This window comes from Vallitalea okinawensis, assembly GCF_002964605.1.
Classification (GTDB): Bacteria; Bacillota; Clostridia; order Lachnospirales; family PQDH01; genus Vallitalea_A; species Vallitalea_A okinawensis.
On record NZ_PQDH01000001.1, the window covers coordinates 634,388 to 692,058 of the forward strand.

Annotated in this window: 46 protein-coding genes and 7 tRNA genes (2 of these 53 running past the window's edge); 12 read left to right on the forward strand and 41 right to left on the reverse strand. The window is 34.7% G+C overall.

Annotated elements, in window-relative coordinates; all coding sequences use genetic code 11:
- Positions 1-449 carry the 3' portion of a LacI family DNA-binding transcriptional regulator gene (locus tag C1Y58_RS02965; protein ID WP_105614496.1) on the forward strand. The gene continues 568 nt to the left of window position 1, outside the view, so 449 of the gene's 1,017 nt are visible here — the last part of the coding sequence; the start codon falls outside the window, past its left edge; the stop codon is at positions 447-449.
- Positions 450-519: 70 nt separating this feature from the next.
- Here the strand turns inward: C1Y58_RS02965 and gatB are convergent, their stop codons facing one another.
- From gatB to C1Y58_RS02990, 5 genes are all read right to left on the reverse strand, one after another.
- The gene (gene gatB, locus C1Y58_RS02970; protein WP_105614497.1) at positions 520-1,959 is read right to left on the reverse strand and encodes an Asp-tRNA(Asn)/Glu-tRNA(Gln) amidotransferase subunit GatB; all 1,440 of its coding nucleotides are present in this window, start codon (positions 1,957-1,959) and stop codon (positions 520-522) included.
- Positions 1,960-1,974: 15 nt separating this feature from the next.
- Positions 1,975-3,438, reverse strand: a complete 1,464-nt coding sequence (gene gatA, locus C1Y58_RS02975; RefSeq protein WP_105614498.1) for an Asp-tRNA(Asn)/Glu-tRNA(Gln) amidotransferase subunit GatA — start codon at positions 3,436-3,438, stop codon at positions 1,975-1,977.
- A 21-nt stretch (positions 3,439-3,459) separates the two neighbouring features.
- Positions 3,460-3,747, reverse strand: a complete 288-nt coding sequence (gene gatC / locus C1Y58_RS02980; RefSeq protein ID WP_105614499.1) for an Asp-tRNA(Asn)/Glu-tRNA(Gln) amidotransferase subunit GatC — start codon at positions 3,745-3,747, stop codon at positions 3,460-3,462.
- A 158-nt stretch (positions 3,748-3,905) separates the two neighbouring features.
- Positions 3,906-4,814 carry a DMT family transporter gene (locus C1Y58_RS02985; RefSeq protein ID WP_105614500.1) on the reverse strand — a complete coding sequence of 303 codons (909 nt, stop codon included), beginning with the start codon at positions 4,812-4,814 and terminating at the stop codon, positions 3,906-3,908.
- A gap of 50 nt (positions 4,815-4,864) precedes the next feature.
- On the reverse strand, positions 4,865-5,818 hold the full coding sequence (locus C1Y58_RS02990; protein ID WP_170311498.1) for an AEC family transporter: 954 nt from the start codon (positions 5,816-5,818) through the stop codon (positions 4,865-4,867).
- Between the two features lie 241 nt (positions 5,819-6,059).
- Here C1Y58_RS02990 and mutY point away from each other — a divergent pair, with 241 nt between their 5' ends.
- On the forward strand, positions 6,060-7,514 hold the full coding sequence (mutY, locus tag C1Y58_RS02995) for an A/G-specific adenine glycosylase (RefSeq protein WP_105614502.1): 1,455 nt from the start codon (positions 6,060-6,062) through the stop codon (positions 7,512-7,514).
- Between the two features lie 131 nt (positions 7,515-7,645).
- Positions 7,646-8,515: a nitroreductase family protein gene (locus C1Y58_RS03000; RefSeq protein ID WP_105614503.1), complete on the forward strand. Its 870-nt coding sequence runs from the start codon at positions 7,646-7,648 to the stop codon at positions 8,513-8,515.
- Between the two features lie 42 nt (positions 8,516-8,557).
- Here the strand turns inward: C1Y58_RS03000 and C1Y58_RS03005 are convergent, their stop codons facing one another.
- The 6 genes from C1Y58_RS03005 to ligA form a co-directional block, all read right to left on the reverse strand.
- Complete coding sequence (locus C1Y58_RS03005) at positions 8,558-9,607, reverse strand: Gfo/Idh/MocA family oxidoreductase (protein WP_105614504.1); 1,050 nt, start codon at positions 9,605-9,607, stop codon at positions 8,558-8,560.
- A gap of 131 nt (positions 9,608-9,738) precedes the next feature.
- Positions 9,739-10,794 (reverse strand): TIGR03943 family putative permease subunit, encoded by a 1,056-nt coding sequence (locus tag C1Y58_RS03010; protein ID WP_105614505.1) that lies wholly within the window; start codon positions 10,792-10,794, stop codon positions 9,739-9,741.
- 16 nt (positions 10,795-10,810) lie between these two features.
- A complete protein-coding gene (locus C1Y58_RS03015) occupies positions 10,811-11,749 on the reverse strand; it encodes a permease (RefSeq protein WP_105614506.1) in 939 nt (312 codons plus the stop codon).
- A 121-nt stretch (positions 11,750-11,870) separates the two neighbouring features.
- On the reverse strand, positions 11,871-13,253 hold the full coding sequence (locus tag C1Y58_RS03020) for an MATE family efflux transporter (protein ID WP_105614507.1): 1,383 nt from the start codon (positions 13,251-13,253) through the stop codon (positions 11,871-11,873).
- A gap of 209 nt (positions 13,254-13,462) precedes the next feature.
- Positions 13,463-16,744 carry a lectin like domain-containing protein gene (locus C1Y58_RS03025; RefSeq protein ID WP_170311499.1) on the reverse strand — a complete coding sequence of 1,094 codons (3,282 nt, stop codon included), beginning with the start codon at positions 16,742-16,744 and terminating at the stop codon, positions 13,463-13,465.
- Positions 16,745-16,867: 123 nt separating this feature from the next.
- Positions 16,868-18,814: an NAD-dependent DNA ligase LigA gene (gene ligA / locus C1Y58_RS03030; protein ID WP_105614926.1), complete on the reverse strand. Its 1,947-nt coding sequence runs from the start codon at positions 18,812-18,814 to the stop codon at positions 16,868-16,870.
- A 472-nt stretch (positions 18,815-19,286) separates the two neighbouring features.
- Here ligA and C1Y58_RS03035 point away from each other — a divergent pair, with 472 nt between their 5' ends.
- Genes C1Y58_RS03035 through C1Y58_RS03050 form a run of 4 tightly spaced genes read left to right on the forward strand, consistent with a single transcriptional unit; the run spans position 19,287 to position 23,859 of the window.
- On the forward strand, positions 19,287-19,532 hold the full coding sequence (locus tag C1Y58_RS03035; RefSeq protein WP_105614509.1) for an NAD(P)H-dependent oxidoreductase subunit E: 246 nt from the start codon (positions 19,287-19,289) through the stop codon (positions 19,530-19,532).
- Entirely contained in the window at positions 19,532-21,232 is a 1,701-nt protein-coding gene (locus C1Y58_RS03040) for a [Fe-Fe] hydrogenase large subunit C-terminal domain-containing protein (RefSeq protein WP_105614510.1), read from the forward strand. Before C1Y58_RS03035 ends, C1Y58_RS03040 begins: the two co-directional genes overlap by 1 nt.
- On the forward strand, positions 21,232-22,404 hold the full coding sequence (locus C1Y58_RS03045; RefSeq protein ID WP_105614511.1) for a SpoIIE family protein phosphatase: 1,173 nt from the start codon (positions 21,232-21,234) through the stop codon (positions 22,402-22,404). The genes C1Y58_RS03040 and C1Y58_RS03045 overlap by 1 nt, the downstream gene beginning before the upstream one ends.
- A 9-nt stretch (positions 22,405-22,413) precedes the next feature.
- Positions 22,414-23,859, forward strand: a complete 1,446-nt coding sequence (locus C1Y58_RS03050) for a 4Fe-4S dicluster domain-containing protein (protein ID WP_105614512.1) — start codon at positions 22,414-22,416, stop codon at positions 23,857-23,859.
- Positions 23,860-23,946: 87 nt separating this feature from the next.
- On the opposite strand, the gene C1Y58_RS03055 is transcribed toward C1Y58_RS03050, so the two are convergent.
- From C1Y58_RS03055 to C1Y58_RS03070, 4 genes are read right to left on the reverse strand one after another with little or no spacing between them, the layout of a single operon-like run.
- Positions 23,947-25,113 (reverse strand): CehA/McbA family metallohydrolase, encoded by a 1,167-nt coding sequence (locus tag C1Y58_RS03055; RefSeq protein ID WP_105614513.1) that lies wholly within the window; start codon positions 25,111-25,113, stop codon positions 23,947-23,949.
- Between the two features lie 5 nt (positions 25,114-25,118).
- Complete coding sequence (locus C1Y58_RS03060) at positions 25,119-25,991, reverse strand: carbohydrate ABC transporter permease (RefSeq protein ID WP_105614514.1); 873 nt, start codon at positions 25,989-25,991, stop codon at positions 25,119-25,121.
- Between the two features lie 11 nt (positions 25,992-26,002).
- A complete protein-coding gene (locus C1Y58_RS03065; RefSeq protein WP_105614515.1) occupies positions 26,003-26,935 on the reverse strand; it encodes an ABC transporter permease subunit in 933 nt (310 codons plus the stop codon).
- A 43-nt stretch (positions 26,936-26,978) separates the two neighbouring features.
- The gene (locus C1Y58_RS03070; RefSeq protein ID WP_157949920.1) at positions 26,979-28,451 is read right to left on the reverse strand and encodes an extracellular solute-binding protein; all 1,473 of its coding nucleotides are present in this window, start codon (positions 28,449-28,451) and stop codon (positions 26,979-26,981) included.
- Positions 28,452-28,726: 275 nt separating this feature from the next.
- Here C1Y58_RS03070 and C1Y58_RS03075 point away from each other — a divergent pair, with 275 nt between their 5' ends.
- On the forward strand, positions 28,727-31,000 hold the full coding sequence (locus C1Y58_RS03075; protein ID WP_105614517.1) for an AraC family transcriptional regulator: 2,274 nt from the start codon (positions 28,727-28,729) through the stop codon (positions 30,998-31,000).
- A gap of 52 nt (positions 31,001-31,052) precedes the next feature.
- Here the strand turns inward: C1Y58_RS03075 and C1Y58_RS03080 are convergent, their stop codons facing one another.
- The 3 genes from C1Y58_RS03080 to C1Y58_RS03090 all read right to left on the reverse strand — a co-directional run bounded on the left by C1Y58_RS03080 (position 31,053) and on the right by C1Y58_RS03090 (position 34,235).
- Entirely contained in the window at positions 31,053-32,477 is a 1,425-nt protein-coding gene (locus tag C1Y58_RS03080; protein ID WP_157949921.1) for an extracellular solute-binding protein, read from the reverse strand.
- Positions 32,478-32,575: 98 nt separating this feature from the next.
- Entirely contained in the window at positions 32,576-32,950 is a 375-nt protein-coding gene (locus C1Y58_RS03085) for a hypothetical protein (protein ID WP_105614519.1), read from the reverse strand.
- Positions 32,943-34,235, reverse strand: a complete 1,293-nt coding sequence (locus C1Y58_RS03090) for a CehA/McbA family metallohydrolase (protein ID WP_105614520.1) — start codon at positions 34,233-34,235, stop codon at positions 32,943-32,945. The genes C1Y58_RS03085 and C1Y58_RS03090 overlap by 8 nt, the downstream gene beginning before the upstream one ends.
- Before the next feature lie 256 nt (positions 34,236-34,491).
- Here C1Y58_RS03090 and C1Y58_RS03095 point away from each other — a divergent pair, with 256 nt between their 5' ends.
- The gene (locus C1Y58_RS03095) at positions 34,492-34,788 is read left to right on the forward strand and encodes an MTH1187 family thiamine-binding protein (RefSeq protein ID WP_105614521.1); all 297 of its coding nucleotides are present in this window, start codon (positions 34,492-34,494) and stop codon (positions 34,786-34,788) included.
- A gap of 93 nt (positions 34,789-34,881) precedes the next feature.
- Here C1Y58_RS03095 and C1Y58_RS03100 read toward each other — a convergent pair.
- From C1Y58_RS03100 to C1Y58_RS03150, 11 genes are all read right to left on the reverse strand, one after another.
- Positions 34,882-34,955, reverse strand: a tRNA-Met gene (locus tag C1Y58_RS03100).
- 36 nt (positions 34,956-34,991) lie between these two features.
- A tRNA-Val gene (locus C1Y58_RS03105) sits at positions 34,992-35,064 on the reverse strand.
- Between the two features lie 119 nt (positions 35,065-35,183).
- Positions 35,184-35,256, reverse strand: a tRNA-Trp gene (locus C1Y58_RS03110).
- A gap of 128 nt (positions 35,257-35,384) precedes the next feature.
- The gene (locus C1Y58_RS03115) at positions 35,385-36,899 is read right to left on the reverse strand and encodes a tripartite tricarboxylate transporter permease (protein ID WP_105614522.1); all 1,515 of its coding nucleotides are present in this window, start codon (positions 36,897-36,899) and stop codon (positions 35,385-35,387) included.
- A gap of 12 nt (positions 36,900-36,911) precedes the next feature.
- Positions 36,912-37,376 carry a tripartite tricarboxylate transporter TctB family protein gene (locus C1Y58_RS03120; RefSeq protein ID WP_105614523.1) on the reverse strand — a complete coding sequence of 155 codons (465 nt, stop codon included), beginning with the start codon at positions 37,374-37,376 and terminating at the stop codon, positions 36,912-36,914.
- A gap of 69 nt (positions 37,377-37,445) precedes the next feature.
- Positions 37,446-38,438 (reverse strand): tripartite tricarboxylate transporter substrate binding protein, encoded by a 993-nt coding sequence (locus C1Y58_RS03125; RefSeq protein ID WP_105614524.1) that lies wholly within the window; start codon positions 38,436-38,438, stop codon positions 37,446-37,448.
- Between the two features lie 95 nt (positions 38,439-38,533).
- Positions 38,534-39,529 (reverse strand): LacI family DNA-binding transcriptional regulator, encoded by a 996-nt coding sequence (locus C1Y58_RS03130; protein ID WP_105614525.1) that lies wholly within the window; start codon positions 39,527-39,529, stop codon positions 38,534-38,536.
- A gap of 427 nt (positions 39,530-39,956) precedes the next feature.
- Positions 39,957-40,030 (reverse strand) — tRNA-Met (locus C1Y58_RS03135).
- Positions 40,031-40,066: 36 nt separating this feature from the next.
- A tRNA-Val gene (locus C1Y58_RS03140) sits at positions 40,067-40,139 on the reverse strand.
- Between the two features lie 218 nt (positions 40,140-40,357).
- Positions 40,358-40,431, reverse strand: a tRNA-Asp gene (locus tag C1Y58_RS03145).
- An 11-nt stretch (positions 40,432-40,442) separates the two neighbouring features.
- Positions 40,443-40,515, reverse strand: a tRNA-Trp gene (locus C1Y58_RS03150).
- Between the two features lie 386 nt (positions 40,516-40,901).
- On the opposite strand from C1Y58_RS03150, the gene C1Y58_RS03155 reads away from it, so the two are divergent.
- Positions 40,902-41,852 carry an MBL fold metallo-hydrolase gene (locus C1Y58_RS03155; RefSeq protein ID WP_105614526.1) on the forward strand — a complete coding sequence of 317 codons (951 nt, stop codon included), beginning with the start codon at positions 40,902-40,904 and terminating at the stop codon, positions 41,850-41,852.
- Positions 41,853-41,945: 93 nt separating this feature from the next.
- On the opposite strand, the gene C1Y58_RS03160 is transcribed toward C1Y58_RS03155, so the two are convergent.
- The 3 genes from C1Y58_RS03160 to C1Y58_RS03170 are packed head-to-tail and all read right to left on the reverse strand — an operon-like array spanning position 41,946 to position 45,078.
- A complete protein-coding gene (locus C1Y58_RS03160; RefSeq protein ID WP_105614527.1) occupies positions 41,946-42,788 on the reverse strand; it encodes a carbohydrate ABC transporter permease in 843 nt (280 codons plus the stop codon).
- On the reverse strand, positions 42,788-43,684 hold the full coding sequence (locus C1Y58_RS03165) for a carbohydrate ABC transporter permease (protein WP_242985320.1): 897 nt from the start codon (positions 43,682-43,684) through the stop codon (positions 42,788-42,790). Before C1Y58_RS03165 ends, C1Y58_RS03160 begins: the two co-directional genes overlap by 1 nt.
- Before the next feature lie 53 nt (positions 43,685-43,737).
- Positions 43,738-45,078: an ABC transporter substrate-binding protein gene (locus C1Y58_RS03170; RefSeq protein ID WP_105614528.1), complete on the reverse strand. Its 1,341-nt coding sequence runs from the start codon at positions 45,076-45,078 to the stop codon at positions 43,738-43,740.
- A 273-nt stretch (positions 45,079-45,351) separates the two neighbouring features.
- Between C1Y58_RS03170 and C1Y58_RS03175 the strand changes: the two genes are divergently transcribed.
- Positions 45,352-46,104 carry a response regulator transcription factor gene (locus C1Y58_RS03175; RefSeq protein ID WP_105614529.1) on the forward strand — a complete coding sequence of 251 codons (753 nt, stop codon included), beginning with the start codon at positions 45,352-45,354 and terminating at the stop codon, positions 46,102-46,104.
- Positions 46,088-47,884: a cache domain-containing sensor histidine kinase gene (locus C1Y58_RS03180; protein ID WP_105614530.1), complete on the forward strand. Its 1,797-nt coding sequence runs from the start codon at positions 46,088-46,090 to the stop codon at positions 47,882-47,884. Before C1Y58_RS03175 ends, C1Y58_RS03180 begins: the two co-directional genes overlap by 17 nt.
- A gap of 31 nt (positions 47,885-47,915) precedes the next feature.
- Here C1Y58_RS03180 and C1Y58_RS03185 read toward each other — a convergent pair whose 3' ends face one another.
- The 9 genes from C1Y58_RS03185 to C1Y58_RS03225 form a co-directional block, all read right to left on the reverse strand.
- Positions 47,916-48,797, reverse strand: coding sequence for a GNAT family N-acetyltransferase (locus tag C1Y58_RS03185; protein WP_157949922.1), 882 nt, complete (start codon positions 48,795-48,797; stop codon positions 47,916-47,918).
- Between the two features lie 245 nt (positions 48,798-49,042).
- Positions 49,043-50,782: a glycoside hydrolase family 36 protein gene (locus tag C1Y58_RS03190; protein WP_157949923.1), complete on the reverse strand. Its 1,740-nt coding sequence runs from the start codon at positions 50,780-50,782 to the stop codon at positions 49,043-49,045.
- A 125-nt stretch (positions 50,783-50,907) separates the two neighbouring features.
- Positions 50,908-52,275, reverse strand: a complete 1,368-nt coding sequence (gene radA, locus C1Y58_RS03195) for a DNA repair protein RadA (RefSeq protein WP_105614533.1) — start codon at positions 52,273-52,275, stop codon at positions 50,908-50,910.
- Between the two features lie 95 nt (positions 52,276-52,370).
- Positions 52,371-53,009 (reverse strand): SIMPL domain-containing protein, encoded by a 639-nt coding sequence (locus C1Y58_RS03200; RefSeq protein WP_242985334.1) that lies wholly within the window; start codon positions 53,007-53,009, stop codon positions 52,371-52,373.
- A gap of 101 nt (positions 53,010-53,110) precedes the next feature.
- The gene (locus C1Y58_RS03205; RefSeq protein ID WP_105614535.1) at positions 53,111-53,767 is read right to left on the reverse strand and encodes an SIMPL domain-containing protein; all 657 of its coding nucleotides are present in this window, start codon (positions 53,765-53,767) and stop codon (positions 53,111-53,113) included.
- A gap of 50 nt (positions 53,768-53,817) precedes the next feature.
- Positions 53,818-54,465, reverse strand: a complete 648-nt coding sequence (locus tag C1Y58_RS03210; protein WP_105614536.1) for an SIMPL domain-containing protein — start codon at positions 54,463-54,465, stop codon at positions 53,818-53,820.
- Positions 54,466-54,535: 70 nt separating this feature from the next.
- Positions 54,536-55,141 (reverse strand): SIMPL domain-containing protein, encoded by a 606-nt coding sequence (locus C1Y58_RS03215; protein ID WP_105614537.1) that lies wholly within the window; start codon positions 55,139-55,141, stop codon positions 54,536-54,538.
- Positions 55,142-55,265: 124 nt separating this feature from the next.
- Positions 55,266-55,676, reverse strand: a complete 411-nt coding sequence (locus tag C1Y58_RS03220; RefSeq protein ID WP_105614538.1) for an endosialidase — start codon at positions 55,674-55,676, stop codon at positions 55,266-55,268.
- 114 nt (positions 55,677-55,790) lie between these two features.
- Positions 55,791-57,671 carry the 3' portion of an ATP-dependent Clp protease ATP-binding subunit gene (locus C1Y58_RS03225; protein WP_105614539.1) on the reverse strand. The gene runs 570 nt beyond the window's last position, so 1,881 of the gene's 2,451 nt are visible here — the last part of the coding sequence; the start codon falls outside the window, past its right edge — the gene reads right to left on this strand; the stop codon is at positions 55,791-55,793.

The window sequence follows — 57,671 nt, forward strand, 5'->3', positions numbered from 1 at the left end:
TCGGCGGGGATGCTGATTCCATTGTTAGTCAAATGCGTATTGACGGGTATAAAAAGGCTCTACAGGACTCCAACTTACCTTTTAATGATGATTACCTGATTACCGGTGATTTCTTAGAACAAAGTGCATACGAACTAACAGAGGAGTTATTAACGCTACCAAATAGACCGGAGGCCATTATCGTCATGGATGACCTCATGTCACTAGGAGTTGTTAAGAAAGTTAAAGAATTTAAATTGAAAATACCTAGAGATATTATGATTGCTAGTTTTAATAATAGTATCTTATCAAGAAGTTCTAATCCGGCGATAACATCTATTGATATTAACAGTACGACATTAGGAAAAAAAGCTTGCAATAAACTGTTTAAAATCATTAATAAGGATGAGTATGATACAAAAGAAATTGTACCTTACAAGATAATTGAAAGAGAATCCACAAACCGCTAGCGTTTTCAAGCTTATAATAAATCCCCAGTAAATAAGTTTCTCAAACTTACACACTGGGGATTTTCTTCTATTATTTCATCTCATTTAATAAATTTCTTAATATCTCATTAACTTTTCCTGGGTTAGCTTGCCCTTTTGTACGACGCATCATTTGTCCTACAAGAGCTCCAACAGCTTTATCTTTTCCTGCTAGATAGTCTTGTACAGATTTTTCGTTCTCAGCAATAACCTCTTTTGCCATTGTAACTAACGTACTATCGTCGCTAATTTGCTTTAATCCTTTTTCCTCAACAATAACAGCAGGTTCTTTACCAGTATTCCACATCTCTTCAAAAACCTTTTTAGCAATACTGCTACTGATAGTTCCTTCATCAATCAGCTTGATTAGATCAGCTAGCAATTCTGGTCCAAATGGTATTTTACCTTCTTCTTTCTCCTCTTCAGTCAGTAATCTAAAAATCTCAGTCATAATCCAATTGGCTGCTAACTTAGGATTCCCAGAATGCTCTGTTGCCGTTTCAAAGAAATCTGCAATTTTTCTTGATGCAACAAGGATGTTGGCATCTGTTGAAGACAGACCAAAATCTTTTTCATAACGTATCCTGCGACTATCTGGCATTTCAGGGAGTGACTTTCTAATTTCTTCAACTCGTTCCCTTGGAATGACAATTGGCATTAAATCTGGGTCAGGGAAATAACGATAATCATGTGCATCTTCTTTACTTCTCATGGATATTGATTTACCAGCAGCCTCATCCCATCTTCTTGTTTCTTGTACGATGACACCGCCTTCTTCAATAACCTTGATTTGACGTTTTGCTTCGTATTCCATTGCTTTAACAGCGAAGTTAAAGGAGTTTAAATTCTTCATTTCCGTACGGGTACCAAATTCTGTAGCGCCCTTCTTGCGTACAGATAAGTTGATATCACATCGAAGTGAACCCTCATTCATCTTACAGTCAGATACATCAGCGTAGAGTAAAATGCTGCGTAACTTCTCTAAGAAAGCTCTAGCTTCTTGCGGAGATCGCATATCCGGTTCAGATACAATTTCAATTAAAGGAACACCACAACGGTTATAATCAACTAATGAGCCATTGCGTTCATGGTTTAGCTTACCTGCATCTTCTTCGATATGAATACGTGTTAAGCCAATTACTTTCTTCTCACCATCAACCTCTACTTCAACTTTCCCTTCATAACAAAGAGGTAAATCATATTGTGAAATTTGATAAGCTTTAGGTAAGTCTGGATAAAAATAATTTTTTCTATCTTGCTTACTAAACTCTGCTATCTTACAATCAGTAGCTAAACCTGCACGAATAGCATAGTCCACTACTTTTTCATTAAGTACTGGTAATACACCAGGCATCCCTGTACAGATTGGACAACAATGTGTATTAGGATCACCACCAAATTCTGTTGTACAACCACAGAATATTTTTGATTCCGTTTTTAATTCTGAATGGACTTCCAGTCCAATAACTATCTCATAATCTGGATGAAACATCTCTACACCTCTTTCCTATCCTAAACTTGGTCTAACGAATGATTTTGTAATACTTTGTTCATAGGCATATGCTGCTCTTAATATTTTTTTCTCGCTAAAACCCTTACCAACTAATTGCATCCCAATTGGTAAGCCATTGTTATCAAAGCCACAATTCATAGATAGGGCTGGGAGACCAGCAATATTAACAGGTACAGTACAAATATCACCCATGTACATTTCAATAGGATCAGATGCTTTTTCACCAATTTTAAATGCTGTAGTAGGTGCCACTGGTGTTAAGATTAAATGATAATCCATGAAAATCTTATCAAAATCATCTTTTATTAATGTTCTAACTTGCTGCGCTTTTTTATAATAAGCATCATAATACCCCGAACTTAAGGCATAAGTCCCCAACATAATTCTACGTTTAACCTCTTTACCAAAGCCTTCATCTCTTGTTTGCTTATATAAATCTAAAAGGTTGTTAAAATTCTCTGTTCGCATACCATATTTAACACCGTCGTAACGCGCTAAATTGGAGGAAGCTTCTGCTGATGATATAAGATAATATGCAGCCAATGCATAATCCATTATATTCATAGACACTTCACCTACGATGGCACCCATGTCTTCGTAAGCTTTAGCAGCTTTAAGAACAGCTTCCTTTACTTCTGGTTGAACACCATCTGAAAAGTATTCTCGCGGGATAGCTATTCGTAAGTCTTTCACATCGTTACGTAAAGCTTCTGCAAAATTCGGGTAATCCATTGGTGCTGATGTAGAGTCATAAGGGTCATGTCCCACAATAGCATTCATAGCTAAAGCCATATCCTCAACATCTTTAGTCAATGGACCAATTTGATCCAAGGAAGATGCAAAGGCTACAAGACCAAAACGAGATACTGCACCATAGGTTGGCTTCATACCTACTACACCACAAAAACTTGCTGGTTGACGTATAGAACCACCAGTATCTGAACCTAATGTCAACACTGCTTGTTCAGAAGCCATAGCAGCTGCTGAGCCTCCTGAAGAACCACCAGGTACACGTTCTAAATCCCATGGGTTTTTAGTCACTTTAAAAGCAGAGTTCTCAGTAGACCCCCCCATTGCAAATTCATCCATGTTAAGTTTTCCTAAGAGAACAGCATCCTCTTTATTCAATTGTTTCATAACAGTCGCTTCATAAGGTGGTACAAATTCCTCTAACATTTTTGATGCACAAGAAGTTTTTATCCCCTTTGTACAAATATTATCTTTAACAGCTATGGGCAAACCTGCTAAGGCTCCAAGTTCATCCCCATTAACTCTTTTCTTATCAATTTCTTTTGCTTTTTCTATTGCTTGGTCTTTACAAACTGTTAAATACGCATCAACTTTTTGATCAATGCTGTCAATACGTTCTATATAAGACTTGGTCAACTCTTCGGAACTAATTTCTTTAGATTCTAAGAGTCCTTTTAACTCATGGGCAGTCTTTTTAAACAAAGCCATATCATTCACTCCTCATCATATTTATTCCACGATCTTAGGTACATAGAAACATCCCTCTTGTTTATCAGGGGCGTTAGATAGTAAATCTTCTCTTTCTAAAGAAGGTCTAACCTCATCTTTTCTAAATACATTCTCAATTGGTATAACATGAGCAGTTGGCTTAATATGTTCAATGTTGAGTTCATTCAATTTATCTGCAAAAGCGATAATATTCTCTAAATCAGTTGTAAGTTCAACTTGCTCTTCTTCAGTAAGGTTTAATCTGGCTAAGTTGGCAACATGCTGCACTTGCTCTTTCGTTATCTTCATAACAACACCTTCCTTTTCATTAGATTTCTATAAAAATACGTTATATTCATTTCTTATTCATTAATTAAGAAATCCTTTCAATTGCATTATAGGTATTTTACCATCTTGTTAACCTTAATTCAACAAAGAATTTTCTTACTTTAAAGGACTAAAGGGTTTTACTCTTCCATAACTTCTTCAGTACGCACTTCTTCTTTTTTACTTTTTAATGACGGTTTAATCTCTGTTATAAGAATAGCTGCGATAATCAAAATACCTCCGAATACCATGTTGATAGTAGCTGGCTCAAACCCTAACATAACAGAAAACAGGGTACCAAAAACAGATTCCATAGACAAGAAAATTGCTGTCTTTGTTGCTGAAGTATATTGTTGCGCAATATTTTGTACAAAGAATGCCACACAGGTACTAAATACCCCTAAATAAAAGACAGCTAGAAAACCTTCTATTCCTTTATAAAGATGAAATGGTTGTTCTTCAAAAATAAGCAATGCTATAAAAGACAGTAGGGTAGCCATAAGCATTTGCATAAAAACTAAGAAATAAGCATCTACTTTCTTCGCGTAGTAACCAACGCAAACGATATGACAGGCGAAAAACACAGCGCAAGACAAAGTTAACAAATCACCTGAAGATAAAGCGATATCCCCTTGATAAGTTAGTATACCAATACCAATAAAACAAACAAAAGCTCCTATTAATGAAGCACGACGTGGCTTTGTTTTAAAAATAAGATAACCTATGAAAGGTACCAAAATGACATTCGTAGCTGTTAAAAATGCATTATTAGATGGTGTGGTATAGAGTAATCCAACTGTCTGAGTGGCAAATCCTAAGAAAAGAAATATACCAGCGATGATTCCAGGTAAACTCTGTTTAAAATTTTCTTTATTCAATTTTTTATAGAATACTATTCCAATAATAATAGTGGCTATCAAAAATCTTAAAAACATGACTGCAAAGGGATGATAAGAAGCATCTAACGCCATTTTAGATCCAATAAACCCACTCCCCCAAATAACCGCAACCACCATTAAACTTGTATCTGCTAATACCCCTTTTTTCATCTTTCAAGCCTCCCTCAATATATCTTTCAAAACTCTATTGTATAATAACTTTATAATAATCCTAATGAGGTTAGAACATTAACTCCAATAAATATACTAACAACTGCACATCCTGTAGTCATGATAATAATAGCTGCAGCCAATTGACTATCATTATCCATCCCTTCCGCCATGGCAAAACTGCTGACTGCCGTTGGAGATGCAAATAATATGAAGATAATTCCTAGAAAGTCACCTCTAAATCCTAATAGACAGGCAATGATCACTAGAAGAATAGGATGAATGACCATTTTTAATCCTGTAACTATTAATGCACTGGTAAAACTCGGTTTGACTTTTTCCCAGCTAAAAAATGCACCGATGCACATTAAAGATAAGGGTAATGCTAATTGTCCAGCATAATCCAATGTCTGATTAATGAATAACGGTAATTGCCACTGAAAACCAGCAAAGATTAATGCTAAAAATATAGCTATTATTAACGGATTTTTTATTATCTGTAGTAATGTCCCTTTGATGATATGATCATCTTTTTTAGGTAAAAATATAGTTAGTGCTATAACAGCTAGGATATTAAATAATGGCATAATAAATGCTGTCAACAAGGCGGCCCTTGCTAATCCTGAATCACCAAAAAGATTAAGGATCAATGGATAACCTATGATGACAAAGTTACTACGGAAAATCCCCTGTATAAAGGGTCCTCTAGATAAAGGTTCCTTCAATAATTTCAGTGAAAGCAGCGTAGCTATTAAGAATATAACTAAGGTTGCTATTACACTAAAGGTTGCTAATGCCATCATATCTTTACTAAACAACTCATCTATTCTTACACCACTAACACTTTGAAAAACCATACATGGCAAACTTACTTTGAAAACAATCTTAGTTGCTTGCTTAACAAAAGCTTCATGGATCAACCCAAAGTGCTTGAGTATGTATCCTAATAATATGATTAGGAATATGGGTAGTACTGCATTAATGCTAAATAAAATCTGTTCCATCGTTTCCTCCCCACTGCTGTTCATTCTTTATTCATCTTAACACCTTTCAGAACATTATAACACGATATGAATTTACTTCAATAAGTATTTTGCCCTAACATCAATAAATGCTAGAATTTATGACCTAGTTCCCTGAATTTGGGTTCAAAAACTAATACTAATATATGATATAATAATGTTGACTAAACGTAGGATTCCATATGTTTATTGGATCTAAGTTACTTGATTGAGGGGTTAATTCATGAAGATAAAAAATATTGTTGTAGGTATCATAATCAACGAAAGAGGGCAAATTTTTATTGCCAAAGCTAAGTCAGGTGAAGGTCTTTGGGAATTTCCATCATGTCTAATAGAAGAACATGAGTCTAAGATAGTTACTTTGAAAAAGGAACTGAAGAAAGTACTCAACTTAGATATGGACGATGCTCTTTACTTTTTTCAAAGTCACTATCAAGACGATGACTATATGACCAAATATCATTTTTATATATTACCATTGGGTACATCAACTCGAGAAATACAACCAACTGTTTATGATGAGTATCAATTTATAACAATAAAAAAACTAGAACAGTACACTTTTTTACCTGAAACAGAAATTATCTTGCCCATCATAGACAAAATACATACTTTTATAGCTTCTTCACATGTGAATCGCTTTAAACTTACTTTCTCAAACAGCCTATTATTCTGGTATAATAAGGAACAGCGTCAATTACCTTGGCGAGAAAAAAGAGATGCCTATAGCATTTGGCTTTCAGAAGTAATGTTGCAGCAAACGCAAGTAGATACCGTTATTGATTACTATAAAGCTTTTATCAATAGATTTCCATCAGTCTTTGATTTAGCTGCCGCTGAGGAAGATGAAGTCTTAAAGCTTTGGGAAGGCTTAGGCTATTATTCAAGAGCTAAGCGACTAAAGTTGTGCGCCATGGATTTGGTAGATAAGTATAACGGTGAATTTCCTAAAGACTATGCCAAAGTCTTAAAGTTACCTGGTATTGGTCCGTATACAGCTGGTGCTGTATTGAGTATTGCCTACAATATGGCGCTACCTGCTGTTGATGGTAACGTGTTAAGAGTCTTTTCTAGGCTTTTTAATGATGATAGAGATATCGGTGAGCAAAAAGTTCGCAAGCTTGTTGAAGAGAAGGCTAAAGAACTGTTGCCAGAAGATCGCCGTCATTTTAATCAAGCATTAATGGAATTGGGAGCAACCACATGTACACCCAAAAATCCAGAGTGTGAAATCTGTCCAGTATCAGACATCTGCGAAGCAAAGACATTAAATCGTCAACATCTACTGCCTATTAAAGCAAAAAGAGTAAAAAATAAAAAACTCTCTATGGAAGTAGCTCTTGTATGGTACAATGAGCACTTATTGATTATGAAGCGCCCTACTGAAGGATTGCTTGCTAATCTATGGGGAATGCCTATTGTTGAACGTGATCCAAATAAAGAAGCCGGTCTTACACTTATAGAAGAACTGGAAGATACCTATGGGTTAGAAATCTTATCTATTCAACAATCCGGAACAGCAAAACATGTATTCTCCCATCGCACATGGGAAATGACACTTTTTGATATTAAGGTAAAGGAACAACTTGAACCCGAATACCCAGTAGTCAATTGGTGTACCGATGAAGAATTAGAGTCCTACGCTTTACCTACTGCTTTCAAAAAATTACTAGACTAAATATTAGAGGATGTTCTAGCTATATGCTTGAGCATCCTCTAATTTATTAGAATAGATACATCCTCTACAAAGAATCCATTGACTCTCCTGTAGGGGGAGCCTTTATAATTTTAAAAAAGGAGGTTATTGGTATGCAATATTCTAATGAAACTATGAGGTTACTTTATGAACGTGCTTCTTGTCGTACCTTTAAAGATGTAGCTATTCCCAATGATGTTTTGAAAGAAATCATTGAGGCAGGTTGTCATGCTGCAACAGGTGGAAATCTTCAGCCATATTCCATCATTAAGATTACTTCTGATGAAAAGAAGGATCAACTAGTTAATGTTTGTGGTATGCAAAATATCGTCAAAAAAGCCCCTGTTAATTTACTTTTTTGTATTGATTGGAGAAGGACTAAAAAATGGGCGGAATCTAATGATGCTCCTTATACAGCATTAAATAGTTACCGTCATTTCTGGATTGCTTTTCAAGATACCATCATCGCTGCACAAAACATCTGTACAGCAGCTGATGCTCTTGGATTAGGATCTGTGTACATAGGAACTGTAGAAAGTTGCTTTATGGAGTTAAAAGATTTGTGTGAGATACCAGAAGGTGTTTTCCCAGTGGTCTTATTAAGCCTTGGATACCCTACTGTCTACCCTGAACCTCGTAAGAAGCTTGGTTACGATGCAATTGTCCATGATGAGGTTTATAATGACCCATCTATTGATACAATTAACACCTACATGAGTGACAAGTATGACAACAAGACATTTCCATTAAGTGATAAGAACCTAGAAACCTTATTAGAAGTAAGTAAAGATGTAGGTGGTGACGATTATGCTAAAAAACTTGTTACCAACTCCAAAGATCGTGGATATATTAATATGGCTCAACGTTACTTTGCCCTTCATTATAGTGCTAACTGGGCATGTACAGGTAACAAGGAGTTCTTAGATGCATTAAGAGCTTATGGTTTCACTTGGGTTGATGGTGAAGACATGTTAATGAAATAAACAAAAGGGATATGAAATTAATATAATCTCATATCCCTTTACTTATTTAATATTAATTCGCTTTCCTGCTAAATTACTTTTCAATGCTGCTTCTATGATATAAATAACGTCTCTTCCTTCTTCCGGTTTTACAATTGGATCTACCTTATTAACAATAACATCATAAATATTTTGGTAGAATTCGCGATAATCTCCAACCTCACTCTTTATAAGTTGACTGCCATCTTTTTCAGTTATACGCTCACCCCAGATAGTTTTGTCTTCTACACCCCAGTTATCACAGTTTCTTGGAAGTCTTCCCTCTTTTAAAGCGGCTTCTTGAGGGTCTAATCCATACTTCACATAGCTACCCTCATGTCCAAGCAAGATGTATTTAGGTAACTTAGCTTTAACCAACATCCCAGATTTTAGTGTCACTTTTAAATCGGAATCATAGTAAAGTATTATCTCGAAGTTATCATCTATTTGACTACCGTCTCTTTGAATCCGTACATCCGCATAGATCTGCTCTGGCATTCCAAATAAGGCTAGTGCTTGGTCAATTAAGTGAGCTCCTAAATCATAGAGAATACCTGATCCTGGTTGCTTTTCTTCTCGCCATGCATTCTCTCTCTGAAAGTTTCTAAAACGATCATAGTGTGATTCAAACTCTACAAGTCTACCCAATTCTTTACTTTCCAGAACCTTGTTGATGGTTTTATAGTCACTATCAAAGCGTCTATTATGATAAGTCGTTATGAATAAATTTTTGTCTGTAGCCAATGCAATGAGTTCATCGGCCTCTTCTGTTGTTATGGTAAAAGGCTTTTCAACCACAACATGTTTGCCACTCTCTAAACCTTCTTTTGCTAAGGAATAGTGATATGTATTTGGTACAGAAATAACCACTAGCTCTACATCATCGTCCTCAAATATATCTCTTGTCTCAGAAACAACCTGTGTCTGTGGATATAGTTCATTTGCAATTCTTTTAGATTCCTCATTGCGTGTATATATTTTATATAGCTCTAACTCTTCTATTGCATCAATGAAAGGAGCATGAAAAATTCTTCCATTACCAAAACCAATAATTCCAACTTTTAATTTCTTCATCTTTCTCCTCCATTGTTTTTTATTCATTATATCATACCCATTTAAAATCCACTACTTAAGTTGCAAAAAAGATCATGATCTTCAAAAAAGAGCAATGAATTTCTATATAGGACCTTTATCCAGCTATACCTTTAAAAAGAACTATAAATATAAGTATTTTTTGGTTCTCTAGCTGGTTCAACACTCTCTACTTGAATGACTGGAATAATGGCGGGGTCTACCATATGAGGATCTTTGTACTCCGTACTCATCACGCTTCCCTTTATACGAATCCATTCTAAATCACTATATTGACTAGCTTCTTCAAATTCGCATAAGACACCTGCTACTGTTGCATCTGCTGCACAACAACTTATCATCATTCTTGAAATAACAAATTGATTTTCGCTAAAACTCTCTTCTCTATATATAAAGCCCACCAATTCAATTTCTTCGCCAATCATACTATCAAGTGCAAAGAAACATTCATCTAAAAATAAGCTAAATGTATCTGCTTCTTGTATCTCTATTAACTCTCTTTCATCAGCAATTATTTCATTTAAGGAGACTTCTTGATTCTCTTTATCCTGAATAAGCTGCTTAGCTTCCTGAAGGTTACTATCATCTACAGCAGTATCATTAACTTTATCCTGTTGATTACTGCTTACTTTTTCATTTAAATCACTTTCATCTTCTTGAACTTTTTCAGTTTTATCATTACTAACATCTACTTCGGTCTCCATCTGAGTGTCAGTGAGTACTTCATCGTCTTTCTCCATATCGCTCTCAATATTCAGATTTTCCTTTGGTTGTATAACAATTCTCTCATTACTCTCATCATGCGTAGCATTATTTTTATTGATATACTCACTTGTATCAAGACCTAGAGCTGAATACATAAATGAAAAACCTTTGTTAGCTATAACATCCATATTAAAATTCTTAGGTTGCACAATAAAGGCTAACAGTAAAGGTATAAGAAAAATGATGAATCCCTTTTTTATATGATCACGAGAATCCTCAGTAAATATTTGGGGTGTTTGAAAAACTGTTAGTACTATAAATGCCCAGAAAGCAAATTTGATATAAATTATCATCTTTGGATGTATATAATGTTGTATATCACCACTGTTAAGTAGCTGATAAAATAATATACTAAAGGCTAATAAAATAATAAACCATACAAATTCATTTTTATTAAACGTCACAACAAAGCCCCTTTCCTTAAAGAAGTATATTGATCAACATGGCTAGCATAAAACATACCAAGATGATAATACCGATTAATTTAATGACAAACTTGGACTTAAAAGAACCAAATAACATAATTGAATTCTTTATATCGATCATCGGACCAAGTATTAAAAATCCTAGAATAGAACCTGTTGTAAAGCTTGGCATGAAAGTTCTTGCAATAAATGCATCTGCTTCTGAACATAAAGAGAGCACAAAAGCAAGAAGCATCATAACCAAAGTAGAAGTCACTGTATTACTACCGACAGCTAAAATTGCTTCTCTTGATATAAAGGTTTGCATAAGAGCAGAAATAAAAGCACCCAGTATTAAGAATTTTCCAACATCATAAAGCTCGTGACTTGTATGCTGTAATACTTGTGTTATCACTGCAAATAATCCTTTGTCTTTCTTATGATGATCATGACCACAACCACAAGAATGCTCTTCTTCATGATGATGACTACATGAACACTCACCATGTGAATCATGATGCCTCCTTAATAATGGCGCTTCTGAACTTTTAAGTCCACTAACTATGTATCCGATAAGAATTGCTCCTATAATACCTAAAGTAGCTCTTAAGAAAACCATTGTCATATCATTATCAAATGCATAGTATGTAGATGCTAAAACAACAGGGTTAACAATGGGTACTGCTAACATGAATGTAATTGCTAAATATGTAGGAACTCCCTTTTTAACAAGACCTCTCATAATTGGAACGATGGCACATTCACAGACTGGGAAAATAAAGCCTAATAAAGATGCCATAACTAACCCCAACGTCTTATTTCGCGGAAGTATTTTTATTAATAATTCAGGTTTCACAAATATTGTAATCAAAGATGAAACAAAAGAACCAATAATAATAAATGGTAGAGCCTCGAAAATAATACTAAGAAATATCAGGCTGAATCCTTCTAACATGTCAGACCTCCCTAAATGCAACTGATATGCATTTACATTTTCTTTTATTATATCATAGCTCTACCTAATGTCAATAATACCGAAAGTATTAACTTTATTTGTAACTTATCTCCGATGCTCTTTAACTAATCTTTAGTTCTTTTAGTTGTGGTTTTATTTTTTTCTCCATATACATAATGAACATTATTAGTAGAAATATACCCTTTAATATGCTGGTTATTGTTAATGCCCACCAGATTCCATTTATATCAAGGGAAGTTGCACTTAACGCTAAGGCCATAGGAATACGCAAGGCTGTTAAAGATATGACTACAATCGCAGATATGCCTGGCTTAGAAATACCATTAAATGCTCCCATTGTTGCGATTTCAATACACATAAAAATCTGTGAAAAAGCTATAATGATTAAGTAATTAATCCCTATTGCAATGGTCTCTGGTTCAGAAACAAAGAGGTTATAAATCTCTTCATTTAAGGTTAATAGAAGAATAGTAGCTACTGTACCTATAACTGTAACCATACCAATAGATACCATGTATCCTTTCTTCAAACGATCATACTTCTTTGCACCATAATTTTGTCCTATGAAGGTTGACACTGCAACTGAGAACCCTTCACATGTTGCCCATGAAATAGATTCAATCTGTGCCCCGACTTTTTGAGCTGCTATAGCATAGGTTCCCCATAAGGCAATAATTTTGGCAATAATAATTGAAAACCCTGCAAATAAAGCTGCTTGGATAGCTGCTGGTAACCCTATTAGCAAAATATCTTTAGTTATATTCCATTTTACCTTAGTAAAGCTCAACCCTCTAAATAGAGGTAGTTTCCCCTTGCGTGTATTATACATAATATAGCCTATGAATAAAGTAGATACTAAAACCTGTGATAAAGCAGTTGCCAATGCCGCTCCCACCACTCCAAGCTTAGGTAACCCACCAAACCCAAATATAAGAACAGGATCTAAAAGAATATTAAATACTAGGCCTATTGAATTCATGATAAAAGGTACTCGACTGTTTCCAAAGGAAGTTATAATGGCTGATATGACAGGATTGAAAAAATAAAAAATCATACTAGCACCAATGATAACTAGATATTCCTGTGCTAATCCCTCTGTAGCAACGTCTCCTAGGTTAAAGAAACCGATGATTGACTTATTAAATGCAACGAGAATTAACATGTATATAAACGCAATCAGTGCATTTAAAAGAATGCTATGTGAAATATATTTTTTTGCTTGCTCCGTTTCGTTAGCACCTATGGATTGCGATATCTTGACGTTACCACCAACTTTACAAATCAAAGCAATGGATGCACCTAACCACAAGAAGTATCCACAAGTCCCCACTGCAGCAACGGCTTCATCACTAAGGCGTCCAATCCAAAAAGTATCTATAAAACCATAGGCAACCTGTATAAAGCTAGTAGCGAATATAGGTATGGCTAACCTGAGCAATTCACTGCTTATATGTCCTTTTGTTAAATCCATTGATTTTGTCATAATGTCTCCTCTTTTAGTAAGTATAAAAAACACCCTCTATTATACACCCTTTAATCAAACAATCAATAGAAAAGTGCTTTCACTATCCGAAATTATTTTGACTTTTAAATTCAAATATCTGATTTATTTAAATTTCTCTAAATAGATATAGTTACTAAACAACCTCCTAAAGTAATTTCATTCATTTACTCTAGGAGGTTCTGGATATTCTATTCTGCAATTATTATGGTCACATCGATATCTTTATCATACACGTGACCATGTATAGACTCTATTGTTCCAGCTGGTATTATTAGTTGATAGGTACCTGATTCTAATTGTTTCTCAGGTTTAATAAACAAAATACTTTTAGGATATCCTTCTTCTCCCACAACAGTTATATGTTGAAGTATTACATCTTCATTATTACTATCCTTAATTGTGATGGTATAATTCTCCTTAATTTTAATCCATTTATTAAATTTCATCTGAAAAGCATTCCAAGGCTTATATTCTAGGTCATATACTATTTTCAATGGTTCTTCGGGAGTATTATCATTAACAACTTCTTTTGGTGGAATATTGTTTATTGTATAGGGTCGACTTGCATTGACTTCTGGTGTAAAATCCTTCTCGATATTCTGATTAAGATCCCTCATGACTACCCTATACTCAACACCATCTAGATTGATTGAAATAATATAGGCCTCTGAACTCTTAATACTCGACGGTAGATTGAAGACTAAGCCATCTTCTTTAAAAGTTATAGCTAATCTCACTTCTTCTTTCGTTGCTAAATCCATTACTTTAATATCTTCTTCAGTAACTCCACTTAACTCTTCATTAACGTAAACAGTATCTCCATCAACATAAAAGTCATCACCTGGCTTTATATACATTTTTTTATTTATATCTATATCAAATATAACATTAGAGTATATCAGTTCATCATTAATGACTTTCTTTAACAATTCCATTTGGGTATCCCTACTAGTATGTATATCTTCTGGTGTTATAAATATAGGTATATCAGGATAAAAGCTAAGTTCCGAGTTATCATAGCCTTTTATTCGTGAAGCATGTTGGCTTGTCATCATAAATTCATATCCTGATACAGGTAAATGTCCATCTGCACTGTTCCCATGATAATTAAAAGCTGGATTTTCTCCTGTAGGCTCTCCTACTAAAATGGCTAATTGATTATCGTGTAAGATACGAGTTGTTAATACAGCTGCACTATAAGTATAGTTTGATGTCAATACGTATATGTTTCCGCTGAATAAACTATCAGTCTTCTTCTTTTCTAAATATTGTTGATAATAAGTATATGCCTCACCAACATCTCCATAAATCGTCTCTTTATCAAGATACATTAAGATATAATTTAGGATCTGCATACCTCCCCCGTCATTATACCTTAGATCAATAACAAAATTGTCAACTCCTTTGTCTTCAACAGCTATAAAAAGCTGATCGATTGCCTTTTGTATATCTGCAAACCTAGTATCATCTGATCCGATACAGTTATCAAACCTTAAATATGCCAAATCCTCAATATCACTAACATACCAATCATACCATTGATTATTGTAACGTATAGAATAAGCTTTTCTGGTCTCTTCGAATCCAATACGATATACAAAGGTATCCTGCCCTCTTTTAACATCGATATCTATCGTACCATCATCATTGGTCAATCCAAGGTAGTCTAAGTACGCCTTATCATTAAGATAGGTTATCCCTTGTTCTTGAATCCAATAGTCATTTTCAGATGAGACGATATCTTTAAGTAATCTAACCAATTCATCAGGCGTCTTACCTCCTAATTTTAGTATTTGATCACCTTTTATAAGACCGTTATAATCTTTAATTACGAAAATTCCTGCCTCAAGCCACTCAAAAGTTATATTCATAAACCTCTTCTGAGGATGTTTATAGAGCTTCGTATGCCCATCATTCATCATCGCATATAGCCTTTTTAGTTGAATAATAAAATCTCCCTCTGTTAAAGGCTCTTGTATCGCTTCTCGCACTTTATCGATTACTTGCTGTTGAGTAGCAGTATAGCCACTTCGTCTTGCATCTGGTTGATGGGTTAGAATCCATTCAATCAAAAACTCTACATCCTTCTGCATATTCTCAACTGTTATTAAATTTTGCGGTTGATCCTTGGTGAATAACTTCAAACATACATTAGCATCCTTACGCTTCATGTTTAAATCGCTCCATGAACTACTTGTCTTTATAAAAGACTCTCCATGTTCTGCTTTAGCTGTTGAAGCAATATCGCCATTAGGTGATTCAATAGCAATGGAAGGCTTTATTGTATTCGACATAAGTTTAACAGCCACCACTATCTCTTGATTCTCTTGTAAACCAATTACTTGATCTAGGTCAACAGTATGATAACCTGGTAAATCCATATGACCACTTTGAATCTTTTTCATCTGATTAAGAGAACTTTGACTGGTGTAAGATTCATTAATCCAGATTTCATAATCTAAGTTTTGTTCAAGTGTATAGAAACTCAATGCTTCTAGAGATTCTCCATCACCTTTATCTATAATAAAACGATTAGCAAACCAGCTTTCCTTCTTTTGCCCTACAAGTGGCTCTGTATAGCCCAACAAATCGTATTGATATATGTGATCGTAGTTGTCAATGTTATCAATTCTTGTGAACACACAACTACCTACATAACCATCCAGTGGATCACCTAACATACCATCATAATAGGAAATATAAAAATATCCTCCCATGTTTTCTATACCATTAGGATGTCCCCATTCTGACCCCTTTGTATTTTTGGCAATAAAAGCTCCATCTCCAGGCGGTTGCATTCTAAAATTCTCTTTTGAAAACTCATCATCCCATCCCACAATAGTAATAGCATGCCCTCCACCTTTGTCATTCATATAATCATAAGGATAGTACCATGCAAAATGGTCTTCATGATAGAACTCTCCATATGTAGAAGGTGTCCCCTTCCACATAGTCATAAATATGCCACCATAATTGATGACATAGTCTTTAATCAATTCATTATCTAATGGATCTTTACGTTGTGGCAAAAACAAGGCCTCTTGAACATGTTTAACTGGGTCCATTCCAGTTCGATAAACTATATTCTTTTCTCTTCCATTGACTGCATAAGGATCATCTGTTTCAAGAACAGGGCCTCTCCAGCTAGCTAAATAGCCAACAGCCATATTGTCGTCTCCACCATCACCTGCATTTCTATGGAAACTTTCGCTATAGTAATCACTAAGTTGTGTGACCATGTTATTTTCCGATAAATCATAAATTTTACCTTCTTGGGTCAAAAGTGTTGATTCTAGCGCAGCTGTAGTAGCCAAAGCCCAACAGCTTCCCAACTCACCTTGTTCCTTTACAGGTGTCATTCTATCTTGCTCTCGAAGATCATATCTAGTCGGGTATTTTTCTGCAGCTTCAAGCTGAATAAGATTTGTTAATAGAGACATTATAAAAATCATTGTAAGTATTCTTTTCATTATATATGTACCCCCACCATACTCAAAATACATTTTCATATAATTATACCATAAACTTATTTATTCACCAATATATTCTATGTCCAAAAAACCTCGAATCATACATATGATTCGAGGTTCTGTCTATATTATTCCTAAAAAATCTTCTTCAGTTATAATCGGTACACCTAATTCTTTAGCTTTTTTATTCTTACTGGATGTTGACTCATTATCATTATTAAGAAGATAGTCTGTGTTCTTACTTACACTACCAGTCACTTTGCCGCCTAACTCTTCAATTTTTGCTTTCAATTCTTTACGGTTTTTAAAGTGTTCAACACTGCCAGTTATGACAAAAGTCTTACCTTCTAACTTCTGTTCATTTGTATTTTCTTCATAAACATTAAATTGAATATAATTTAATAAATCATCGATAATCATCTCGTTATGTTCATTCATAAAGTAATTAGAAATAGATGCCGCAATAATTCCTCCATAACCCTCAATTTCTATTAATTCATCTACTGTAGCTTGTCTAATTATATTAAAATCATTTTTATAATTCTTGCACAGTAATCTAGCATTGGATAAACCCACATTTTGAATCCCTAGTGCATAAATGAAATTTGCCAACTCCATGGTTTTGGATTTCTCTATGGACTTCATGAGATTGTCGTAGGACTTTCTACCGAAGCCTTCCATTTCAATAATCTCAGTTTCATACTTTTCTAATCGATACAAATCACCAAAGTTCTTAATAAATTCCTTGTCAATGAATTTATCTAGGGTAGCTTCGGATAGACCTTCGATATTCATAGCATCTCTACCAACAAAATGACTAAATGCTTTTAAAAGTTTTGCACTACAGTTTGGGTTTGTACAGAACAGCTCTTTGACACTGTTGATGACTTTGACTTCTGTATCGCCACCACAAGCTGGACAATTCTCAGGTAACTTATCAATACCGCTCTTGGTTAAGTTCTCTCCCACTTGAGGTATGATCATATTAGCTTTGTAAACAGTAATCGTATCACCTTTACCAAGCTCCAACGCTTCTAATATGCTCACATTATGAAGGCTTGCTCTTGATACAGTTGTTCCTTCTAACTCAACAGGATCAAAAATTGCGATAGGGTTAATAAGACCTGTACGAGAAGTATTCCACTTGATCTCTCTTAAATTCGTTTCTTTGAGTTCATCGCTCCATTTATATGCAATGGAATGCCTTGGGAATTTTGATGTTGAGCCTAAGCTTTCAGAATAAGCTATTTCGTTAAAGGTTAAAACAAGTCCATCGGATGCAAAATCATTATCCACAATTATATCAGCAAATCCGTTAACAACCTCTTCTACTGACTCGCTTGTAACAATTTCATATTCTACAGTATCAAAACCTAGTTGATTTAACCATTTCAACTGATTAACTTTAAGATCGTCAAACTCTTTTCCTATAGATTGGACAACCGTAAAAGCAAAAAAGTTAACAGACCGCCCTGCTGTAATCTCATTGTTAAGTTGTCTAACAGTACCGCTGCATAGATTTCTTGGATTTTTATATTGCTCCTCAGGGTCCAACTTTTCATTAATGCGCTTGAAATCTGAATACTTGATAACCGCTTCACCACGAATCATCAGAGATTCTTTAAAAGGTATTCTAAGGGGAATATTTTCAAAGACTTTTGCGTTATTGGTAACTACCTCTCCAACTTCACCATTACCCCGGGTGACTGCACGTACTAATTCTCCATTCTCATATGTTAAAACGATGGTTAATCCGTCTAATTTCCATGATAAAATACCTTCGTGACTTCCAAGCCAACTCTTTAGTTTACTTGTTTCCTTTGTTTTATCAAGAGATAACATTCTTTGCTCATGCTTATATTTAGGTAATGAACTCAATATTTCATACCCAACTTTTCTGGTTGGACTATTAGCTAATACAATACCCGATTCATCTTCCAATTTGACAAGCTCATCGTATAACTCGTCGTATTCAAAATTAGTCATTATTTCTTTATTGGCTTGATAATAAGCCTTGTTGGCTTCATTAATTATTTTTACTAGTTCTTTTATTCGATTATAATCTTTCATCTGCTCACCCATTATTCTTTAACTTCTATTGTTAATAGTATTAACACTATTACTCTTTTCTTATGTTACTTATGACATCATTTTATCATACTCAAAATCATTTTAAAACAAGAAAAAAGGAAACACAGCAATTCCTACTGTATTTCCCTATTAACATAACCACTTCTTCTTCTTTTGTAGCATTATTATAACCTATTTTTACCACTTTGTCCAGTATTTATTTACAGTTTGTAATAAATTTTCAAAGCCTTAAAATGATGCATTTTCAACTGTATTGCCACAAATAGTAACAAAAAATCTATTATTTTTTTGATAATATTTTAACAATTAAACACTTGTGTTTTGCGAGGTAAAATGTTAATATCTTGTTGTGAGTTCGTAAACTCATATATGTCATTCCTTATCAAGCTAGTAATATAAAGATAGATGCTGGTTTATCTATCTAATCTCACTTTTAAAAGGAGTGGTTATAATGTTAACAATCTATGTGTGCATCGGCAGTGCATGTCATTTAAAAGGTTCTTACGATGTGATTAATGGTTTTCAGGAGCAAGTTAAAGCCCAAAAACTTGATGGCTCCATATCCATCAATGCCGCCTTTTGCTTAGGTCATTGCACAGAAGCAGTTTCAGTCAAAATAGATGATGAGATTCATTCTGTTACACCAGATATCGTTGAAGACTTTTTTAATAAAGAAGTATTAAGGAGACTGGACTAATGCAGATCATGGACTTTTCATCAGCTAACTGTAAAAACTGCTATAAGTGCATACAAAATTGCCATGTTAAAGCTATCAAGTTAATCGACAATCAAGCCACCATTATGAAAGATCGCTGTATCGCTTGCGGGCAATGCTTTGTAGTTTGTCCACAGAATGCACGAAATGTGGTATCTGATTTAGATGTTATTCAAAGCATGCGTAAAAAGAAAAAATTGATTGCCTCAATAGCGCCGTCCTACTTAGCTATTTATGACAACCCACAAACATTAATAAATAGCTTAAAGGCACTAGGATTTTCCCATATCGAAGAAACAGCTATTGGTGCAGAAACGGTCAGTCAACAATATGCATCATACATGAAAGAACATAAACTTGATAACTACATAACATCGTGTTGCCCTGCTATTACTACAATGATTGAAGTTTATTATCCGGAACTCTTGCAATATTTACTGCCCATTGAATCGCCAATGGCAATTCACAGTAAAATGTTAAGAAAAAAATATGGTGAAGATGCTTTCATCACATTTATTGGTCCTTGTATTGCAAAGAAAAAAGAAGCATTCTATTATAAACAGATCGGTACTTTGGATGCTGTTCTCACATTTGAAGAAGTTGAAAATTGGATTCAACAAGAAAATGTGGTGGTTACGGAAGAATCAAGAGAAAAGGCAAGCAATCATCTATCAGTTGGACAATCTTACCCCATGGAAGAAGGTATCATTGTCGGACTTCAGGATTGTATTAATAGCTTAGGTTATGAAACATTATCTGTTTCTGGCTTAGAAGGGTGTAAATCTGTTTTCAGTTCTCTATGCAAAGGTGAGATCAACGGTACCTTCATAGAGGCTAACGCATGTATAGGAAGTTGTATAGGCGGACCGGCACTTCCTAAGTCTGCAAAAGGATCATCAATCTTTGTACGTCAATTGAACCTAACTCGCAGAAAAAGTAAAAACCCACTTACTCTTTCTAACAGTGTTCAGACCTATCAGCGTCCTTTTAGTAGCAAACCTATTGCGAAAACAGAGATATCTGAAGATGAAATTCAGAGAGTACTTCACTCCATGGGTAAATACAGCAAGGCTGATGAGCTAAATTGTGGAGCGTGCGGATACGATACCTGTATCGAAAAAGCCCGTGCTGTATTTGAAGGCATGTCACATCCGGAAATGTGCATCCATTTCATGCGAGAGAAAGCTGAGAGTTTAACGAATACTATTTTTGAACATTCTCCAAATATTATCTTTTTGCTTGATAAGGATTTAAATATTATTCACTTAAACCCAGCTGCTAAAAAGATTTTTATGACTTCTACTACTATCCAAGGACAACCCATAAGCAGGCTCCTTAATGGGGAAGATTTTAAACTAGTAAAGTCAACTAAAGAACACATAATAGGGAAAAAAGTCTCATACTTGAAATACGGTTTAGTCTGTATTGAAAACATTATTTATCTTGAAGAGCAAAATAGTTATTTAGTGATCCTTCATAACTTAACTGAGCAAGTCAAACGGGATGATGAGCTGGCTAAGTTAAAAAAGAACACCTTGTCAGCTGCACAAAACGTCATTGATAAGCAGATGCGTGTGGCCCAAGAAATTGCCGGGTTATTAGGTGAAACCACTGCCGAAACCAAAATCACCCTGATGAAATTGCAACAGATTGTTATTGGTGAAGAAGGTGACATAAAATAATGAACTCTTTTGTAGACATTGCTACAAATAGCATCAATAAATTTGGTGAAGAATTGTGCGGAGATAAAGTTGAAATAATTAAAAACGAAGATAGCATTATTATTGTTTTATCCGATGGATTAGGTAGTGGCGTCAAAGCCAATATATTAGCAACCATGACATCTAAAATAGCTGCTACAATGCTCAAGGAAGGTGCTAGTATTGAAGCCACTGTTGATACGATTGTCAAAACCCTCCCTGAATGTAAAGTACGAAAACTGGCTTACTCTACCTTTTCCATTATCAAAATTGATGAATCAGGTCAAGTTTATATCGTTGAATACGATAATCCATCTGTTTTGATTTACCGAAATGGTCTTGATTACCCCATTGAACGAAAAGAGAAGAATATAGGGACTAAGACCATCAAAGAGGGGCATTTTAAACTTCAAAAAGGTGATATGATCTCTCTCATAAGTGATGGTGCTATTCATGCAGGTGTTGGTGCTCTTCTCAACTTAGGTTGGCAATGGGACAGTGTCAACGAATATCTACGCGACCTAAATAATGTTGAAAAAACGGCTAATGCCATAGCTGGAAACTTTATAAGTGTATGCAATAATCTCTATGATGATCACCCTGGTGATGATACAACCATTGTCACTGTTAAAGTTCGTGATAAAGAAGAAGTGGAACTCTTCACAGGTCCTCCTTCAGATAAAACAATTGATCATTGGATCGTTGATAACCTGGTCAATTCAATGGGTAAAAAAGTTATCTGCGGAGGGACTACTGCTAATATCGCTTCTAGAGAATTGAAGCGGGATATCATTGTTGACTTAGATTCTTATAACAAGGATGTGCCACCAATGGCTTATATGGAAGGTTTCGACCTTATTACAGAAGGTGTATTAACCTTAAAAGCTGCCTTAGAAAAACTCAAAACTTATAGTCAACAAGATTTTAATAATGTGGATGCTCATCGTTTATCTGGGAATGATGGTGCAACTCAGTTAGCAAATTTACTCATTAATCATTGTACACACTTAAATCTATGGGTAGGTAAAGCTGTGAATCCAGCTCACCAAAATCCGAACCTACCTATGAATTTAAATATAAAACTGCAAATTGTCAAAGAACTCATTAAGACTTTACAGGGATTAGGTAAAGAAGTTCAAGTGACTTATCTTTAGGAGGTATGTATGCGGAAATTTGAAAATTACGTTCAGTATACCAAGTATAAAGTACTTAAAGAAGTCGCACACTCCACTCTCCAGGATTCTTTAGAAGAAGATCTATTGGATATTCCTGAAAAAATAATTCCTGGACCTCAAGCTGAAACAAGATGTTGTATCTATAAAGAGAGGGCCATCATCAATGAGCGGATTAAACTAGCTATGAAAGGGGATCAAACTCAACCAACCCACATTGAGGTCATCCCTTTAGCCTGTGATGAATGCCCAGTTGATCGTTATACTGTAACAGAAGCATGTCGAGGCTGCTTAGCCCATAAATGCAAAGATGTATGCCCCTTTGGCGCTATATCTATTGTCGGTCAAAGAGCTATCATCGACCCTTTGAAATGTCGAGAATGTGGTAAATGTGCTGAAGTTTGCCCATTTAATGCTATTGCAGAAGTACAACGGCCTTGTATTCGTGCATGTGAAGCTAACGCTATTACTTATGATTCTGAAAGCAAGAAAGCTTCAATTAATGAAGATCATTGTGTGCAATGCGGTGCTTGTGTATTTCAGTGCCCATTTGGTGCTATCATGGATCAATCTTATATTACCAATGTCATACGCCTATTAAAAAATAAGAAGGATTCAGATGCTAAAGTATACGCTTTAATTGCACCTGCTATTTCCAGTCAATTCACTTATGCCAGAATAAACCAAGTAGTGACCGGTATCAAAAAGCTAGGCTTTCACAGTGTTATTGAAGTAGCTCTTGGTGCTGATTTAGTAGCCTTCCATGAAACAAAGCATTTAGCTAAAGAACTGCCCGAAAAGGAATGGCTAACAAGTTCCTGTTGTCCTGCATTTGTAGATTATATTGAAAAAAATTATCCTGATTATAAAGATCATATATCCACTGCTATTTCTCCTATGATAGCAACTGCAAGACTGGTAAAAAAAACAGATCCACGAGCCAAAATTGTTTTTATCGGCCCTTGTATCGCTAAAAAAATGGAGCAGCAGAAATATGCTGAAGATGTGGACTATGTCTTAACCTTTGAAGAACTCCAAGCATTATTGGATGCCCATCAGATAGCAGTTGAAGATTGCGAAGATGGTCTTCTCGATAACGCTTCCTATTTCGGTCGTATTTTTGCAAGATCAGGGGGACTATCCGATGCAGTAACCCAAGCTGCAAAGGAGCTTAAGTTAGACTTGACAGTAACCCCTGTACTAGGTGACGGTCTAAAAGAATGCGATCGACACTTGAAGATAGCTACCTTCAATAAACTTAAAGGTAATTTTATAGAAGGTATGGCTTGTAAAGGTGGTTGTATCTGTGGTCCTGCTTCACTCTCCCATGGACCAAAGGATAAAAACCAAGTCGATAAGTATGGCAAATTAGCCATGGAAAAAAGTATAACGGATTCCATACGTGTCTTGGACATTAATCAAGTTAACCTCGATTAGCCTAATAAACTCTAATAAGCTAAAAAAAGCTTTGTCAAGATTCTAAATGTTTAGATCTGGGCAAAGCTTTCCTTTTAAGTTCCACTTCTAAAACCATAGTGGATTGGAGATTGCAAATGGTATGTTTTCTTCAAGTTGCCAAAGTTCCCCTCGTATAAATCGGTATCCTTCAAAAGTATAATCATGCACAGATGATTCCATTAATATTTCTTCACTTAAGAGCCCTTTATCCGTAAATAGACGTAATTTACAGGGAGAAAATTGGTGGATAAGAATACTTACCTTTTCACTATTTTTTATAAATTCCAGATATGGTGATTTCGGAGAATAGCAAATGCATACTTTACCTTCCCTAAGTCCTTCTAGAATACCTTCTTTTGTAAGAGAATCTGACTTAACACGTGTGGTTGGATAACCAAACCATTTATCTGGGTGCTTACCATGGGCATCACTTCCTCCAACAGCAATAAGCTTTCGCCCTTCACATAGGACATCGTGCCACCATTGAATGCAGTCGTAGTTCCCTTGATCCCAAAAAGCATTCCATACCTCAATATGTGTAAATGGGTGGTTTAAAGATAACTTCCAAGTATCTTTAAAAAAAGGATGATTAATAGATAACATCGCAGTAGCAGGTAGAGATTTAATAATACGTGTCAATTCATCGTCATTATTAAAAATGACATTCTTTAAAGGCTCCTCAATGTTCCATACATTAGCATGACCATAGTAGGAAGTTAACTCTACTCCAGGTATATGAATAAGTCCAATATTATGTGAAAGTTCATGGTGACCGCTCATAGCATTATGATCTGTAAGTGCCATAAAATCTAATCCAGCTTCTTTAACATGATTCATTACTTCAGGTACTGTATATATACCATCACTATGGATGCTGTGCATATGTAGATCACCAGCTAACCACCGAGTATCAGGTTGATGACAGATAATCTCCGCCTCTATACTGTTGTCTTCATATAGTTTAGCTAAACCTATGAGTAGTTGCCATTGTCCTTCCTGAATACCTGGAAAATAACCCTCTGAGGCAAAATCAGAAGCAATAATAATCTGTGACAACGTTCCACCACTCCACCCCTGAAATCCTTCAGGTGACTCAAGTGATATATCTATACCATTGATCTTCGAGTCATTTCTAACGATTATTTCTATTCGCTCAGTATCTTTTGGTACCTCGAATGGAAAAGGATAGTAAGCAAGTGTATCCGTTTTTTTATACTTCAATGAAACATTCATGAATATCAACCCTTTGTTGATCCTAACATCAAACCGGATAAGAAATATCTTTGTAAAAAGGGATATATCAGTAATAAAGGTATAATGGCGATAACAACACCTGCCATTTGAGCATTCTTTGTTATGAAAGTTGCTGATGATGAAGCATCGCTATCTACAACTAGACCTTTTAAAGCTACTTGCAGAGTATACTTCTTAGGATCACTTATGAAAATTACGGATTCCATGAAGTGATTCCATTTTTCAACGAATTGAAAAAGTGTTACTGTAGCTAGACCAGGCTTTGCTAATGGTAAATAAACTCTAAAAAGCAAATCTAATTCTTTGGCTCCATCGATATATGCCGCTTCACCTAAAGACTTAGGAATACTCTCAAAGAAATTTTTCATTAACATTACCGTATACCCTGTAATCATGTTGGTTACGATGATAGCCCATAAACTATTGATTAAGTGTAGTTGCTTATATAATAAGTACAGTGGAATCATTATGTTTTGTAAGGGTACCATCATGGTAATGAGTATGAAAGCTACAAAGAATCGCTTTGCACCAAAATCTTCTTTGGACAATGCATATCCTGTTAAGGTACATAAAGATACATGCAGGAAAGTACCTGCTATAGTAACAACGATATTGTTAATAATGGGTTTTGCGATCTTCACTTGCTCAAATAAGGTTACGTAACCCTCTATACTGAATTCCTTAGGCCATAATACAATGGTAGGACTCATTGATCCCATATCAGATGAGAAAGATAGAGCAAATGTATTCAGTAAAGGAATAACCATTGAAGCAACCACTAAAAATAAAAACAAGATATTGACTATCTCAAAAATTTGACGCCCTTTGGTTCGATCAATTTGTGATTGTATGTTCATCTCTCTTCCTCCTATCTTTCAGTCTTTTTGACTACGAATTGATAAAACAATGTTAATACACCGATAATACCAAGCATGACCACAGCTACAGCTGATGCATAGTCCATCCTAAAGTTTTGTAAACCTAATTTATAGGTATAAGTCATGACAACTTCTGTTTTATCAACAACAGATGGGTTCGTTAAAATAAAGGATTGACTAAACATACGTAAGGATGCAATTAAGTTAAGCATTAATACGACCTTCATTGTTGGATATAATCCCGGTATGGTGATATGCAAAACTTGCTTTAGTCGCCCCGCTCCATCAATTCTCGCCGCCTCGTATAAACAAGGATCAATATTCGTTAACGCAGCTAAATAAATGATACAACCGTATCCTGCTGTCTTCCAGGTATTTAGAAACCAAAATATGGCTGTGATCCATTTTTCACTTGTCATGAAATTGATGGTGTCTAATCCCATTTGTTTTAAAGCCATGTTGACCATACCGATATCAGGAGCCAATATACTGATAAAGATACCACTAATGGCTACCCAAGAAAATAGATTTGGAGTATAGATAATTGTTTGAACAAAGCGTTTTAACTTATTTTGCATGACTTCATTAAGGAGTAATGCTAAAAGAACTTGAATAATAAAACCAAAAAACAAGTTTCCTCCACCAATAACTAAAGTATTCTTTAAAGATCTCCAAAAATCCATGTCTGTTAAAATTTCTTTATAGTGGGTTAACCCTGCCCAAGAACTCTCCCCAATCAAAGCATAATCTTGAATACTGATGATAAAGCCCCTGAATAGTGGATAATAATAAAATAGAATACAAAATATGAAAGCGGGTATTAATAAGGCATAAATACTTTGATTGCGTTTAAAATCACTAATTACGGAACCCCAAAAAGATATCTTCTTAGATTCTTTTACTTTTAAATCTATGTGAGTCATTCCATCACCTCCTAGTAAGGGTGGCTATCGCCACCCTGTTTATCTAATCAATAAGTCCTTTTCCCTTTAGTTCTTTTTGCATACTAGCAACAGCTTCTTCTCCTGTAATTTCACCTAGAATAGCTTTAATGATAAATTTATCAACGATTTCTTCAGCTGCTTTACTGTTTGCATTAATCAGTTCTGGTTGACCGTAATTTAATACTACGTCTCTAGATTGTTCATAATTTTTAGGGATCTTCACTGGGTTAACCCATTGTGAAGATTTTGCTACTACAACACCATGGTCCATACTATGTTGTTCACCAATCTCTGTTAATACGTACTTACCATCTTCAACAGTATAATCATGACCTTCTATACCTAAAGTACTTAGAATATTTCCTTCATAAGTATGATAGAACTCTAAGAATTTAAAAGCCCAATCTTTATTATCACTGTAGTTTAATAGAGTGAATAGCCCATCTTGACCAGTTGTTATACTTCCTTCACCATTTGCTCCTTTAGGAGGCTCTAAACCATATATTTCGAAAGATGTATTAGGATCTTCTGCTAATGCCTTATCATTGAATAAACCAGTCCAGTTATCCCAGTAAACCATTAAACCAGCACGTCCTGTTAATATCATTTCTCTACAGTCCGAACTACCATTTGTTGGGAAGTTAGGATCCATAATACCTTCAGCATATAATCTTGCTAACCAATCGTAAACCTCAATGGCCTCCTCTGTTGCATATGGAACAAACAGCTGACCATTTTCATCTACATCATAACCATCCACTAGGCCTTTTGTTCCCATGAAAGGCTGGATATCATAGGTTTTTTTCAATGTAAATCCATAAGTATCATCTTGCCCATTACCATCAGGATCGTTGAACGTAAATGCTCTTAGCATGTCATAATATCCGTCTAAGTCCTGAGGTTCATCCAATCCTAATTGATCTAACCAATCTTTTCGAACTAATGGTAAGCGTCCACCTTCATATTTATTGAAAACAGCATAAATTTCACCATCATCACGACGAATACGCTCCCATTCTTTTGGATCAATTATTTCCGGATTACCTAAAACTTCAGACTCTTCAATGCGGCTTGTTAAAGGTTCAAATGCGTTAAGAGGTAATAATTTTTCAAATATATCGGTATTCATATAAAGAATATCGATTTCTTCACCAGCAGCTAATGTTGTTGTTATCTTCGTATCGTATTCATCACCAGCTACACGAACCGCTTCCAATTGAATACCAGATAATCTTTCAGCTTCTTGATTCCAAAGTTCCATCTCATCTGGGTCATTACCACCAACTACAGCTGTAAGCATTTTAACAGGTCTCTCCTGCTTTGGTTCTTCTTTTACTTCTTCTGATTCATTTTTTGTACCTTCTGCCGTCTGTTTGTTTTCTTGTTTTCCTTCATTCTCTGATTTTGCTGCTTCATCTGCTCCACATCCTACTATTCCTAATGTAAGTATAGTAACCATACATAGAGCTAAAAATTTCTTCATATAACCTCCCATGATTATCCTCCTCATTCTCTTTTCATTTTCTGTGATCACAGCAAGAGTCCTACGTGGTCCTCTCATGCATTATTATGGGATTAATCATCTGAAAGATAAAGAGTAGCCTTCGGCAAACTCCTTCTTTAAAGGTTCAAAACCAAAAGTTAATGTAATGAGTCAAAGTCATGGTCTATTTGACTATGGATTATGTTAAAATAAAACATAGCTTGTTTACAAACTATAATCAGTTAAAATGTTATTGAACAAAATGAATAAGTTTTAGGGGGATTAACATGAAGAAGAAGGGCATATTGTTTAAACAACTATTTTTGTGTTTGATTCTATTCCTAGTAGTTCCAACATCCATATATACTTTTTTCTACCATTACAACATTTCAGATGTTATGAAGCAAAAAATATATGAGTCCACCACTAAACATTTAAATTTACTCCAAAAAGATGTGGATAAAATATTAGAGAAATCAACAAAAAATCTTCTAGCCTTGTCCATTGATCCGATAATTGAAGATATGATGGTCATGCAGAATTCTGGTCAGCAAAGATCAATAGAATATATAGAGCACTTAATGGATTTTAGGTTTTACTGTACCCAATTAGAAGCAACAGAGGACTATATTCATTCCGTTTATCTGTATAATCCAACAGCCGACTATATCATTACTTCAGGTGGTGAAAGTGTATCGATAGATGAGTTTTTTGATACCTCTTGGGTTGATAGCTTAGAAGACATTACTCAATTAACCATATTACCATCAAGACAACCTATTGATAATAATCACTCCTACGTTGATATCGATCGGGACATCAGCTCACCCGTGGTAACAATGGCTTATCCCATGGATACGGGTTCTATACAAACTAAAGGAATCATTATTTTTAATATCTATGAGAAGCAATTGATCCCCCTTACAGAAGACTTTGTGTTTTTGATGGATATGAATGGCAGTCTTATTGCAAGCAACGATATGAAAGAATGGACAAATGATCCAGATGCTTTCATTGTAGGTATCCACGCTTTTTTAGAAGAGGCGAATTACCCTAAAGACATGCTAACTTATACACATGAACAAGATAAATTTTTAATTAACTCCACCTATTATGATAGAAGAAGGATGGTTCTAACCACCATAACACCTATAAACGATGTTATGGCAACTATTGTGCAGTACCAGATCACTGTATTAGTGGTTTCTACGGTTATTTTATTAGGTGGCCTGATCTTATCTTTTGGAATATCAAATAAACTGTATGTTCCCATTAAGAATACCTTGAATAACCTGACAACCTATCCCATACCAACTATAGATTCCAGAGGAAATGAATTAGATTATATTAAAAACGTGGTTAATAAGATTATTGAAGATGATAAAGCCATTAAGGAACAACTGAATAATCAACAAGAGAACATATATGAAGCAAAAGTTCTTCAATTAATCAAAGGAAAGACAGATACAACTTCCCTCTTTCAATCAGAGCAGTTTTTCCTCTGTGTATTACTATCGATTGATTCTTATGATGAATTCATTGCAAAACATAGTTATAAAGAACAATTTTACTTCAAACAATTATTTCTACGACAGATTGAAACACTCTTTAACGAAGTATTTCTGAGTAAAGGTGCTATGCTAGAGCAAGATAAAATTGTGTTTTTAGTAAATGGTGATGCTACTCAACTAGAGGGTGTCTATATGGATAATATACTAAAAGCTGCTCAAAGTATGATATCAGAGCAGTTTAACCGTACTATTTCTTTTGGTGTCAGCCCCCTTATCAATGGTATACCTGATTTAAGAGATGGCTATCTAAATGCCTTATCCACATTGGATTATCGTATTTCATATGGTAAAGAAAGTATTATTTATAGCCACTTACTCAATCCAGCTATTCACCCCGAAAACTCTTATGAAGAGCTTTTCGTTAGGGTAATCAACCAACTTGAGCTCAATCATTTAGAAGAAATAGAATCCTGCCTTGACCAATTATTTGCTTCTATTAAAGAGAAAGGCGATGTAACAAATGATTACGTTATGACAATACTTTCTCCATTAATTACACGGACTTATAATTACTTATCGATACACCTTTTAAGGTTTTCAAGGGTTTTAGGTGATGATCATTCATCCATGTACAAGTTAGTCTCTGAACAGGAAAGTTTGATAGCGTTAAAAAAGGTATTGATGGATCTCTATTTAAAGATCATCTTGATTCAAGAAGACCAAGGTAAGAATTTAAGTATTATTGATCGTTCACTTCAATACATCAAAGATAATTATAATGATCATAATCTTGATTTGACAGTTTTATCCACAGAGATGAACATTAGTTATTCATATTTAAGAAAGCAAATCAAAGAGCAAACCGGATTGACTTATATCGAGTACTTAAACAAATATCGTATAAAAAAAGCTAAAGAACTACTCCAACAAAGGACCCATACCATCAAAGAGATTTCTTTTTTAGTAGGTTACAACAATGATCAAAGTTTTAATCGCTATTTCAAAAAATACGAAGGAATGACACCAGGAGAATATCGTCGAAAATTATAAGTAAAAGCCCCCAGTGCTCCTTGATGGAATACTGGGGGCTATATAACATGTATTAATCAATATAACCTCTTAACGCCAATTCTTCTTGCATAGCCTGAACTGCTTCTTCACTACTGATGCTACCAAGAATAGCTTTGACAGCGTATTTAGTAACAATCTCTTCTGCTGCTTTACTGGTTGATCGAATAACCTCATTTTTTCCATAGCTTAAGATAATCTCTTTACTTTGCAGATAATTTTTTGGTGCATCAATAGGTAATGTCCATTTTTGTGATTTAGGTTGAACGATCCCATGATCCATGGCATGACTTCTTCCAATATCAGTAAGAATATATTGTCCATCCTTTTTTTCGTAATCATACCCCTCTATACCTAATGTACAGACTATCGTCCCTTCATAAGTATGCAGAAATTCCAAAAACTTAAATGCACTTTCCTTCTCTTCACTGTATGTAGGAATAACCCAAAGACCATCTTGTCCTTTTGTTAGGCTGGCTTCTCCATTTTGCCCAACTGGCGGTTGGATACCACGAATTTCAAAAGGAGTATCTGGATTTGTTGATATAGCTTTTTGATTAAATATACCAGTCCAATTATCCCAATAGACAAACAAGCCCACCCGTCCAGTTAATACCGCTTCTCTACAATTAGAACTACTATTAGTAGCAAAATTGGGATCATAAATACCTTCTTTATACAGCTTGGCTAACCATTCATATACCGGAATAGCCTCTTGGGTTGCATAGGGTATATACCAATCACCATCTTCTTCTTTTGCATAGCCATCTACCAATCCAGCAGAACCCATAAATGGTTGAATATCATAGATATTCTTAGATGTGATGCCGTAGGTATCATCTATACCATTGCCATCTGGATCATCATATGTGAAAGCCTTTAACACTTGATAGTATTCTTCCATATTTTGTGGAGCTTCTAATCCTAAATTCTCCAACCAATCCCAACGGATCAGTGGTAATCGCCCACCTTCATATTTGTTAAAGACGGCATATATTTCACCATCATCAGCTCGTATTCGATTCCATTCCTCTAATGGTATAAGAGAGAAATCACCTAATACAGATGAGTTCATTATTTGCTCAGTTAATGGCATAAACAAATGAAGCTGATACAGAGATTCAAATATATCCGTGTTCATATAAATGAGATCTACATTTTCACCTGCTGCAACTGTAGTTGTTACTTTAGCATTATAACTGGATCCTGAAATTTTACGTATGTTAATGGCTATACCAGAAAGCCTCTCAACTTCTTGCTCCCACAATTCATTTTCTTCAAAATCTTTTCCTCCTGTTACAGCAGTTAATATCTCTACAGGTCTTTTTTGGCTATTAATCTCCTCTTCTCCTTCTATTAGAGGATTTTTTGATTCATTATTATTGAGAGGTTTCTCATTGCATCCAGTCAATATAATCAATAATAAGCCAATTCCAAGTAACAAGAATCTTTTCCTCACACCCAATCCCTCTCCCTCTCTCAAGTTACTTTTTATTATAACCGTTATAAGGATGAGCTGTAAACCATGAGAATTGCCATTTGGCTACAGGATTGACCTTATTTACTGAAAACCAGCTGTTCACAGGTATTTATAAGGATATGTGCTTCTTTTAAAACCTTATAATCGTCTTCATTTGATGGTATATATATTCGATATCCTAGTCCTAATTCTTTTGCTAGTAATAACTCATCGTAGTCCATGGTTAATATTGCTATTTGGTCTATTTTAAGATGCCACTTCTTTAAAATGCTTTCCATTAAACTTCTTATTCCAACCTTTTCATTCAATAGTTCAACATAAAAATCCAATTCTTTTAATGACGCGATTAAACTTATTATATCTCCCTTTACTTTAGGATGTATGAGAATTACCTCAATATCATGCATTCTTAGTATCTGTGTATTGTTATTTTTATTCCTCTTATTACTCATTCCCATTACCTCCTGCAAAGTAAATTGGATTACTTAATAAAATGGTTACCCATCCTTCACAATCAAACCCATCTTCATTAAACTCTAATAAGCGTTTGACTTCAATCCTAACAAACTTTTCATTCTGGATAATGACTTTTTTACAATATGCTCTATCTTCTAATAGAATAATTTCTTCATTTTCATTGGTTATGACATGAAGTACATCTCCTATATTAAGATTCATTAATTCTATATGTACTTCTCTATCTAAAGTAGTATCTCCCAAAACATTATGTTCAGTATAAAGATTTAATTTGGGACACTGATTATTAAGGGTTATGTAAACCTTGCCATTTTTCATAGCTTCTACTAAGCTTTCTGTCGTTAGTTGTTGGGTATAGAGATGAGTCGTTGGTATGCCATGCCCCCGAAAAATGCCCGGTCCATGACAATCACTGCCACCAACTACAGGTATTTTCTTACCTTGTAACAATTGTTGATGCCACCATTGTACAGCTTTTTCATTTACAGGTCGCCACATACCATTCCAAATTTCTATCCAATCCACAGGTTGTTCAAAATCCTTTAACCATGGTGAGTCATTACAAAAGGGATGATTAATCCCTATGCCACACCCTTTTTCCTTTGCTTCTTTTAAATGCCACTCATAACATTCCCATTGAGGGTCCCAAGTGAAATCTTCTATAGGGGTTGCTACTCCTAACATGCCAACGTGCCCAGCCTCAAGTCCATATTCAACTCCTGGTGCAACGAGAATCTCTTGATCACATGGTAAGGATTGGTTAGCACTGGCAATATTATGGTCCGTGATAAAGATAAATTCTAATCCAACCTCTTTAGCACTTTGTATGGTTTCTGGTATGGATAAACGTCCATCACTATGTACCGTGTGCATATGGGTATCCCCTGCAACAAAACGATAGTGTTTTAAAGTAATAACAACCTTGGCAACAACCCGTACCCTTTGTATTTCATTTTTAGTTCGTGGAAAGACAACAAGTTGCCATTTTCCTTCTTCAATCTCTCCAGGTAAAGTACCTGGAGTACCAAACTCCTCTGTAAGCATTAAATACTTTCTATGAGTACAATTCCAGGCTCTTAACTTCTCCTTATGTTTAAGTCCAACTCCAACTAAGTCTGGACGCCCATGGTTTGGTTTAGGAGGTTGTTCAACTTCAATAAAGACTTCAATACGTTCTGCACCTTTAGGAACTTCAAAGTCATATGTAAACGTAGTATTCACATCTTCTTTATAATAATAATTATCAAATAAAATTTGCATAACACGACTCCTTTCCTGCCATATCCAACCGATGAATATGTAACGCGATATAATGAATAAACTTATATCCTAATATAAGATCTTTCAATGACTTTATAACATGGATTGAGTCCTGCCGTAAATTATCACTTTCTTATAGAGTCATCATATATAGTTAAAAATATACTAATTGCAGTTGTTTTCTAAGCCTTGCTCTACTATAAAAAATCCTCTATAATCAACTTAAAAGATAATCAAACGCAAGGAGTTGTTATGAATGGCTATCGTTGAAATAAGCATTGTACCTCTTGGTACAGCTAGTACATCTCTGAGTTCATATGTTGCTAAATGCCATGAACGATTAAAGAATTCTAATCTTAACTATCAACTAACACCAATGGGTACAATTATTGAAGGCGATCTTGTAGAAATCATGAGTTGCATTAATGATATGCATGAAGTTCCTTTTGCAGCAGGCGCTTCAAGAGTTATGACCAATATTAAAATTGATGATAGACGTGATCAACATGCTACTATGGAACAAAAGGTTCAATCCGTTAATAGTAAACTATAAGGGATAGGTATTCTTAATGTAATAACAACGTATATAATAAAAGAAAATGTTCAGCTCAAAAAATCCACATGAATTATTCATGTGGATTTTAAATAGCGGAGGACGGAATTGAACCGCCGACACTACGGGTATGAACCGTATGCTCTAGCCATCTGAGCTACTCCGCCATATTAACTTTTATTCAAGCTATTAGAATTATTAAATGGGCGCAACAGGGCTCGAACCTGTGACCCCCTGCTTGTAAGGCAGGTGCTCTCCCAGCTGAGCTATGCGCCCAAGATGACTTTTTGCCTTTAGCAAAACTTATTTTGCTTGCTTTGTAATTATCTACACAGCTTAGAAAAATTAGTTGCGCTTAAGGATCAATGTCATTGTAGACTTTTTAAAGTCTATAACAGGGGCAGTAGGACTTGAACCCACGACATCCGGTTTTGGAGACCGACGTTCTACCAACTGAACTATACCCCTATGTTTGTTTGCTTTTTTTAAGAATGCTTATTCATTTTACCTAATTTTTTCGGTGTTGTCAACATTTTTTAAATTTTTTTGGGAGCTTTTGCATGAAAAGCTCCCTTTAATAGTCATTTAATATTCCTTTATGCTTTACTCTCTACTTTCTGAGCACCTTTTTTTCTTTTCCCTTTATTTCCTTTAAAGAAGAATAGTACAAAGGAAGCTATAGCAATGAAGATAAAAAATGCACTGATCGGTCTTGTAACAAAGATAGAATAACTACCATCAGACATGACCAAAGCACGGCGGAAATTCATTTCGGCTAACGGTCCTAAAACAATTCCAAGTAAAATAGGAACCAGCTGAAAATTCATTCGACGTAAGAAATATGCCAGTATACCAAAACCAATGATAATGAATACATCATAAATGGCATTGTTAGTCGAATATGCTCCTGCTATACAAAAGACAATAACCATGGTTGCTAACAGTTCATATGGTATCTTCGTAATCTTTGCATAGAAGCGGATAAAGTACTTACCCATGATGTACATGAATACATTAACTACAATTAATCCAAGCATAATAGCATACATAATATTACCTTGCTCAACAAATAAAGTTGGACCAGGTACCATTCCATGAACCATTAATGCACCAAGTAAAATAGCAGTTGCACCATCTCCAGGTACACCTAATGTTAATAAAGGTATCATTGTAGCACCTGTTGCACCGTTATTGGCAGCTTCCGTAACAGCCACCCCTTCAATCTCACCTTTACCAAATGTCTCTGGATGTTTTGAATGGCGTTTCACTTGATCGTAACTGACAAAGGCTGCTAGGCCACCACCAGTACCAGGTGTAGCACCAATAATTGAACCTATTAATGAACCAATGGAAATAGGCTTAATGCAACGTTTGAATTCTTCTTTGGTGATTTTTTGTTTATCAATACTGAAACTTTTCAGACTAGCTGCATCAGTCTTTGGGTTATACTGAGACTTCATCATAATCTCAGATATTGCAAAGAGACCAATTAAAGCAATAATTAAAGGTATCCCCTTAAATAGATTATAATTATCAAAGGTAAAACGCATGGTTCCACTTAATTTGTCCATTCCGATGCTACTTACAAATATACCAAGGCAGGCACCTATAAGCCCCTTAAAAATATTATCATTAGAAACACCTGCAATAATGGATAAACCAAATACAGCTAAAGCTAAATACTCAGGTGGTCCAAAAAGTAATGTTACTTTTGCAATCTGTGGCGCTGCAAAAAGTAAAAGAAGTGCACTAAATATACCACCAATAGTTGATGCTATAATTGCCATTGACAATGCTTTATAAGCTTGACCTTTTTGAGTCATGGGGTAACCATCGAACAAAGTTGCTGCATTAGCCGATGTTCCGGGTGTATTTATTAGAATCGCTGTTATGGAACCGCCGTATGTACCACCACAATATATAGCTAATAGCATTAACATAGCCGGAATAGGATCTAAGCCATATGTCAATGGAATACACAAAATAATTCCTAAATCTGAAGTAAGACCAGGTATTGATCCTACGATAATACCCAACATCAAACCTACGGGGATAATAATAAAGGTTCCCCAAGTCATTAGTTCTTGTAATCCTCCTAAGAAATTCTCCATATTAATCCCCCCTTATGGTAAATTTACAGATAAAACGATCTTAAAAATAAAGTAAACTAAAGCCACTGTTGACATAGATATAGCATAATAATACCACTTTCTTGCGCCATAAAAAACTAAAATTGCTACTACTAAGAGTAAGGAAGATATTATAAATCCGATTGTACTAATTAAAAAACAAAAGACGATTAATATAGCAGCAAATAAAATGGACTTCATTTCCTTTTTGAATTTTTCAGATTGAAAGAATGCCTTATCAATGTAAACACTTTTCTTTGGCGTCATAAAAAGACCTTGTAATAATAAAACAAGTGAAAAAATGAACATACCGCCAATGACGATACGGGGTATTGTCTGCGCCGTTACAGCTGTCGTTTCCATGGTCTGTATCTGAGAAGGTATCAGCAACCAAATGACAGCTGCAAGTATGGCAAAGAGTCCACCAGAAATGATGTCTGAATTATATTTAATCTTCATGTCCCTGCCTCCTTTTAAAGAAAGGGGTAGTCCCCACTACCCCTCAACTTTCTGATAAATGTTACTCTTTTACTTGATTAATTCAACATACTCATTCATATCTTCTGTTTGTTTAGCAACGATCTCTAACAATTCATCTGCACCTGCTTCGAATGGAGGTAAGTCTAACTCTTTCATGAATTCTTGGAATTCAGGGTCTGCATAAACATCTTTGATGAATTGAGTAAGTACTTCTTGCTTCTCAGTATCTACTGAGCTACGTACTGCAAAGTAATCTAGACCAGTAAAGTCCATGTCGATACCTTGCTCTCTAAAAGATAATTGAGGCTCAAGACCGTCTACTTCAATTGTCTCTGGTACAAACGTTCCTAAAGAAACTAATTGACCTGACTTTACATATTCAGCATATACTGGAGGTGATCCGATACTTACATCAACATGACCGCCAACTAAAGCATTTATAGCATCTAGTCCACCATCAAATGGTACTGCTTCTGCATTCACACCTAATTTCTCAAATAAAACTGCTAAAACTGTATAGCCATCATTACCTGGTCCACCAGTTGTTGCATACTTGATTGTATTACCAGCATCTGAATATGCCTTAATATCTTCTATTGTGCTTAGACCAGACTTCTCTGGATTTGTTAATGCCACAAATGCAACTGTACGAATACCAATTAAAGGTGTAATATCATCTAATGAATATTGTACCTTTTGGAAATTTGGAGTTAATGAAAATAATGGACCATTTGCTGCAATCATAGTATAACCATCATCTGGATCGCCGACAAAAGAAGTCATAGCAACTGTTCCTGCTCCCCCTGTTCTGTTTTCAACGATAACAGGTTGTCCTAAATACTTTTCACCATAAGATGCAACTTTTCTTGCGAAGACATCTACTCCGCCACCTACTCCCCATGGTACAACAATCGTTACTGGTTTTGTTGGAAATTCTTCTCCTTTTGAAGTTTTCTCAGTCTTTTCCCCACATCCAACTAGTGAAAACATCATGATACATACTAACACAAATCCTGTTAGTCTTTTTAGTGTTTTATTCATAATATCCTATCTCCTCACATTGTATTATATTAATAATCATGAAGTATTCTATTCACAACTACAAATATCTTTTTTGAATATTATTAATATTCTTACTATGTAGAGCCTCTTATAATAAGTTTCGGTTTTGTAATGACTGTTTTTTCTTCTACCTCTTCACCGCACATTAGTTTGTGCAAAATATTAACTGCTGCTGTCCCCATCATTTCACGATCAACATGAACTGAGGTAAGTTCAGGTTCAACAACGGTACAGTAGTAGTTATCATCAAAACCTGCAACAGCTATATCATCTGGAATTTTTACACCTTCTCTTATAAGCGCCTTCATAGCGTATATGGCAATCATATCACTGTTACAAAAGAGTGCGGTAGGTCTTTGCTTTTGTATGAGTAAGTTCTTAACTGCTGCATATACATCCTGGAAATTAGGTTCCACACTATGTACATAATCATAATTCAATTCTATACCATTTTCTTTTAGTACATCCACATAGGCATTATAACGATGGTTACATATAAAAGGATTGTAACGACCAGAAAGGATACCTATCCTTTTATGACCTCTTCTAACGAGATGCTCTACTACTTGATGTGCACCGTAATACTCATCATTAATAACGCAATGTAGTCCATCTAGATCCATATAATTATTTAATAATACCACTGGAACCTTATTTTTTCTAAAAGTCAGTACTGTTTTACTATCAATCTGACTTGCCAAAATTACACCATCTACTTTTTTCTGCAACATGATTTCACCCGTAGGTAAAGTAATATCTTGATCTGTTGAGATAAATAGACTGTAACCGATCTTATTTGCTGTTTCAATAACCGCTTCTAATACAAGAGCATAGAAGGGATTTGAAATGATAGGCTTTTGCTCTGCGTATACAATAAAGCCTATATTACCTGTTCGATTTGTTTTCATTGCTCTAGCAATTGCATTCGGTGAATAATTAAGCTCTTTCGCCACTTCCAGAATCTTCTGTAAAGTTTGCGGTTTTACTTTCTCTGGATTAGTAAATGCTCTCGAAACTGTTGCTTTAGAGACACCTGCAACCTTTGCAACATCTAATATTGTGACCGACATTGCTCACCCCCTAATGAGAACGTTTTCATTATTATGTAAAATAGAGTAGAAATACTCAAATCAACATTTTTTTTGAGGTATTTCTACTAGCCCATTATAGCACCACCTAGATAAATATGTCAATATAGTTTTTATTTTAAAGTATCTTTTATGCACAATGTCTATAATTTTCATATTTTCTTGTTTTTATATCTAAAAAGAACTAGGTAATAAGAACGTTCTTATCCCCTATTCCTTCCTATTTCCAGAGACATCTATAGAAAATGATTGAAATTGTATCATTGTGCTATTTGTACATTTTTTACTATTTCCAATTAAAATATAAACTATAGTGATTGTTATCCACAGATATAGATTGATTTATCTGAATATTTTTCTTTTAAACATAAAAATATCCACATTCTGATTACAGAATGTGGATAAGTAGTAGCGGAGGACGGAATCGAACCGCCGACACTACGGGTATGAACCGTATGCTCTAGCCATCTGAGCTACTCCGCCATATAGTTCATTATTAACTTTTGTTAAATAATAAAGTGGGCGCAACAGGGCTCGAACCTGTGACCCCCTGCTTGTAAGGCAGGTGCTCTCCCAGCTGAGCTATGCGCCCAAGATGATTTTTAGCCTTTAGCAAAACTTATTTTCCTTGAATTGTAATTATTACACTGCTTAGAAAAATTAGTTGCGCTTAAGGATCAATGTCATTGTAGACTTTTTAAAGTGTAGTTATCCTTATTTTAATGTTATGAGAATTCATAACCAATGAAATTTTAGGAGAGCTAAGCTTTAAAATACTATATATTAATTCTCACTGGGATGAGAATTAAACGACCCAGAAGGGACTCGAACCCTCGACCTCCGGCGTGACAGGCCGGCGTGCTAACCAACTGTACCACTGGGCCATATAAACAAACAGGGGCAGTAGGACTTGAACCCACGACATCCGGTTTTGGAGACCGACGTTCTACCAACTGAACTATACCCCTTTATGAGTGATACTTATCCTGTTGCTTGCTGACAAATGATAGTATATCAGTTTCATTAAGGTATGTCAATAATTATAATAAAGTAAATGTATTTGAAATTTTTATACAATTCTAAAGGCAATAACTTTATTTTTTTAAAGATACCTAAAATGGCTTGATTATCACATAGCATAGAAGTTTGATTAACTAAAAAATATTAATAATATTATTACTATTTTTAGAGGTTTTATGTATATTATGAAGAATATATTAACTAGATTATATTACTCACTCTATGCCTAAACCAGTACGATCATGTTTTTATTAAGCTTAGAATATTTGATTCCGAAAACTAATCAATGGAATTATATTAAGGGTATGATACCATATTTAAGGAGTTGATAGAATTGTTTAAACATGTATTAGCATCTAATTATTTTAATCTATACAGGGTTACTGAAAACGTTTATGCAGCAATTAAAACTAATGATTTATGCATGGGTAATGCGGGCTTCATTAACTTAGGAGACAAGGTTGTTGTTTTTGATACCTTTCTTTCAATTGAAGCAGCAAAAGAACTTAAACAAGCTATTATCAATATTACGAACTGTACTAACTTTATTATTATCAATAGTCACAGCCATATTGATCATTACTTAGGCAATTGCGTATTCCCAGATCAAACGACTATCATCAGTTCGGAGATTGCATACCCAAAGTTTATTGAGAACAATGAGGAAATAAAGCTAGAAGAGAATCTTTATGATAAGGAAATAAGAGATTTAGATGACAAATTAAATACCTTAACAAATCGTGACGACATTTTGGATACTAATAATTTCTTAATTATCTATAAGAATCTCAATCATCCTGAATGTAAACTTATAAACCCAAACGTAACATTTAAAGATAACTTGTCTATTCATGGTTCATTAGACAGTATTGATTTAAGGGTTATACCGACGGCTCACTCCCATGGGGATATAATAGCTACAACTCTAGATAAAAGTGTTGCCTTTGTTGGTGATTTATTATTCATTGACGAACATCCCTATCTTGGTGCAGGAGACCCAATCAAATTAATAAAGGAGCTACGTACACTTTTACATAGTGAAATTAAACACTTTATCCCAGGCCATGGACCAATTTGTAGTAAAGAGCAAATTAGCGAGCAGATTGAGTATATTGAAACAATCATAACATTAGTAAAAGAAAATCTAAAGGATTCAGATAATTTAAAAGCTAGTGACTTACCAAGCAAATATCACCATTATAAAGGACCTTGTTTCAGATGGAATATTAACTTCCTAACTGATTATTTAAAAGAAAGCAAAGAAATCGACTTTGATAGCAAGTAAATGATATCTATTTTAACTACATAGTCAATAAGTAAGAGCTAATTAGAATCCTAATGATTATAATTAGCTCTTATATTATTCAATAAAAATCTTTTAACCCTTAAGTCCAGATGTGGAAATACCTTCAACGAAGTACTTCTGAGCTAAAAAGAAAATCATAGTCGGTGGTATAATGGCTAACACAGACATGGCCATTATCTCATTCCATGCTATGGTTCCCCCCTGGGTATCAATACTCATTTTTAACCCAAGAGAGACTGTATACTTACTTACACTGTTTAAGTAAATCAACGAATTAAAGAAATCATTATAAGTCCATATGAAACTAAAGATACCTGCTGACATCATAGCTGGTTTACTTAATGGCAAGATAATTTTAGTATAAACACGAAAAACATTACATCCATCAATAATTGCTGCTTCATCTAACTCCTTAGGTAATCCTCTAAAAAATTGGACAAATAGAAAAATAAAATAGGAGTTACATGCAAACAATGCAGGTACAATAAAAGGTAAATAAGTGTCTAGCCACCCAAAATCTTTGAATAGTAAATAGCTGGGGATAATGATAACTGTCTTAGGTAGCATGATAGCAGAAATCATCAATGTAAATAATATTCTTTTAAATGGGAATTTAAATCTCGCAAACCCATAAGCCACTAAACTACTTGATAAGACTGTAAAGATTACCGTAGGTACGACCATCATAAATGAGTTCTTGAAAAAGACCCCAAAAGTTTCATCGCCTGCAGCTTTCCAGCCGTTAATATAGGCACTAAGTCCTAATTCAGAGAATGATTCAGGTAACAATGAAATGGATGTTAGTATCTCATCATTACTTTTGAATGGTGCAAAGAACATGAATAATAAAGGATAAACCATAATAATACCTAAAGCTATTAAAAACAAATATGTTAGAACTCTTTTACTCTTCATTAAAACTCACCTCCATCTTCATAATAAGTCCAGTAACTTGAGGATTTAAAGATGATAGCAGTTAACCCAACGATGATAATAAATAAAATCCAGGATAGTGCAGAAGCATAACCCATATTTAAGTACTCGAAGGCTTGTTGATACAACATCATTCCATAAAGATATGTAGACTTTAAGGGTCCACCATTAGTAATAACAAAGGCTGCTGTAAACTGTTGTAAGGCATTTATAGACTGCATTACAAGATTGAATAAGATAATTGGTGAGATCATTGGTAAGGTTATTTTAAAGAAAACCCTAACTTTGCCAGCACCATCTACTCTAGCTGCTTCATACAAATCTACTGGTACATTCTTAAGACCTGCTAAAAATAGTACCATGGAAGATCCAAACTGCCATACTGTCAACATACTTATCGTATATAGAGCTATGTCCGGTGATCCTAGCCAATCTATGGGTCCTAGATGGATTACTGCCAGCAATTCATTTATTAAACCATCCTTTACAAATAGAAACTTCCACAGGATTGATACAGCTATACTACCTCCTAATACGGATGGTAAATAATAAATGGTTCTAAAAAGATTAATACCTCTTATTTTAGTCGTTAATACACCAGCTATAAATAATGCAAAAGCAATCTTCAAAGGTACTGAAATCAATGTATAAATAAATGTTACATTAAGTGAATTATAAAAATCCCGATCATTTGTAAATATTTTAATGTAATTTTCTAGGCCTACATATTGAGCTCCAGCAAATAAGTCAAACTCTGTGAATGAATAATTGAATGACATCACAAAGGGATACAGTTTAAAAACTAAAAACCCAATTATGAAGGGTGCTACAAACAATAATCCAACCCACTGTCTCTTTTCATATTTTTTCCCTTTCAAAGTCAATCCTCCTAAAAAGTCTCGGCTGCGTATTGAAGCCGAGACCTTTTTATCTAATTTAAATACTCATTAAGTCTTAAGATAACTTCTTTTGCAGCTTCTTCAGGTGTTGTTTCATTATAAGCTAATAGTTCAATAGCTTCATTAAAGATAGTCTTAACATCTGAACTATTTGTAAATCCAGACTCTGAAGTAAATGGGTTCGCAAGACCATTGTCAATTGCTTTAACCATTAAAGGATTAAGCATATCACTTTCAACTAAAAGCTGTTGTGCATTTGATGATGCTGGAACACCGCGAACATCTTTTAGTATTTGAATTGATTCCTGATCATTCATTAACCAATTCAAGAACTCTAAAGCTTCATTTTTGTGCTCTGAATTATTATTAACACTTGTTAACATCGTAGCTTTCATGACCACTGCTTCAGTTTGTCCATCTTCCTGCACAGGTAGAGAAATAATGTCTAAATCAGTATTGTCATACATATAACGATATAATGTTGCAGGCCACTCTACTTGCAATCCAATATTTCCATCGATCCATGTAGGGTTCTCATTGGCTACATAAAGAATGGTTTCATTTGCTGGCTGAATAACCCCTTTTGCATATAATTGTTGCACATAATCAAAGGTCTTTATCAAATCTTCTTCTGTAAATCCTAGACTTTTATCATCTAAAATTAATTCGTTGCCAGTTAATTGATAGATATATGCTTTTACGACAAATTGGAACATTTGATTTATTTCTTGATTTAAAAGATATTTATCAGTATTCTCTTTATGTATTTGCTCACCTACTGTTAATAACTCATCCCAGGTCCATTTCCGATCATACTCTACACCTAATTCTTCAAAAAAGCTCTTGTTAGCAATCATACACATAGCATTTAGTCCATTGGGTACACCAACAAGTTGACCATCATATTCACAGAATTCTGATAAGAATGTGTTGTCATAATGTTGTAAATCCACAACATCTTGATTATGAAGATCAACGAGTAAATCGCCACCTCTCATAATATCGATTAACCAAGGTACGTTCACTTGCATAACGTCAGCAGCTGTACCTCCAGCTAGTTGAGTAACAAGTTTTTCATAGTAACCAGAATACCCCATGTATTCAGGTTTAATATTGATATTTGGATTGAGTTCTTCATACTTTTTGACAGCTTCGATTGTAGCTTCATGTCTTGAATCCCCACCCCACCACATATAGCGTAGAGTTATAGCTTCTTCCTCTTTAGTTTCTTCTTTTGGGTCTTCTTTAGTTGTCTCCTTCTCTTCGACTTTCGTATCATTACTGTTTGTATCTGTAGGCTTTTCACTCTGACAACCAGCAAAAACCCCTATTACTAACGTCATCGTTAGAAGTAACGCAATAACTTTATTCAAAACATTCCCTCCTCATTATTTTCTTAAGTTATCTAAGAACAAATATATCTTATCAAATGATTGATTGTTTTTATAGTAACCTGTGGTATCATAAAGTATCATACCATGTTTACACTAAAGAAAAAGGTATCATTAGATGGTATTATCGGTCTTTCATTATTTCCATCACCAATTTTCATGACGGATAGGCCAGTTTATATTATAATATTGAATGAGAAATAGAACTAGATATAAATATAAAAATCTTTCATAATGTGGACTGGAGGAAATAGCATGTATAATATGATTATCGTAGATGACGAACCTCAGATTAGGAAAGGTCTATCTAAATCCTTCCCTTGGCAACAAGTTGGCTTTCATGTCATTGATACATTTGAGAATGGTCTTGAAGCTATTAATTACCTTAATCTAGATACAACAGATATACAACTCATCTTATGCGATATTAGGATGCCGATCATGAATGGTATACAACTTGCCGAATATGTATATAAAAACATGCCCAATATCACCATGGTTTTTCTCAGCGCTTATGAAGATTTTAATTACGCCAAAGACGCATTACGTTTTGGTGTAAAACGATATATTGTAAAACCAACCAAGTATAATGAACTTCTTATAACATTTGATGAGTTAAGACAGGAATTAGATGAAAAAGCTATTGAACGTCAGGAAACACCTTCTACTTATTATGATAACATCATTCATGAGGTTAATGATTATATTCTTAGTGATTTAGCCAATGCCAACTTAGAAAAAGCAGCTGAAAAGGTTCATATGAGCACCCATTATTTAAGTAAACTCTATAGTCAACAAACCAGTCTCACTTTCTCCACTTTCTTACTCAACAAGAGGATGGAAAAAGCTGCTGAGTTACTGGTAGACTATCGCTATAAAACTTATGAAATCAGTGATCTGTTGGGATATAATAATCCCAAAAACTTTACACGTTGTTTTAAAAAATTCTTTGGCATTACACCAAGAGAATTTCGTATGAAAGGTATAAATTATGACAATAAAAGTTAAATCTATTCGAAGACAATTGTTTATTAAAAGACTGTTAACCACCTTAATTCCTCAGTTGGTAACATTGGCATTATTCCTTTTCTTCACCATTAATATTATGCAAACTTATATTGAATCTAGTATTTATAAGAACTCTCATAATATATTAACCCAAACTCAAGAAAACATGGAATTAATCCTCGATGAAATCAACACTATCCAGTTAATCTATGATTATGATCCTACAATTTCTTCCGAAATGAAAGCAGCTTTGAATAATCAATTGATATCACTAACAGAGCTGTACCTTCTTGATGTTGCTAATCGATTCCTTAGTGCATCAGTCAATGCCAAACCCTATATTCACTCTGTCTATATTTATTTCAAAGATGTTGATGATTTCTTTATTGCCTCTAATTCATCCAGTTCTTTAGCAGTATCCATGAAAGACTATTATGATTTAGATTGGCTTGAATCCTATAGAAAACAGTATAATGCTACAGATATGTGGGTTGAGAAAAGGAATATTAAGCTTTTTCCTTCTGATCCTGGAATGGAAGTGTTCAGCCTATATCGCCCCCTAATAGATGATGAAGGTATAATTGTATTTAATCTAGATCCTGTTTATGTTGAAAATCAATTAAAACAATTAGCTACATCAAACCAACAATCCTTACTTGTTTTTGATGCAGATGGACAAATCATCTTTGATAATGGCTTCGATTTTACTTATGCAGAAGTTGGAGAACTACTTGATTATGATACAGATTTTTTCTCAGCAAAATTGCACAACACACGTTACGTTGTACATAAGATAGATTCTAATAATTATGGCTGGCGTTACGTGTCTCTAACTCCTTTTATGGATGTTTATAAAGGACCGATCCACATCATTATCATAGCAATTATTGCTGCAACAATTGCTATTGCTTTTAGTATTTATATAACTTTGAAGCAAACTAAGGAAAATTATAAATTAATCAATAATATGCTGACTATTATAGAAGCTGCTGAAAACGAAGCTCCCTTACCACCACTTACTCCAAAAAATAAGAATGTCTACTCTTACATAAGTGAAAACATTCTTAAGACATTTATTGAACAGAAATATCTTATGACTCAGTTATCAGAGAAACAGTACAAGTTTAAAACCATGGAACTTCTAGCTCTCCAATCACAAATTAATCCACATTTTCTATACAATACTTTGGAAAATATTTATTGGAAAGTAATCCATGCAACCAATGGACCTAGTGATACTTCTACCATGTTAGAGAATCTTTCAGATATTTTAAGATACTCCCTTTCTTCACCAGAAGAGAGAGTTACATTGAAGCAAGAGCTACATCATACAGAATGCTATATACATTTACTACAAATTCGTTATGAAGATAAGTTCACTTATGATCTTCAAATAGAAGAAAATATCTTAAACCATAAGGTCATTAAATTATTTTTACAACCCTTTATTGAAAACGCTATTTATCATGGTATAAAGAATAAAGACCACCAATGTCATTTGAGACTTCGAGCTTTTCAACGAAAAGATCACTTCCATATCCATATTATTGATACAGGTATAGGTTTATCGAAGGATATCCTTATGGATTTAATCTCATCACTTCATGAAACCAGACAAAGTTTCCAGCACATTGGTGTTTTCAATACCTATCAACGTCTTAAATTAGTCTATGGAGAAACCTTTAATCTTAGAATCTTAAGTAAAGAAGGACGTGGTACATGTATTACTTTAAAAATACCAATCCCTCATATAGGCAATAATCAACTTCATATTAACTAAAACAATTAACGAGCCCCTAAGGGGCTCGTCATTACTTTTTCACCCACCATGTTTCAGCTGGAATGGGATGAAAACCTATATTATAATAAAACTGTTGTGAAGAACCCACATAGGCTCTTTTAGCACCTAATTGCCCGCATCGCTTTACAGCTTCTAAAACTGCCGCTTTACCAAGCCCCATCTTTCTATAGTCTGGGTCAGTAGCTACAGGCTCCACAAGGGCGTAATCAGTACCTTCCCTATACCACATGCCACAATAGGAAACAAATTCACCATTAGGTGCAACCACTGCTACGTTCAGTGAGAGATTAACTCCAGGTCCAGATAGACTAATTTCCCGCTCTTTAATTGCTTTCTCTGTAATGGGTGCCTCACCTTCGTGATTAAATCCTCGCCATAATACACGATTATACTTATATAAATCGTATTCATCTTTTAAACTAACTACTTTATACCCTTCTGGTAGAGTATAAGATGTGTTTTCGTCATGGATATCAATGACTGCATTAGCTTCATAATCTCTTGTGGGCTTATATCCTTTTAAAGCAGCAACACGCTGAAGCTCTCGATCTTTATTGTTGATTATTACTTTAAGTTCACCTTCTTTTGCAAGGTTTTCTTCCGCATAAGTCAGCATTTCTTTTTTAAGGTGACTATACTCAGGATCAACTAAGAAATAGGCAGACCCTAAATTATCCTCGTATGTAGCTACCGCAACAATCTTCCCTTCATCTTCCCAAACACCAATCTTATCTAAAGATTCTTTATCTTGAAAACTAAGTGAAAAAGCCCATTCCCATCGCCCCCATAAGAAGCCATAGGAAACTTGCTCCTCTTCGTTAATCCGAAGAATAAACTCTTTTACTCTATTATAATCCTCTGTAAAACCTGGTTCACTTGTATAATGTCTCATCATACTCCTCCTATCACTTAAGATTCATCGTTATGCTGTAATCTATCCTACTAGTTATTTACAGTATAAAACAATTGTCTCGTAATAAATAGGAAGAGAATTTTTATAATTGTTTTAGCGTTATCCTCATAACCCTGTTGTTGGAATGATAGCTGATACAGACATGATCCAACTTAATTTATAATATAATATGATAAACCATGTAATGTTAATTGAACTTACATGGCTTATATTCTGCTCAGAATCTATATAATAGTCAGCAATCCACTAGCAGGCACATAAACTTGATGTAATCCAGCCTTCCAACTAATCACTTCTTGATTAACTTCTCTTCCACAGCAATCGTAAATGGTTAGTTTTCCTTTAACATCTACTCCACAGTCAAGGTAGACTTTTTCAGTTAATTTACCATTAACGATGACTGTCTCATCTACTAAAGCATTTAACTTAACAACATGGTCAGCATATACACCAATAATATGTTTTTCATTATCCCTAGCTTCTACTACTGGATACTGTTGTTCTGGATGATGAGGCATCAACTCACCATCAAGTAAAACATCTTGGTATTTATTGTAGAAATCTAACCAGAAAGCAACCATCTTACGATGTTCATCTTTTAACTTCTCAAGCTTCATAGATATTTGAGGAACTCCAAAGATAATATTATTTATCTGTAAAGCCGCACTTTCAACATGATCCTCTTCATTCCACATAATCATATCTGCATGTGCTACTGTATTGCCACTAATTAACCGAATATCACAGATACCAGAACGATTGGTTGCAAAATCTGCAGGACAATCTCCTACTCTAAAGATATTACCATACTTACGCATAAGTGGACCTATGTACTTTTGACGAAATTCAATCATTATATCTGGTTTAATAGCTTTTAATCGCTTCATCACATCTGACAAAAGTCGATCTACCGCCTCATCTACAGAAATGTAATCCATTAGCTCATTATAAGCTGGCATGTTCTCACGGTCAACAAGACCAAAGCGATCAACAAAATCCAATTTAAAGCCATCTAGATCCCATTCTTGGAGTGCTTTCTCATAAATATTAATGAGATATTCTCTTACATCAGGGAATCTAGGATCTAAAGTAGCTGAACTGTTTCGCTCAGTCAGAAATAATACCTTATCTTTAAAACGATTCCATATGTTTGACTTTACACCAATATAAGGAACGCTATACCAAAGTAAATACTTCATCCCCATGGCATGTACACGTTCCACATGAGCTTTCATATCCGGGAATTTTTCCACACAAACTTCCCAGTCGCCAGTATAAGCATAACCTCTTTGATTATCAGAAGTTTGCCAGCCATCATCTACTATAACTGCTTCACAGCCCATAGACTTAGCTAATTGACATTGTACCTCAATCTCTTCATCAGTCATCTTCTGATGGAAACTATACCAAGTAGAGTACATTGGTTTCTTCGCTACCTGTGGAACCTCAGATGGTTGAAGGAGATCAAAAGATTCCCACCAGAACGATACATCTTTTAGGGCTTTGTAATAGGGAACATTTCTATTATCCAATCGTAGCTTTACTTCATAATGACGAGCTGGTTTTGTTGGTTCTGTAAAGAGTTCCGCCTTGCAGACAATACGCCCATTTTCTTCTCGAACTCCCATGGCTAATGCAACTGTATTCAAAGCATCAGATAGTGCACAAGTTAATCGATTTTCACCAGATGCATTGTAATAGATAGCAACTGGTGCCGAAATAGTAGCTTTAGATAATAGTCCCTTATGATAATCAGCTCTTAGCTTTCTTGTCGTCCCATTTAGTGGGAACCAATAATAATGAGCATCGATTAAAGGATAATCCCAACTCATAACGACAGGGGCAAATTCTGTTAACTCTTCTTGTTCTAAAGTTATTTTATACTCCAAAAGTCCTTCTTCTAATTGAAACTTTTCATAGGTTACTTTTATTTGTTCATGGTGTTTAAAACGTAATTCAAACATGATAGTCATCTCCTTATATCATTCACTGGATTGGTAACATCTCACTTTACTTTAATCCATTTCAGAATCCAAGACCATGTCTTCATGTTTGGTATACATGTCCTCATGTTTGATATGAAATGTTACTAAACATTCCACAAAATACTCAATGCATCGGAGACATTCTCAACTCCGTGTACATGTATTCCTTCAATTTTATTAAGTCCTTTTAGGTTAGCTTTTGGCACGATAATATGTTCAAATCCCATTTTAGCGGCTTCGGTGATTCGTTTCTCAACCATCGATACAGCTCTAACCTCGCCAGTAAGACCTACCTCTCCGCAAGCTATTAATTTATTTGAAATGGGTGTACTTCTAAAACTTGATGCTATAGCTGCAACTATGCCTAGATCTAGAGCTGGCTCCGTGGTCTTGATACCACCTGCAATGTTAACATAGCTATCGTAACTAACAAGTTGCATACCAATTTTCTTTTCAAGAACAGCCATAAGAAGTACTACTCGATTATAATCTGTTCCTGTTGCCGTTCTCCTTGGCATACCAAAATTAGTTGGACTAACTAATGCTTGCACTTCAATCAACATAGGTCTGGTACCTTCAATACTACATGTTACAACAGAGCCTGCCTCATTTTCTGGTCTACCAGATAGCATCATTTCTGAAGGATTTGTTACTTCTACTAAACCTACATCTCTCATCTCAAAAACACCAATTTCATTAGTGGAACCAAAACGATTTTTTACTGCTCTTAACACACGATAAGAAGCATGGCGTTCACCCTCAAAATAAAGTACTGTATCAACCATATGCTCAAGAACTCTAGGACCAGCAATAGCACCTTCCTTCGTTACATGTCCAACAATAAAGATAGACACTCCCAATTGCTTAGCCAAACGCATGAGTATGGCAGTACCTTCTCTAACTTGACTCACACTACCAGGTGCAGATGTAATGGATTCGCTGTAGATGGTTTGTATGGAATCGATGATAACCATGTCTGGCATCATCTCTTTAATAACAGACTCAATACTTTCAAGGGATGTTTCAGCAAAAAGCAGTAGATTATCTGTTGTAATCCCTAAACGATCACCTCTTAATTTAATCTGCGTTTCTGATTCCTCACCAGATGCATAGAGTACCTTTTTATTTTGTCTACCGATAAACTCGCACATTTGAAGCAATAACGTGGATTTACCAATACCAGGATCTCCACCAACTAGAGTTAATCCCCCTCTAACAACGCCTCCACCCAGTACACGATCTAATTCACCGATTCCTGTTGTTACACGATTCTCTTCTTGGATCTTAATTTCATTGATCTTCGTTGGTCTATTTCTCTTAGTTTCATTGTTTCTGCTCACTGGATTTTTGGATTTTACAACAGTTTCTTCAACAAAACTGTTCCAACTTTTACACCCTGGACATTGCCCCATCCATTTAGGGGATTCATGCCCACATTCCTGACAGAAATATATATTCTTTGTTTTAGCCAATGAAAATTTCCTCTCTTTCGTTAAAGCTACTATTCTTATTACCTTTATCTTAACAAATTTATAGAAAAAAAACCACCTCACGATTGAGGTGATTTCTATTCCTCTATGATTGTAAATTCTGCTTCAACAACTGAGTAATTTGTTGTAAAACCTTCTGCCAATGAAGCAAACTCCTTTATGACATGCTTTTGTAGCTCTTCAATGACCTGATTTACATCAGTAATTTCAGTTACTTTCTGCGGTACCTCCTCAATTTTCACTCCTAATCTGTCTGCAACCGCTTTTGCCCTATCATAAGCATTAGAGACTGCATCCGCTAATGTTTCATTCCATAATTTTGTACTATCTTTTACCGTAAACAATACATCCTCAACCTCAACTTCTATGTTTCTTAAATTATAGAGAAATTCGCTCAGATACTCTAAATCATAGAAGGATATCTTAAAAATACTTGATGCTATATATCTTATGACTTCATTATTAGCATCATAAACAGGAGTTAACTCATTACTTGTATAAAAGATATCTTCGTCTTTAATACCGTACTCGTTAAGAGTGTCCAAGAATATTTGAATAAATTGTTCATTCTCTTGCTGTGCTTTATAAGGATCTTGGGCTTCTGATATTAGATTAAAAGCTAAAATAACCATGTCTGATTTAACTGTCCTTGTTCCATACCCCTTAACACTTATTTCTTTTGCCTTCGTGACCCTTGGAACAAATCCTCGGTACATATACACACCTATACCTCCTCTGAATTAAAACACTGTGCTATCTTCAGTATTATTTTATGTGGAGATACTGGAAAGGTGTGAAATTAGTACAAAAAAACACCTCATGATTGAGGTGATTCTTCAATAATTAGAAACTTAGCTTTAACTGAAGCATATAAGGGAATAAATCCTTCATCATCCTCAGCAGCATACTTCTTATCATATATTCTTGGAAAAACATCACCTGGATCTGTGACTTCTATTATATCTTGAGCCGTACCATTTATCACAACATCCATTTCTTTAGCTACAGCAGATGCTCTGATATAAGCATTGGCTACAGCTTCTTCTAGAGCTTCATTCCAGTGAAGCATGGGATCCTTCAGTGTAAAGAATGTATCCTTAACGACGATATCTTCGGATCGTATATTATATAATAATTCACTTAGAACTTGTTGGTCATAAAAAATTATTCTAAAAATCGTAGAAGATTTAAACCCAATGATATTGTCTTGTTCGTCTATGATTGGTGTAATCTTATTAATCGATGAAAATATATCTTCACTTCTTATACCGTACTCTTTAAGAGTAGCCGTAATTCTTTCAATCAATTTATCGTTCTCTATTTGAGCTTGAATAGGATCAGTAGCTTCTGTGATTAAATCAAATCCCACAATAACCATATCTGACTTGATAAATTTAATTCCCACACCTATAACCGTTATTTCTTTTGCTTTATTTTCTTTCCTTACTATGTTGCGATACATCATTGGATACATTTTTCAACTCCTTTTAGATAGCTTACTTTTCTTTTTCTGTAGAGAGTATATTACTCTAATTCAAGAAATTCGGCCTCCACAGTGGCAAAAAAAGTGATAAATCCCTCCATAAACTTAGGTGTATCTTCTACATGTTGATGGGATACACCCATGAGTAAATCATGTACATTTGTGGTCTCAGTTATATTTTGAGGTGTATCATCAATTATAATCCCCATTTCCTCTGCTATTTTTGTTGCTTTTACTAAAGCATCGGATACCGCTAAGTCAAGTGCTTCATTATAATACTTGACAGGATCCTTAACTGTAAAAATCACTTCAGTAACTCTACCTTTAGCCCCTTTTACATTAAACAATATTTCACTCAGTAATTGCATATCATAGAAAAGTACCCTATATATTGTGGATGCTTTGTATGTGATTATTTCATCACTTTGATCATAGCTAGGCATTAATTCATCTCTTGTATAGAAGATATCCTCCTCTTTAATACCAAATTGCTTCAATGTACTATTGGCTTCTTCTATTTGTCTGCCACTATTCTCTAATGCTTGAAAAGGATCTATGCTTTCGGTAACCATATCAAAAATCAGAACTGCCATATCTGATTTCACAATTTTGGTACCAACACCAATCACATTAATGGTCTTTTTTTTCTTTATTCTTGGTACCAGATCTCGATACATATTATAATACATAGGACACCTCCTTTTTGCTTTTCTTAATCTCTTTCATATATATATGATTTTTCGTATTGTTTTAGAATGATTAGTCGACAACCAGGTATTTAGCTTTTACTGTTGCATAAAAAGTAATGGTTGACTCTACTGTTTTTGGATCAAGGTTATTATTACTTCCCGATATCCATGGTGTTTGATCATAAGCATCTGTCATCTCAGTTAATTCCTGAGCAGTTGCTTCTATGTATACTCCCAATTTATTCGCTATGACAGACGCTTTATTATCTGCATTAGTGACTGCATTTTTGAGTGCCAAATCATAGTAATAAATTGGATCTTTAAGTGTAAAAATGATATCTTTAACAATAACGTGTCTACCTTCTATGTTATAAAGAAATTCAGCTAATACTTGTAAGTCGTAAAACTGGATTTTAAAATTTGTCGCAGCCTTAAAGGTATCTATCAGACCACTTTTATCATATATTGCTGCTAACTCATTTCTTGAATAATCAATATCCTTCTCTTGTATACCGAAATTGTTGAGATAATCTTTAGCAGCTTCAATCAACACCTCATTAGAATTCTTAGCTTCTAAAGGATCTTCATTATAATTTACTATATCAAACAAAAGAATCATCTTGTTAAGCTTAGCTATATTTGTTCCTGTCCCTACTACATTTATGCTTTTCCCCATACCATGATTCCCTCCTCAATAGGGACGCATTTTATATATTTTATGAATACGCAGTGAATTTTAGTAATTAAAAAACACCATCAAGTTAAATACTTGATGGTGTTAGAATTCTTTACGTATGCAATTATATTCTATCAATCTTTATTTTTTTAGGTGATAAACTTTCATTAACACTAAAAGTTACTTTACCAGAAAGATTGGATTTCACTTTATCTACTTGAACATCATCAATGAAAATTTTATAAGGTTGTTCAGGCTCTAACTCCACTGTAATGCTAGAATTTTTATTACCTTCAACACTAAAGTCAACACCTGCTTCTGATAATTTGAATCCATGAACTGTTGTACCTGGAACAGATTCATAAACCAAGATACCGTTCTTTTCTAATTTAGTGATCTCATAAAAAGTTTTTACTTTATATAAATCGCCTTCAACTTCAAAATCTTCTACTTTCTTTTTTTCATCTAATAAATAATTTCCAAAGCTAAGAGTTCTGTCTTCTTCTACTCTAATTAATTCCTGAATAATTGACATTGTGTTTATACCCTCCTACGAAATGACAATATATTATATATATATATACCATTATAATATATTTATCGTCACTTGACCATTAATAAATATAAAATTTTCTATGAACAACTTTATTTATACATCTAATCCTTTTACATTGAAGATTAAACGACCATTTCGAATACCTATTCGAACACGTTGTCCTTCTCGTACCTCACCATCTAGAATGCGTTCTGCTAACTGATCTTCAATTTGAGCTTGCATAGCCCTTTTTAATGGCCTTGCACCGTATACTTTATCAAATCCTTCATCAGCCAAAAATTCCTGTGCCTTTTCTGTTAATTCAAGTTGTATACCTAAATTTTGCTGTACACGTTTAGCCAATTGTTTGAATAAGATATCTACAATTTCTTGAATATTTTCCTTGGTTAAAGGATGGAAAACAATGAGTTCATCTATTCGATTTAAGAATTCTGGTCTAAAAAGTCGTTTAACTTCATCCATTACATTTTTTTTCATGTCTTTGTATTCTCTTTTTTCATCTCGCTCACTGACAAATCCTAAAGTCTTAGGCTCCACAATGTTCCTTGCTCCAACATTCGAAGTCATGATAATAACTGTATTCTTAAAGTCAACCCTTCTCCCTTGTGCATCGGTGATATGTCCATCATCCAATACTTGTAAAAGAATATTGAAAACATCTGGATGAGCTTTTTCAACTTCATCAAAGAGGATGACTGAGTAAGGCTTTCTACGAACTTTTTCACTGAATTGCCCACCTTCATCATAACCAACATAACCTGGAGGTGATCCTATGAGTTTGGATACACTGTGTTTTTCCATGTATTCAGACATATCCACTCGAATGAGAGCATCTTCATCACCAAACAAGGCTTCTGATAAAGCTTTACATAATTCGGTTTTACCTACACCTGTTGGTCCTAAAAATAGAAATGAACCTGTTGGTCGTTTTGGATCTTTTAACCCTACTCGACCACGACGTATGGCCTTAGATACTGCTACAACAGCTTCATCTTGACCTACCACCCTCTCATGTAAGATTTTCTCCATGTTTTTAAGGCGCTCGCTTTCTTCTTCAGCTAATTTCTTCACTGGAATACCGGTCCAACTTGCAACGATATCCGCAATTTCTTCTTCATTAACAATCTGATTAGATTTGGAATTATTTTGCTCCCATTCTAATTTTTCTTTTTCCAGTTGTTTTTTAATTTCATTTTGTTTTCCTTTAATGAGTCCTGCCTTCTCATATTCTTCTGTTTTGATGGCGACCTCTTTTTCTTTTTCCAATTCTTCAAGGCGTATCTCTAATTCTTTTATATTAGGTGGTGCCGTATACGTCCTAAGGCGTACTTTGGAGGCTGCTTCGTCGATTAAGTCAATAGCTTTATCAGGTAAATAGCGATCAGTAATATAACGATTAGACAACTTAACTGATGCGATAAGTGCTTCATCCGTTATGTGTACACTATGATGAGCTTCATATTTATCTTTTAAACCTCTTAATATATCGATTGCCTCTTCTTCTGTTGGTTCTTCTACTTTAACAGGTTGGAAACGTCTTTCTAATGCTGAATCTTTCTCAATATACTTACGATATTCTTCTAATGTAGTAGCACCAATAAGTTGTAGTTCCCCTCTTGCAAGAGATGGTTTCAAAATATTAGAAGCATCAATAGCACCTTCTGCAGCACCAGCACCAACAATCGTATGCAATTCATCTATGAAAAGAATAACATTGCCTGAATGTCTTATCTCTTCTATAGCTTTTTTGATACGATCTTCAAACTCACCACGATACTTAGAGCCTGCTACCATGGATGATAGATCGAGAGCTACAACTCTCTTCTCTTTTATGGTCTCAGGTACATTTCCTTCAATAATCTTTTGAGCTAACCCTTCAGCTATGGCCGTCTTACCTACACCTGGTTCACCAATTAAGCAAGGATTATTCTTAGTACGTCTACTTAAAATTTGAATAACACGCTCAATCTCTTT

Coding starts and splice junctions, on each gene's coding strand:
- C1Y58_RS03200 (WP_242985334.1), bottom strand. CDS start 53,009: ATGTACCGAGGATTTGTTCCAAGGGTCACGAAGGCAAAAGAAATAAGT.
- gatC (WP_105614499.1), bottom strand. CDS start 3,747: ATGAAGATAACGAAAGAGCAAGTGCAGCATGTTGCCAACTTAGCCAGA.
- C1Y58_RS03160 (WP_105614527.1), bottom strand. CDS start 42,788: ATGAAGAGTAAAAGAGTTCTAACATATTTGTTTTTAATAGCTTTAGGT.
- gatA (WP_105614498.1), bottom strand. CDS start 3,438: ATGGCTTTGTTTAAAAAGACTGCCCATGAGTTAAAAGGACTCTTAGAA.
- C1Y58_RS03205 (WP_105614535.1), bottom strand. CDS start 53,767: ATGTATCCAATGATGTATCGCAACATAGTAAGGAAAGAAAATAAAGCA.
- C1Y58_RS03025 (WP_170311499.1), bottom strand. CDS start 16,744: ATGAAAAGAATACTTACAATGATTTTTATAATGTCTCTATTAACAAAT.
- C1Y58_RS03175 (WP_105614529.1), top strand. CDS start 45,352: ATGTATAATATGATTATCGTAGATGACGAACCTCAGATTAGGAAAGGT.
- C1Y58_RS03215 (WP_105614537.1), bottom strand. CDS start 55,141: ATGGGGAAAAGCATAAATGTAGTAGGGACAGGAACAAATATAGCTAAG.
- C1Y58_RS03125 (WP_105614524.1), bottom strand. CDS start 38,438: ATGAATAAAACACTAAAAAGACTAACAGGATTTGTGTTAGTATGTATC.
- C1Y58_RS03015 (WP_105614506.1), bottom strand. CDS start 11,749: ATGTTAGAAGGATTCAGCCTGATATTTCTTAGTATTATTTTCGAGGCT.
- C1Y58_RS03220 (WP_105614538.1), bottom strand. CDS start 55,676: ATGTCAATTATTCAGGAATTAATTAGAGTAGAAGAAGACAGAACTCTT.
- C1Y58_RS03085 (WP_105614519.1), bottom strand. CDS start 32,950: ATGAGTAATAAGAGGAATAAAAATAACAATACACAGATACTAAGAATG.
- C1Y58_RS03005 (WP_105614504.1), bottom strand. CDS start 9,607: ATGAAGAAATTAAAAGTTGGAATTATTGGTTTTGGTAATGGAAGAATT.
- C1Y58_RS03210 (WP_105614536.1), bottom strand. CDS start 54,465: ATGTATTATAATATGTATCGAGATCTGGTACCAAGAATAAAGAAAAAA.
- C1Y58_RS03190 (WP_157949923.1), bottom strand. CDS start 50,782: ATGTTTGAATTACGTTTTAAACACCATGAACAAATAAAAGTAACCTAT.
- C1Y58_RS03130 (WP_105614525.1), bottom strand. CDS start 39,529: ATGTCGGTCACAATATTAGATGTTGCAAAGGTTGCAGGTGTCTCTAAA.
- C1Y58_RS03055 (WP_105614513.1), bottom strand. CDS start 25,113: ATGAATGTTTCATTGAAGTATAAAAAAACGGATACACTTGCTTACTAT.
- C1Y58_RS02990 (WP_170311498.1), bottom strand. CDS start 5,818: ATGGAACAGATTTTATTTAGCATTAATGCAGTACTACCCATATTCCTA.
- C1Y58_RS03060 (WP_105614514.1), bottom strand. CDS start 25,991: ATGAACATACAATCACAAATTGATCGAACCAAAGGGCGTCAAATTTTT.
- mutY (WP_105614502.1), top strand. CDS start 6,060: ATGAAGATAAAAAATATTGTTGTAGGTATCATAATCAACGAAAGAGGG.
- C1Y58_RS03045 (WP_105614511.1), top strand. CDS start 21,232: ATGAACTCTTTTGTAGACATTGCTACAAATAGCATCAATAAATTTGGT.
- C1Y58_RS03180 (WP_105614530.1), top strand. CDS start 46,088: ATGACAATAAAAGTTAAATCTATTCGAAGACAATTGTTTATTAAAAGA.
- gatB (WP_105614497.1), bottom strand. CDS start 1,959: ATGTTTCATCCAGATTATGAGATAGTTATTGGACTGGAAGTCCATTCA.
- C1Y58_RS03070 (WP_157949920.1), bottom strand. CDS start 28,451: ATGGGAGGTTATATGAAGAAATTTTTAGCTCTATGTATGGTTACTATA.
- C1Y58_RS03035 (WP_105614509.1), top strand. CDS start 19,287: ATGTTAACAATCTATGTGTGCATCGGCAGTGCATGTCATTTAAAAGGT.
- ligA (WP_105614926.1), bottom strand. CDS start 18,814: ATGAAAGATTATAATCGAATAAAAGAACTAGTAAAAATAATTAATGAA.
- C1Y58_RS03075 (WP_105614517.1), top strand. CDS start 28,727: ATGAAGAAGAAGGGCATATTGTTTAAACAACTATTTTTGTGTTTGATT.
- C1Y58_RS03185 (WP_157949922.1), bottom strand. CDS start 48,797: ATGAGACATTATACAAGTGAACCAGGTTTTACAGAGGATTATAATAGA.
- C1Y58_RS03000 (WP_105614503.1), top strand. CDS start 7,646: ATGCAATATTCTAATGAAACTATGAGGTTACTTTATGAACGTGCTTCT.
- C1Y58_RS02985 (WP_105614500.1), bottom strand. CDS start 4,814: ATGAAAAAAGGGGTATTAGCAGATACAAGTTTAATGGTGGTTGCGGTT.
- C1Y58_RS03120 (WP_105614523.1), bottom strand. CDS start 37,376: ATGAAGATTAAATATAATTCAGACATCATTTCTGGTGGACTCTTTGCC.
- C1Y58_RS03040 (WP_105614510.1), top strand. CDS start 19,532: ATGCAGATCATGGACTTTTCATCAGCTAACTGTAAAAACTGCTATAAG.
- C1Y58_RS03065 (WP_105614515.1), bottom strand. CDS start 26,935: ATGACTCACATAGATTTAAAAGTAAAAGAATCTAAGAAGATATCTTTT.
- C1Y58_RS03095 (WP_105614521.1), top strand. CDS start 34,492: ATGGCTATCGTTGAAATAAGCATTGTACCTCTTGGTACAGCTAGTACA.
- C1Y58_RS03020 (WP_105614507.1), bottom strand. CDS start 13,253: ATGACAAAATCAATGGATTTAACAAAAGGACATATAAGCAGTGAATTG.
- C1Y58_RS03050 (WP_105614512.1), top strand. CDS start 22,414: ATGCGGAAATTTGAAAATTACGTTCAGTATACCAAGTATAAAGTACTT.
- C1Y58_RS03090 (WP_105614520.1), bottom strand. CDS start 34,235: ATGCAAATTTTATTTGATAATTATTATTATAAAGAAGATGTGAATACT.
- C1Y58_RS03115 (WP_105614522.1), bottom strand. CDS start 36,899: ATGGAGAATTTCTTAGGAGGATTACAAGAACTAATGACTTGGGGAACC.